The organism is Streptomyces noursei (assembly GCF_016917755.1).
In the GTDB taxonomy this organism is placed as follows: domain Bacteria; phylum Actinomycetota; class Actinomycetes; order Streptomycetales; family Streptomycetaceae; genus Streptomyces; species Streptomyces yunnanensis.
The window spans coordinates 173,015-230,685 of record NZ_CP070326.1 but is presented as its reverse complement, the minus strand read 5'-3'; the positions used below and the strand labels follow the sequence as shown (position 1 = coordinate 230,685).

The 57,671-nt window shown below is 71.0% G+C and carries 43 protein-coding genes (2 of these 43 running past the window's edge); 25 read left to right on the top strand and 18 right to left on the bottom strand.

The features are described from left to right. Positions 1-124: the 5' end (the start) of an LCP family protein gene (locus JNO44_RS00740; RefSeq protein WP_205360416.1), read on the bottom strand. Its footprint begins 1,442 nt before the window's first position; the window shows 124 of its 1,566 coding nt (coding positions 1-124); the start codon lies at positions 122-124; its stop codon lies off the left edge, out of view. Between the two features lie 141 nt (positions 125-265). On the opposite strand from JNO44_RS00740, the gene tatA reads away from it, so the two are divergent. Continuing rightward, positions 266-595: a Sec-independent protein translocase subunit TatA gene (tatA, locus tag JNO44_RS00735; protein WP_205360414.1), complete on the top strand. Its 330-nt coding sequence runs from the start codon at positions 266-268 to the stop codon at positions 593-595. A gap of 93 nt (positions 596-688) precedes the next feature. Here the strand turns inward: tatA and JNO44_RS00730 are convergent, their stop codons facing one another. After that, complete coding sequence (locus JNO44_RS00730) at positions 689-1,309, bottom strand: GrpB family protein (RefSeq protein ID WP_240167349.1); 621 nt, start codon at positions 1,307-1,309, stop codon at positions 689-691. A gap of 433 nt (positions 1,310-1,742) precedes the next feature. Here JNO44_RS00730 and JNO44_RS00725 point away from each other — a divergent pair, with 433 nt between their 5' ends. Continuing rightward, positions 1,743-2,567 carry a ZIP family metal transporter gene (locus JNO44_RS00725; RefSeq protein ID WP_205360410.1) on the top strand — a complete coding sequence of 275 codons (825 nt, stop codon included), beginning with the start codon at positions 1,743-1,745 and terminating at the stop codon, positions 2,565-2,567. Positions 2,568-2,657: 90 nt separating this feature from the next. Here the strand turns inward: JNO44_RS00725 and JNO44_RS00720 are convergent, their stop codons facing one another. The 3 genes from JNO44_RS00720 to JNO44_RS00710 all read right to left on the bottom strand — a co-directional run bounded on the left by JNO44_RS00720 (position 2,658) and on the right by JNO44_RS00710 (position 6,343). Next, positions 2,658-4,022: an ISNCY family transposase gene (locus JNO44_RS00720; protein WP_205360404.1), complete on the bottom strand. Its 1,365-nt coding sequence runs from the start codon at positions 4,020-4,022 to the stop codon at positions 2,658-2,660. A 589-nt stretch (positions 4,023-4,611) separates the two neighbouring features. Beyond that, on the bottom strand, positions 4,612-5,760 hold the full coding sequence (locus tag JNO44_RS00715; RefSeq protein ID WP_205360403.1) for a GNAT family N-acetyltransferase: 1,149 nt from the start codon (positions 5,758-5,760) through the stop codon (positions 4,612-4,614). Further along, entirely contained in the window at positions 5,747-6,343 is a 597-nt protein-coding gene (locus tag JNO44_RS00710; RefSeq protein WP_240167914.1) for a type II toxin-antitoxin system RatA family toxin, read from the bottom strand. The genes JNO44_RS00715 and JNO44_RS00710 overlap by 14 nt, the downstream gene beginning before the upstream one ends. Before the next feature lie 458 nt (positions 6,344-6,801). On the opposite strand from JNO44_RS00710, the gene JNO44_RS00705 reads away from it, so the two are divergent. Together JNO44_RS00705 and JNO44_RS00700 are read left to right on the top strand one after the other, a co-directional pair. Further along, positions 6,802-7,839, top strand: coding sequence for an SDR family oxidoreductase (locus JNO44_RS00705; RefSeq protein WP_205360401.1), 1,038 nt, complete (start codon positions 6,802-6,804; stop codon positions 7,837-7,839). After that, positions 7,836-9,086 (top strand): aspartate aminotransferase family protein, encoded by a 1,251-nt coding sequence (locus tag JNO44_RS00700; protein ID WP_205360398.1) that lies wholly within the window; start codon positions 7,836-7,838, stop codon positions 9,084-9,086. The genes JNO44_RS00705 and JNO44_RS00700 overlap by 4 nt, the downstream gene beginning before the upstream one ends. Positions 9,087-9,122: 36 nt before the next feature. On the opposite strand, the gene JNO44_RS00695 is transcribed toward JNO44_RS00700, so the two are convergent. Continuing rightward, positions 9,123-12,950, bottom strand: coding sequence for a non-ribosomal peptide synthetase family protein (locus tag JNO44_RS00695; RefSeq protein ID WP_205360396.1), 3,828 nt, complete (start codon positions 12,948-12,950; stop codon positions 9,123-9,125). A gap of 1,474 nt (positions 12,951-14,424) precedes the next feature. Here JNO44_RS00695 and JNO44_RS00690 point away from each other — a divergent pair. Continuing rightward, positions 14,425-16,416, top strand: coding sequence for a heavy metal translocating P-type ATPase (locus tag JNO44_RS00690; RefSeq protein WP_205360394.1), 1,992 nt, complete (start codon positions 14,425-14,427; stop codon positions 16,414-16,416). Positions 16,417-16,719: 303 nt separating this feature from the next. Here the strand turns inward: JNO44_RS00690 and JNO44_RS00685 are convergent, their stop codons facing one another. Next, complete coding sequence (locus tag JNO44_RS00685) at positions 16,720-17,337, bottom strand: TetR/AcrR family transcriptional regulator (protein ID WP_205360392.1); 618 nt, start codon at positions 17,335-17,337, stop codon at positions 16,720-16,722. Positions 17,338-17,423: 86 nt separating this feature from the next. On the opposite strand from JNO44_RS00685, the gene JNO44_RS00680 reads away from it, so the two are divergent. Both JNO44_RS00680 and JNO44_RS42875 read left to right on the top strand, forming a co-directional pair. Further along, positions 17,424-18,743, top strand: a complete 1,320-nt coding sequence (locus JNO44_RS00680) for an alpha/beta fold hydrolase (protein WP_240167348.1) — start codon at positions 17,424-17,426, stop codon at positions 18,741-18,743. A 150-nt stretch (positions 18,744-18,893) separates the two neighbouring features. Continuing rightward, on the top strand, positions 18,894-19,070 hold the full coding sequence (locus tag JNO44_RS42875; RefSeq protein ID WP_240167347.1) for a hypothetical protein: 177 nt from the start codon (positions 18,894-18,896) through the stop codon (positions 19,068-19,070). A 57-nt stretch (positions 19,071-19,127) separates the two neighbouring features. On the opposite strand, the gene JNO44_RS00670 is transcribed toward JNO44_RS42875, so the two are convergent. Together JNO44_RS00670 and JNO44_RS00665 are read right to left on the bottom strand one after the other, a co-directional pair. After that, complete coding sequence (locus JNO44_RS00670; RefSeq protein WP_205360389.1) at positions 19,128-19,493, bottom strand: VOC family protein; 366 nt, start codon at positions 19,491-19,493, stop codon at positions 19,128-19,130. Positions 19,494-19,629: 136 nt separating this feature from the next. Further along, positions 19,630-20,607, bottom strand: a complete 978-nt coding sequence (locus tag JNO44_RS00665; RefSeq protein ID WP_205360388.1) for an ArsR/SmtB family transcription factor — start codon at positions 20,605-20,607, stop codon at positions 19,630-19,632. Between the two features lie 72 nt (positions 20,608-20,679). Here JNO44_RS00665 and JNO44_RS00660 point away from each other — a divergent pair, with 72 nt between their 5' ends. From JNO44_RS00660 to JNO44_RS00630, 7 genes are all read left to right on the top strand, one after another. Then, positions 20,680-21,870, top strand: coding sequence for an MFS transporter (locus JNO44_RS00660; RefSeq protein ID WP_205360387.1), 1,191 nt, complete (start codon positions 20,680-20,682; stop codon positions 21,868-21,870). A gap of 483 nt (positions 21,871-22,353) precedes the next feature. Then, entirely contained in the window at positions 22,354-22,872 is a 519-nt protein-coding gene (locus tag JNO44_RS00655) for a hypothetical protein (RefSeq protein WP_205360386.1), read from the top strand. 107 nt (positions 22,873-22,979) lie between these two features. Further along, positions 22,980-23,699, top strand: a complete 720-nt coding sequence (locus JNO44_RS00650) for a response regulator transcription factor (protein ID WP_205360385.1) — start codon at positions 22,980-22,982, stop codon at positions 23,697-23,699. Further along, on the top strand, positions 23,696-25,183 hold the full coding sequence (locus JNO44_RS00645) for a sensor histidine kinase (RefSeq protein ID WP_205360384.1): 1,488 nt from the start codon (positions 23,696-23,698) through the stop codon (positions 25,181-25,183). The genes JNO44_RS00650 and JNO44_RS00645 overlap by 4 nt, the downstream gene beginning before the upstream one ends. A 47-nt stretch (positions 25,184-25,230) precedes the next feature. After that, complete coding sequence (locus tag JNO44_RS00640) at positions 25,231-25,443, top strand: hypothetical protein (RefSeq protein WP_205360383.1); 213 nt, start codon at positions 25,231-25,233, stop codon at positions 25,441-25,443. 109 nt (positions 25,444-25,552) lie between these two features. Continuing rightward, positions 25,553-25,987: a hypothetical protein gene (locus tag JNO44_RS00635; RefSeq protein ID WP_205360382.1), complete on the top strand. Its 435-nt coding sequence runs from the start codon at positions 25,553-25,555 to the stop codon at positions 25,985-25,987. Beyond that, on the top strand, positions 25,984-26,217 hold the full coding sequence (locus tag JNO44_RS00630; protein ID WP_205360380.1) for a hypothetical protein: 234 nt from the start codon (positions 25,984-25,986) through the stop codon (positions 26,215-26,217). Before JNO44_RS00635 ends, JNO44_RS00630 begins: the two co-directional genes overlap by 4 nt. Before the next feature lie 57 nt (positions 26,218-26,274). Here the strand turns inward: JNO44_RS00630 and JNO44_RS00625 are convergent, their stop codons facing one another. The 5 genes from JNO44_RS00625 to JNO44_RS00605 form a co-directional block, all read right to left on the bottom strand. Beyond that, positions 26,275-27,444: a substrate-binding domain-containing protein gene (locus JNO44_RS00625; RefSeq protein WP_205360378.1), complete on the bottom strand. Its 1,170-nt coding sequence runs from the start codon at positions 27,442-27,444 to the stop codon at positions 26,275-26,277. Positions 27,445-27,488: 44 nt separating this feature from the next. Then, positions 27,489-28,529: an ABC transporter permease gene (locus tag JNO44_RS00620; protein WP_205360377.1), complete on the bottom strand. Its 1,041-nt coding sequence runs from the start codon at positions 28,527-28,529 to the stop codon at positions 27,489-27,491. Continuing rightward, positions 28,526-30,061 carry a sugar ABC transporter ATP-binding protein gene (locus JNO44_RS00615; protein WP_205360376.1) on the bottom strand — a complete coding sequence of 512 codons (1,536 nt, stop codon included), beginning with the start codon at positions 30,059-30,061 and terminating at the stop codon, positions 28,526-28,528. The genes JNO44_RS00620 and JNO44_RS00615 overlap by 4 nt, the downstream gene beginning before the upstream one ends. A gap of 179 nt (positions 30,062-30,240) precedes the next feature. Then, positions 30,241-33,081, bottom strand: coding sequence for a SpoIIE family protein phosphatase (locus tag JNO44_RS00610; RefSeq protein WP_205360375.1), 2,841 nt, complete (start codon positions 33,079-33,081; stop codon positions 30,241-30,243). 137 nt (positions 33,082-33,218) lie between these two features. Next, positions 33,219-34,187 (bottom strand): cyclase family protein, encoded by a 969-nt coding sequence (locus JNO44_RS00605; protein WP_205360374.1) that lies wholly within the window; start codon positions 34,185-34,187, stop codon positions 33,219-33,221. A 422-nt stretch (positions 34,188-34,609) separates the two neighbouring features. Here JNO44_RS00605 and JNO44_RS00600 point away from each other — a divergent pair, with 422 nt between their 5' ends. After that, the gene (locus JNO44_RS00600) at positions 34,610-36,247 is read left to right on the top strand and encodes an APC family permease (protein WP_205360373.1); all 1,638 of its coding nucleotides are present in this window, start codon (positions 34,610-34,612) and stop codon (positions 36,245-36,247) included. 364 nt (positions 36,248-36,611) lie between these two features. Here JNO44_RS00600 and JNO44_RS00595 read toward each other — a convergent pair whose 3' ends face one another. Continuing rightward, positions 36,612-36,806, bottom strand: coding sequence for a SpoIIE family protein phosphatase (locus JNO44_RS00595; protein WP_205369308.1), 195 nt, complete (start codon positions 36,804-36,806; stop codon positions 36,612-36,614). Positions 36,807-37,096: 290 nt separating this feature from the next. Between JNO44_RS00595 and JNO44_RS00590 the strand changes: the two genes are divergently transcribed. The 4 genes from JNO44_RS00590 to JNO44_RS00575 are packed head-to-tail and all read left to right on the top strand — an operon-like array spanning position 37,097 to position 40,030. Continuing rightward, positions 37,097-37,588, top strand: a complete 492-nt coding sequence (locus JNO44_RS00590; RefSeq protein WP_205360372.1) for a hypothetical protein — start codon at positions 37,097-37,099, stop codon at positions 37,586-37,588. 37 nt (positions 37,589-37,625) lie between these two features. Further along, complete coding sequence (locus JNO44_RS00585; RefSeq protein WP_205360370.1) at positions 37,626-38,081, top strand: hypothetical protein; 456 nt, start codon at positions 37,626-37,628, stop codon at positions 38,079-38,081. Positions 38,082-38,102: 21 nt separating this feature from the next. Beyond that, positions 38,103-38,804, top strand: a complete 702-nt coding sequence (gene cseB / locus JNO44_RS00580; RefSeq protein WP_205360368.1) for a two-component system response regulator CseB — start codon at positions 38,103-38,105, stop codon at positions 38,802-38,804. 5 nt (positions 38,805-38,809) lie between these two features. After that, a complete protein-coding gene (locus JNO44_RS00575) occupies positions 38,810-40,030 on the top strand; it encodes a HAMP domain-containing sensor histidine kinase (RefSeq protein ID WP_205360367.1) in 1,221 nt (406 codons plus the stop codon). Positions 40,031-40,744: 714 nt separating this feature from the next. Here JNO44_RS00575 and ccrA read toward each other — a convergent pair. The 3 genes from ccrA to JNO44_RS00560 form a co-directional block, all read right to left on the bottom strand. Continuing rightward, entirely contained in the window at positions 40,745-42,094 is a 1,350-nt protein-coding gene (gene ccrA, locus JNO44_RS00570; RefSeq protein WP_205360365.1) for a crotonyl-CoA carboxylase/reductase, read from the bottom strand. A gap of 141 nt (positions 42,095-42,235) precedes the next feature. Further along, positions 42,236-44,044, bottom strand: coding sequence for an ABC transporter ATP-binding protein (locus JNO44_RS00565; protein ID WP_205360362.1), 1,809 nt, complete (start codon positions 44,042-44,044; stop codon positions 42,236-42,238). Further along, positions 44,022-45,833: an ABC transporter ATP-binding protein gene (locus JNO44_RS00560; protein ID WP_205360361.1), complete on the bottom strand. Its 1,812-nt coding sequence runs from the start codon at positions 45,831-45,833 to the stop codon at positions 44,022-44,024. The genes JNO44_RS00565 and JNO44_RS00560 overlap by 23 nt, the downstream gene beginning before the upstream one ends. Positions 45,834-46,220: 387 nt before the next feature. On the opposite strand from JNO44_RS00560, the gene JNO44_RS00555 reads away from it, so the two are divergent. From JNO44_RS00555 to JNO44_RS00530, 6 genes are all read left to right on the top strand, one after another. Continuing rightward, the gene (locus JNO44_RS00555) at positions 46,221-47,252 is read left to right on the top strand and encodes a GDP-mannose 4,6-dehydratase (RefSeq protein ID WP_067357063.1); all 1,032 of its coding nucleotides are present in this window, start codon (positions 46,221-46,223) and stop codon (positions 47,250-47,252) included. 398 nt (positions 47,253-47,650) lie between these two features. Next, complete coding sequence (locus JNO44_RS00550) at positions 47,651-50,545, top strand: helix-turn-helix transcriptional regulator (protein WP_205360359.1); 2,895 nt, start codon at positions 47,651-47,653, stop codon at positions 50,543-50,545. Between the two features lie 25 nt (positions 50,546-50,570). Then, positions 50,571-53,462 carry an AAA family ATPase gene (locus JNO44_RS00545; RefSeq protein WP_240167346.1) on the top strand — a complete coding sequence of 964 codons (2,892 nt, stop codon included), beginning with the start codon at positions 50,571-50,573 and terminating at the stop codon, positions 53,460-53,462. A gap of 3 nt (positions 53,463-53,465) precedes the next feature. Then, positions 53,466-56,240 (top strand): ATP-binding protein, encoded by a 2,775-nt coding sequence (locus JNO44_RS00540; RefSeq protein WP_205360358.1) that lies wholly within the window; start codon positions 53,466-53,468, stop codon positions 56,238-56,240. Between the two features lie 326 nt (positions 56,241-56,566). Next, positions 56,567-57,283 carry a LuxR C-terminal-related transcriptional regulator gene (locus JNO44_RS00535; RefSeq protein WP_420882602.1) on the top strand — a complete coding sequence of 239 codons (717 nt, stop codon included), beginning with the start codon at positions 56,567-56,569 and terminating at the stop codon, positions 57,281-57,283. Positions 57,284-57,637: 354 nt separating this feature from the next. Next, a protein-coding gene (locus JNO44_RS00530) for a type I polyketide synthase (protein WP_205360356.1) crosses the window boundary here: on the top strand, positions 57,638-57,671 show its 5' portion. The gene runs 28,469 nt beyond the window's last position; 34 of the gene's 28,503 nt are visible here — the first part of the coding sequence; it begins with the start codon at positions 57,638-57,640; its stop codon lies beyond the right edge, outside the window.

Sequence of the window (57,671 nt, the reverse complement as noted above, 5' to 3'; positions counted from 1 at the left end):
CGGCTAACCGCAGTTTGCTGCGCTTGCGGCGGCGCCGCCCCCGCCCGGGCTCGTCGCTGCGCCGCCGCCTCCGGCCGGGCCCGTCAGCGCGGGTCCTGGTTCGCTCTTCGAGGCTGCGTGTCACGTGTGCGCCCTTGTCCGTGCGGTTCTTGCAGGGAAGAGGGCTCACCCTCGACCAGGGTTGTACAGTTGCGCAATATAGCAAGTGAAATGCGGAGTCCGGCCCGCCGGCCGATGACTCCGACGAGCGAGAGAGGCGGCGGCGATGCTGCGCAACGGACTGGAGCCATGGCACCTGCTGATCGTGGCAATCGTGGTGATCGTCCTCTTCGGCTCCAAGAAACTGCCGGACAGCGCCCGCGCACTGGGCAAATCACTGCGGATCCTCAAGAGCGAGGCCAAGGCCATGAAGGAGGACGGCGCCCCGACCGCCCCCCAGCAGCCCGGCCCCCCGACCCCGCCGGAACCGGAGCCGCGCACCATCCACGCCGCGCCCGGCAGCCCGGCCACCGGGCGCGCCGAGCCCGTCCACCCGGCCGGCGAGCCCGCGCCGGCGGCTTCCCCCACGCAGGCCGGCCCCGGACCCTCCGCCTGAAATCCACCCGGACGAGCAGGTCAACCCGAACGAGTACGTCAGGAGGCGGCACCGCCGGCGCGTCGGCGCGCAGGGCCGCACGGTGCCACGCGGTCAGGAGCGGCGTGCGGCGGGCCGGACCGTCATGGTGGTCGACGCCTGCCACCCCGTCGCCCGGGCCCAGGGCTCGGCGACGGTGGCCACGAGGTCGACCACCGGGTCCTTGACGTCGGCGTAGGTCGCGAGGTCCGCAACGGCCTCGGCCAGCAGCTGCTTGAAACGGGCGTAGGCCGGCACCGCCTCGGGATGGGCACGCAACCAGTCACGGAAGAGGAGCGCCAGTCGCTCGTTGGGGGAACCGACCACACGGACATGGAGGTTGACGTCCGGATCCGGGGAACCGCGCCGGGTCCACAGCCGCTTCGCCCACCGCGCCGGATCGTCGTCACTGCCCGCGGGAACGTGGTCCTGCCGGTAGGGAGCGCGCACGAAGCCGTGGCCGGCAAGCGCTTCGTCGAACGCGCCCACCACCTCCTTCAGGTCGCGGACACTGACCTGGAGATCGAGGACGGGTTTGGCCGCCATGCCGGGCACCGCCGTGCTGCCGATGTGTTCGACGTGGACCGCGAGCGGCTGAAGCGACACATAGAGCGCGTCCGCGAGGTCCTCGGCCCGGCGCGCCCAGGCGGGATCGGGTGCAACCACGATGAGGTCGAGTGGGATGTCCTTACGCACGCGGTGATCGTATCGACCCGATGCCCACTGCTGGCCGGCCCCCATCTCCCAACTCCTATCTCCTCTACGCGATGGGGGTCTTGCGCCCGCTGAAACGTCCGCCGGCGTGACCTGGACGCAGCGGTGCGCGTCGGTCACGATCTGCTCGGCACGAGCCCCACTCCGGACTCCGCCCGAAATGCGACGAGCCTGGTTTCGCCTCGCCTGGGACCGTTGCCTGGAGTGCTCGCCCGCACCTGCTGGGCCGTGTCGCACGCTCGCCGTGCCCGGCCACCGGAGTCAAGGCGCGGCCCACCAGGTTCAAACAGACACGCGATACCTCCGTAATGGGTTTCCCAAGCTTTCTTGAAGTCCGGCCCCCTGGGTTGTTAGGCAAGGCTTGCCTGCCTTACGTTCTGTGCGCTTCCCCCGTGCACGTCAGAGCGGAGACCCCATGTCCAGCGCGCATATCGCCCTTCTGGGAGCTATCGCAGGTTTCACCATCTATCTCGGACTTCCCCTCGGCCGCCTGCGCACTCCCACACCCCGCCTCAAGGCAGGGCTGAACGCGGTGGCCATCGGCATCCTGACCTTCCTTGTCTGGGACGTTCTGACCCATGCCTGGGACCCCATCGACACCGCGCTGGGCAAACACGACTGGGAGACGGTCGCGACCGGAGGCGGCACGCTGGCCGTGGGCCTGACGATCGGACTGGCCGGCCTCGTGCACTACGACAGCTGGCTCGGCCGCCGCCGGGCCGCCACCGCACAGTCGGCGGACCCGGGCGCGGTGACCACCGAGCTGCCCCGGAAGAACCGCAGCCAGGCGGGCTCGCTCGCGCTGATGATCGCCACCGGTATCGGCCTGCACAACTTCGCCGAGGGGCTGGCCATCGGGAACTCCGCCGCCCAGGGCGAACTCTCCCTCGCCGTCCTGCTGATCGTCGGGTTCGGACTGCACAACGCCACCGAGGGCTTCGGCATCGTCGCGCCGCTGGCCGCCGAAGGCGAACGGCCTTCCTGGCTCACGCTGCTCGGGCTCGGTCTGATCGGCGGCGGTCCCACCTTCCTGGGGACCATCGTCGGCCAGCACCTGGTCAACGACACCCTCTCGATCGCCTTCCTCGGCCTGGCCGCGGGTTCGATCCTCTACGTCGTCATCGAACTGCTGGCGGTGGCTCGCAGGAGCGGACAGAAGATCCTCACGACCTGGTGCATCCTTGTCGGCCTGCTGCTCGGCTTCGCCACGGACGCCGTCGTCACGGCAGCGGGTGCCTAGCTACTTGCTCCTGAAAAAGGGTTTGGGCTGGTGGCGGGGGCGGTGCGGTTGGATGGCGCCCTGGCCGCCGGTCTGCCGTTGGTCCCTGCCTCACCGGCTGTGGGTGGTCATCCGGTGGAGGTTGTAGGCGAAGATCCCGAGTCCGGCCCAGGTCTGGGCGCCGGTCAGGCGGCGGAGGCGGGTGCGGCGGAAGCCGAAGCTGCGCTTGAGATGGCTGATGCGGGCCTCGATCCCGACTCTCCAGTTGCGCATGCGCCGGAACGGGCGACTTCGTTCGTGTTCACGTCGTGCCTTGCCGGGTCTTCCAGCGCGTTGGAGACCGATCCGCTGGACGCCGAGTTCGGTCAGGGACTGGTCGTTGGCCGCGGTACCGAAGCCCCGGTCGGCGACGATCGTGCCCGGTGGGCGGCCGGTCAGCATGGTGACACGCTCCACGGAGGGAACCAGTTGCGGCGCGTCGGGTGGGTTCCCACGTTGGACTTGGTGGTCGACGACGAAGCCGCGTTCGTCCTCGGCCACCAGTGCCGTGTAGCCGAACTGGGTGGGGTGCTGGGGTTTGCCCTTGCGGATCGGCCGGGCATCGGGGTCGGCCAACGAAACCAGCCGGTCAGGGATTGTGCGGATGCCCGCCAGCCGCAAAGCGGTCTGCTCCAGCAGCCGGCGGGTGCCTGCCGCAGTCTCGGCCAGCGCACCCACCAGATGCGCGAGCCGTCCCGAAGGCCGTTTGCCCAGCGCACGCAGAGCATTGCGCTCCACCGCAGCCACGTCCCGCAGGGTCGCACGAGCCACAGTCGCGATCTCACCGGTGAGCCGGTCGATCTCACCCAGCGCCTGCCCGGTGCGCCGCCGCAGCGTACGCGAGATCTCCTTCAGCCGGCGCCCCGCAGATCGACTGCGATCCCGGAAGGACGTGCGCCTTGCCGCGCCCGCAGCCTTGATCCGCCGCACCAGCCGGCCCGGCTCGCGCACCCCGTGCTCCAGCAGATCAGCGTCTGTGGGGTGGTCGATATCGGCTTCGACTACCGTGGTGTCGATGCGCAGTTTGCGGCATCGCAGCAGCTTGTCTTCGACCAGCTTGCCCAGCAGCGCGGCATTGAGCTGCTCGACGGTCTGCGTTCCGCTGCGGCGCATCAGCTTGATCAAGGTGGTCGGGTGCGGGACCGGGGACGTCAGTGGGATCCGGCAGAACCGCCTCCAGCTCAACGAGTCGGCGACCTCCCGGCACAGCGTCTCGTAGCCGAGCTGGTAGCGGTGCTTGAGATACAGCAGCCGAAGTAGCGTCTCGACCGGGATCGACGGCCGCCCCAGACGCTCGGCGAATACCCCGCGCCAGGGGGCGATGAACCGCTCGTCGTCCAGATACGCATCGATCCTGGCCAACTCGGAGGGCATCTGTCGAGCTTGCTCCGGCAGCACCTCCCACCAGGGATCCTGCACTCCCGCGACACGCAACACCGCCCCACCCCCGGCCACAACGACCCGCCTCCACTATCGCGGCCAAGAGACAGCCCCCACCAGCTCTCCCCAAAGGACAACCCAGCGACGTCCCATACTTCTTCAGGAGCAAGTAGCTAGGTTCCCAGGCGTGCCACCTGGCTCCTGTCGTCCGCACTCCAGGCACGCGGGCGACAGGAGCCAGGGCGTCCGAGGGCCGTTGTGTCTGTGCAGGTCACCGTGGGCTGAAGCGCGCGGTTGCCAGATCGTGACCGTCGGCCGAGGTCAGGCGGACGTGGGACAGCGTGGCGGCGTTCAAGGAGGCCGGACCGCCCCAGTAGCCGTCCCCCCCGTGCAGACGGAAGCTGCCGAGCCGGACGGTCGAGCCATCGGTACGCTCCAGCAGGCACGTGACCGTCCCGCTGTACGGGATTCCGGCGTCGGCGGAAAGGGATTGACCTCCAGCCGTCCCGTCCCAGGCACGGGTACCCGCGGCGGGCCTGCTCCCGGCCGCATGAACGGGCGTCGGCCGCACGGGCACTGGCCGGTCGCACTCCGCGGCCTTCACAGTCAGCCGGTGGGGCGGGCCCGTCGGTTCAGGCCCGCCGGCTCATGGCTGCTCTCCGGACCGGTTGAGCGCCATCGGGAACACCCGCTTGAGAATCGCTCTGCAGACCCGGTTGCTGTGCGTCACGGCATGTTCGAGGGGGACGAGGTGGCACCCCATCCTGCGTTTTGACTCGTAGGCGGTCTGCGTCAGGTTGATCTCGGTCATCCCCGAGCGAATGGCTTCCTCGATGCCGCGGTAGTAGGTGACCTGGTAGAGCCGCAGTTCACGCGAGCAGGCGTAATCGATGCCGATACGGAACGCGACCGAGTTCTTCTCACCGAAGAGGCAGATGAGGAACCCCACCAGGCGCTCTCCTTGCCAGCAGGTGATCGCCTTGGCCGAGATCCTCGGGTCGGTGGAGAGCAGGGTCATGAATTCCGGTGTCCAGACGTCCAGCCGGCTCTCCGCACGGTCGAGTACCGCTTCGTAGAGCGGCATCATGGCCGGTACGAGATCATCGAAGCGCTCACGCACCTCGAAGGTCGCGTCGTCGTGCTCGGAAAACCTCGCCAGATTGCGCCGGGCGGTGCTCCGCCCGTTCCTCGACAGGGACGAGATGAATTCTTCGAAGGTCTTGGCGTGCAGAGCGATCCGAGCGTCGGGCATTCCCGGCGCGCGAAAGAAGCCTGCGCTTTCCAGGGCCGGTCCCAGCCACTCCATGTCCGTCTGCGGGAAGTCCTTGACCACGGTCCACCGGGTGCCTGCCGCCGCAGCCAGTTGTCGCACCGCCTTCACCAGCAGATGCGGGGCCGCCGCATGGAGTCCGGGCTCACGCAGGACCCTCCCTTCTCCCAGGAGGTTTCCACACACCAACATCCCGACGCGCAGCGGTCTTCCCATGATGCGGTGCAGCGGCCGCAGCGCCTTTCGCCCCTGTTTCCCCAATGCGTCTTCGAGGGCCAGTGCGCGGAAGACGCAGGTGGGCAACACGGCCCCTACGTGCTGTCCTTGTCGGAGTACGAGGTATCGATAGGCATCCGGGCCGATCCCGGTCCGTTCCATGGCCTGGAACAACGCGTATTCGTAGAGCGGGTCGTCGGGAGGCGCGAGATTCCGCCAGACATCCTCAGGGATCTCGGAGACACTGTCGGCCACCTCGACCTGCCATTGGGTGTCCGAGCCCACGGCCGTGCGTTCAGGGCTGGTCACCGCAGCCCTCCAAAGGCGCCACGGACCGGTCCTGGCACTCGGTGACCTCGGCGTCCGGGCCGAAGACCCCGTGCAGCATCTTGGTCACGGTGTCCGTCATGGCCCGGCCGGCGACGGGTTCCAGGAGATCCGCCATACCGGGTACCCCGAGATCGAAGCGGGCGCCGAACCGGACCGTGCTCCCCTCCGGGAGCTGCGCGATCGACCAGCCACCGGAAAGGGCGTGCAGGTCACCGTCGACGAGTTCGAAGTCGATCCGCAGACGCGGTTTGTCCAGACGGTCCCGTTCCCGCCACTTGAGAATCCCGCCGGCGAAGTCGACTTCCCATGTGGAGATCCGGTCGTGGTCGGGGCCGTCCGTAAGGGAGACGGAGTGCACGACGTCGGAATACAGGGGGAAGCTGGCGAAATCCGAGAGTGAGTCGAATACCTTCCTCGGCTGTCCACCGGGAATGTGAAGAGCAACGCGGACCTCGCGCACTGCACCCCCAAACTTTCCGAGCCACGGATAAGAGAAGGCATGATCTTCGGCGGCCTGGCGCGAGTCGGGGAGATCAACGCAAACCGGGCGCGACGTTCCCATGGGAATTGCGGTCGATGGGACGGTTTCTTTCCTGTCGGATGCGGCGGCACTCCTCATTGTCGCGGGGAACAGCGCCACACGTTGCCATGCCGTCATGCTAGGACCCGAAGAGGAGCGTGCGCCTGCCGGGAGCTGCGGTCTTGCGCCATCCGGCGGACGACTGGCGACAGGCGGGACGAAGGGAAAGCACTGCTCCGGGATATGGGTGTGCGAGGTGCGCACATTCCGTGTGGCGGTCGCGTCGGGTGGCGTCTCCGGTGGTGGCCTGTCCGACACCTCCATAGCATGTTCCTCGGTTCCTGAAGTAACGGTGCGCTACGTCCGATAGTGTTCCGGCCGCCTCTGCGGCTGGAGGTGAACCGTGGGTATCCCTCTCTTCTCAGTGCCTCGGGCCCGCGCCGCACGCCCGTTCTCGCGTGGAGAATTCCCGATGGAAGGACACAACACCCATGTGGCAGATGGAGGAGGGGCACCGACATCCGTACCCGCGGCCGGAAAAGCCTTCGCTGAACGTTCTCTTCACCGGCGCGACCGGAGTGGTGGGAAGTGCGCTGTTGCCGTATCTCGGTACGCACAATGTCACATGTCTCATCCACGCGACCGCGTTGAACGCGCCGAGAGTGAAGACGGTGTGCGGAGACATCAGACGGCCCTGCCTGGGGCTGTCCCGTACAGAATTCAAGGAACTCTCCGCGGTGATCGATGTGGTGGTGCATGCCGCGGCCGACACCAGCTTCGACGGCAAGTCCGATCTGGTCGAAACCAATGTCGCGGGCACCGAGCGGATCGTCGAACTTGCCCGGCAGGCCGAGGCGCGACTGGTGTACATCAGCAGTGCGTTCTCCGCCCTGGGCGCGGGCGGTCAATCGGCTGCACCGGCGTACGCCAGGAGCAAAGCGCAGGCCGAGGAGGTCGTGCGGGCCAGTGGCCTGTCGGCGGTCGTCGTCCGGCCCTCGGTCATCGTCGGCGACTCCCGAACCGGTCACATCGCCAAACACCAGGGGTTTCACAACCTGTTGGGAGCGATGATGCGCGGCCAGCTTCCCCTCGTCCCGCTGGACCCCACCCGGCTGCTCGACTTCGTTCCCCAGGACGTCGTGGCGAAGTGCATCGCCGAACTCCTGGAGAACGAGTTCGAGCGGACGGAAGTGTGGTTGACGGCCGGATCGCGCGCCCTGCAAGTGGGCCACATCGCCGACGAGGTCCAGGCCGCCGCGGCGGCACTGGGTCGCCCCGTCCCCGCCACCCGCTTCGTCGACGAGGACCTGTACGAGCGGCTCATCGTGCCGGTGTTCCTCGAGGCCGTGCCGGCGTCGACCCGGAGGATGATCAAAACCTTCGCCGAGCAGCTGACCCCGTACGTCGCCGACCGCGGTCCGTTCCCCAGCGATGTGGAGGAACTGCCCGACCAGGTAAAGACGTTGCGTGCCTCCATGTACAGATGGGCGAACGTCAGCGGATTTCACCCTCGCAACGCGGCAGGAGCGGCACGGTGAGCCCGGCGGAGAAGGGGCGAGCGCGGGCGGTCGCGCTCGACCACCTCCGTGATCACGTCAATCGCGGCCACTCCCGCATCGCCTCCCTGCTCGGTCTGCCGTTGGAGGTGCGTTCGTCCGGTGCCCTGGTGTACGACGAGGAGGACACCGCCTACCTCGACTGCGGCGGGTACGGGGTGTTCCTCCTGGGACACCGACACCCCGACGTCGTCGACGCCGTCGCGGCACAGTTGGGCAGGCACCCGCTGCCGACGCGTGCACTGATCGAACCGAACGTGGCCTCCGCGGCACAGGCACTGACCTCGGTGGCACCCGCCGGCCTGCAGTACGCCTTCTTCGTCAACTCGGGAACCGAGTCAGTCGAGTTGGCCATCAAACTCGCCCGCGCCAACGGCTGCCGCCGAGTGATCGCCGCCGAGGGCGGCTTCCACGGAAAGACGTTGGGGGCGCTCAGCGCCACGGGCAACAACCGATACCGCGCCGGTCTCGAACCCCTGCTGCCGGGCGTGGAGTTCGTCCCGTTCGGCGACGCGGAGGCCCTGAAGGCCGCACTGGCGAGCGACGCGACGCGGGCGTGCGTGCTGCTGGAACCGGTACAGGCCGAGGGCGGGGTGCGCCTTCCTCCCACGGGTTACCTCAGGCAGGTGCGGGAGCTGTGCGACGAGTTCCACGCCCTGCTCGCCATGGACGAGATCCAGTCCGGACTCGGCCGCCTCGGATCCTGGTGGGGGTGCGACGAGGAAGAGGTGCGCCCGGACGTGCTGACGACGGGGAAGGTGCTCAGCGGCGGGGTCGTGCCGGTTGCCGCGACCTTGGCCACACCCGAGGTCTACGAAGTGCTCAACCAGGACCCGTTGCTCCACTCCTCGACCTACGGCGGCAACCCCCTCGCGGCCGTGGCCGCGGCCACGACGATCGACGTGCTGCGGCGGGACCGTCTGGTGGAACAGGCAAGGACACTCGGGGGCCGGCTCCTGCCGCAGATCACCGACGCGCTCGCCGCCGCCGGCCCGACCCTCATCCGGGAGGTCCGCGGGCGCGGACTGCTCATCGGAATCGAGTTCACCTCCGAAGCGCCGGCCGGACTGTTCCTGACCCATATGCTCCGGGAGCGCGTACTGACCTCGTACACGCTCAACGCCAGCAGGGTGATCCGCCTGACCCCGCCGGCGATCCTGGAACCCGACCACGTCTGCTGGCTGTTGCGGTCCCTGGAGCGATCCGCCGTGGCGCTGGCCGGCGGGTGAACCGCGCCGGGGCGCACCTCCCCGGCGCCGGGCGGTTCACGCGCCCAGGCGTACGTGGATGGCGGCGGCGAGTTCGGTGACGCCGGCGTCTCTCAGCACGCTGTAGTGATCCGCGTCGAGGTTGACCACCGTCGGAGGTGCGGCGCGATAGCCGGACCAGAATTCGATGAACGAGCCTTCGTCACCGGTGGCGTTGAAGACGGTGACCGGTACGTGGAGCTGTCGTTCGGCCAGTTCGTGGCCGTCGTACTGGAACTCGTACGTGCGCGCGACGATGCGGGTGATCCGGCGGATCAACTGCTCGTCCAGGGCGGGGAGCAGCCGGTGGATGAAGGCGACGAAGCTGTCCTCGTCGGAGGCCGCCGCCAGACACCGGTCGAGCTGGGGCCCGGCGACGCACCCGGCGAAGACGGAGAACAGGATCGTCAGGTACGCCGGGTTGGCGTACGACGCCTGACGCCCGTAGCGGTGGGTGTTGGCGTAGTGCACCTTCGGGTTTCCGGGGCAGAGCAGCAGCAGGTTGTCCACCAGTTGGCCGGACTGCTCCAGCTGCCATGCGGCCTCGAAGGCGACCCGGGCGCCGAACGAGTAGCCCCACAGGGTGTACGGGCCGACGTCCTGCACGCGCCGGATCTCGGCGAGGTCGGCAGCGGCCATCTCCCGGATGGTCGGGTAGGGCTCCTCACCGGCGTTGACGCCGTGTGCCTGGATTCCGTGAACGGCGCGGTCCGTGCCCACCTGCCGTGCGAGCAGGCGTAGGTTCATCGGGTAGCCGCCCAGTCCGGGCCAGCAGAAGACGGGCCGGCCGACGCCCTCGCCGTGCAGTGACACCAGCCGGGAGGACGGGCGGGCGGTGCAGTCGGCGATGCGGGCGGCGAGGTCGGCCAGCCTCGGGTGCTCGAAGACGACCTGCAGCGGGAGTCGGGCGCCGAACCGACGGTTGATCGTCAGGACCAGCTCGACGGCGGTGAGCGAGTCGCCACCGCAGGCGAAGAAGTCGTCCTCGATCGAGACGTTGTCGTACTTCAGGGCTCTGCCCCACGCCTCGGCGAGCCACTTCTCATGCCGGGTGACGGGGGCGACGTAGGGGGTGGTGCGGTCCGCCGACCGCACCTGACCGGAGACGGTGAGCGCCTTGACGTCGACCTTGCCGTTGGCCGTCAGCGGCAACCTGTCGAGCACCAGGACCCGGTCGGGGACCATGTAGTCGGGCAGGATGCGGATCAGATCGTCCTTGACGATCTCGGCCGGTCCCTTCATGTGGACGGTGTCCTCGCGCATGTCCTCGCTGCGGAGCTGCTCGTCGCTGACTGCACCGCCGAGGATGAAGTACGAGGCGCCGACAGGTATGCCGCAGGAGGACAGGATGTCGTCGATGCGCTGGGCGGCGGGCAGCGGATGGCCCGTCTTCGAGCTGTACCCCGAGGACATCAGGCCCAGATGCAGACCGTTGCGTTGCAGGTGGTGGAGTTTCCTGCCCAGCACCACGTACTCCAGCCACGGCTGGTCGGCGCGGCTGACGGCCGTGATGCCGAAGCTTGCTCGCCGATAGACCTGCTGGTTGATCGCGATGACATGCTTCGGCAGCACCAGTTCATCCGATATGCGCGCCAATTCACCGTCGACGTAGTGGTATTGGCCCGCAGGCAGGTCCTCGACGCGTCCTGGATGGGGTTGGACATAGAGGTCGGTGGAGTCGGGCCACGGTTCCCCACCGGCGGGGCGGATGGCGAACGTGCCCAGGTAGTGGTCCTCGTCGGACACGTCCAGGAGGGCCTTGACGGACCCGTCGAGGGCCAGCGGCTCGATGGCCAGGCCGTACTCCGGCAGCACCTGCTCGAAGAGCCCGACCATGTGTCCGGCCTCTACCTCCAGCACTTCCTGGATGTTGTTCCTGTACACCGGTTCAATGGCTCGCCTGCAGCCGAGGAAGTGGACCAGCAGAAGGCCCTTTGACCCATGGGAAGGGGGACCGATCCGCACCAGGGCGTGCTCGACGGGGTGGTAGTAGTACGTGCCTGCCTCAAGTCCCGCTGCTCCGCCGCCGGTTTCCAGGTACAGCTGCGTGGCGTACAAGGCTCCCGGCGAGGCGTAGGCGTACTTCGGCAGCAGCCGCTGGTCGCTGTGGAAGGCACCGAACCAGCGCAGCAACGCGCCCAGTTCCGCGAAGGTCAGCTCGTCCAGTCCTCGGGACCGGCCGCAGACCACGCGCTCGGCGAGCAGGGCCAGCAGCGCGGACCGGGTGACCGGGGCGCCGTCGTAGAAGCGGTAGGTCTTGCGGGCGAAGACCTCTCTGCGCTGCCGGGACGTCTCCTGTCCGCCCGGCAACTCCAGCACGGTCCTGCCGGCGAGCTGCTCACGGCGGCGCAGACCCGGGTTGGACAACTGCGCCCTGACCTGGAGCCGACTGGCCTTGGACTGGTGGTGAGCACCGTGGTTCCCCTGGTCCATCAGCGCCGCTTCCTTGGGATTCAGCTCCACACAGGCAACCAGGCTCGCCGAGCCGGTGCGGCGGTTGTCGGTGACGACCACCGCCGCGCGCCGGACCCAGATGTGTTCCTCGATGGCGAGGGCGACCTCATCGAGCTCGACGCGACAGCCACGCACTTTGACCTGGTTGTCGACCCGGCCGGCGAACTGGATGGTGCCGTCCGGGCACCAGTACGCGAGATCGCCCGTGCGGTACAGACGTTCGGTGGAGGCGAACGGCGAGATGATGAAGCGCTCTTGAGTCTGTTGGGGTTGGTTCAGGTATCCGCGCGCCAGTTGGGTGCCGCCGATGTACAGCTCGCCGGTCTCCTCGATGCCCACCGGAGCCAGGTTGGCGTCGAGGATGAAGCACTGGGTGTCGCCGACCGGCGCCCCGATCGGCACGCTGCCCGTGCCGTCACCGTCCGCGTCCCGGTCTATCGGATAGGCGGTGGCGTTGATGGTGGCCTCCGTCGGTCCGTACAGATTGACCAGCGAAACCCACGGAAGCTCGTCGGCCAGAGCATGGGCGAGCCGCCACGACAGTGCCTCGCCCCCGGAGAACACCCGCCGCAGCGAGGTGCAGCGGCCGAACTCCTCGGTGTCCAACAGCGCTTGCAGCAGTGTGGGCACGCACTGCAAGGTGGTCACCTGGTGCCTGACGACCGCGGCGACCAGCGCCCGCGGGTCCCGGTAGATGCCTTGTGCGCCCATCACCACCCGGCCGCCGACGGCCGGGGCGAGGATCTCCCACTGGGCCGCGTCGAAACTCATCGGCGTCTTCTGCAACACGGTGTTGTCCTGGCCCAGATACCCGTAGACGTGCATCGACCGCATCTGGGAAGCGATGCTGCGGTGCTCGATCATCACGCCCTTCGGCCTGCCGGTGCTGCCCGAGGTGTAGATGACGTACGCCAGCGCGTCCGACCGCACCGGCACCGGGGCGAGCGTGGTACAGCAGCTCCGAACGTCGGCCGGGGTGACGATCCGGGTGCCTGCCGGGGCCAGTTCGGCTAGCTGGGCCGCCAGGTGACGCTGCGTTACGATGATGCGCGTCTGACTGTCGTCGATCATGTAGCGCAGCCGCTCCTCCGGGTACTCCGGCGACAGCGGCAGATATGCGGCGCCGGCGAACAGAATGCCCCACACGCCGACCATCAGCTCCAGGGACGGCTCGACGAACACCCCGACGCTCGCCTCCAGGCCCGCACCGAGTTGACCGAGAAACACCGCCAACCGACGGGCCGAATCCGCCAGCTCGCGGTACGTCAGGCACCGATCGCCGCAGACCACCGCGATGGCATCGGGCTGCGCCTCGACCTGCTGCTTCAACAGACCGGGCAGGCAACCCGTGGCGCTGTGGTCGATCGGTGCGCGATGCGGTGCGGTCTTCACGGTTTTCCTCTGCCGGCCGAGAACTGTGGGGACGGGGCCGATGCCGGCTCTCCGGCCACCGCCCGGGGCGATTCCTGCTTGGGCCCGGCGAACATGAGGGCCACGACGACAGGCACGTCGACAGGCACAGCGTCAATCGGGCGCCAGGGCTCCACCCCGCGGAGGACGGTCGCGGCGCGTGGCCTGGTGAACCCCAGGACAGACACCGGTAACGAAGGGACTCGGCCGGTGCCCTGGAAGCAGAGCGCGAAGGCGAACAGCGTCCCCGTGACCGCGGTGTGCGCGAGCCCGGCCACCCTGCCGCGCGGCGCCACCGCCTGGTGGGCACGGTGCCGGGCGTCGTTGACGCCGCTTCGCGGCCCATCGCCGGCTGTCCCCTGCGCACCAGGGCTGTCACGCCCGACGTACGGGTGGTGGGCGGCCCCGGACAGCAGGCAGTGGACGGCGCCGATGTTCAACGCCGCCGACACCCAGGCATGCCGCCATCACGCCCCGCGCCAGGGAACCCTCGCCGTCGAGAGCAGCGCGGAGCTGACGGGAAGCGCCGGCACCGTGGGGATCCGAAGCGGTCGACCGGACGCCGGCGGCTCCGTCGTGACAGGGAAGGCGCTGACCCGCATCCGGGACACCAGCGCCGTCGGCCCGCAGGCGAGCCCGCCATCGACCATCTGCCAAGGGTCCTGTGCCCGGACCGGGCAGGCCGCACAGGGACGTGACCGACAGTGCACATCTACGCACGACACCATCTCCGATGAGCCGGGAGTGCGCCGGAACGCCGAAAAGCCCTGGTTGCCAGTCGTCCCACGTGGTGGGAACCCACGGGGACGACGAGTCGGACAGGCATTGGCACGCGACCTTGCCTCGGTATGAGGTCGCACCTCTGCCCCCGGCGTCGACGTGGCGATCCCGCCCGGACGCCGCTCTCGGGGACCCTCGAGCCGCATGTGCGGCTGAGGCGCGATGAGCCTTCACCAGATATCCAGGCACTCAGCCGGGTGTCCGTTCCCTCAGGGGAACTTCACTTATGTCAACCATACGCTCGACGGGCCCAAGCCTCATGCTGTGGGCTTCTCCCGAATCGGCGGCGGGGCGGTCGTTGCTCAGGGCGACTGGGGCGTCGCGCGAGTCGAGGGCGGGCAACTTTCGGGACACGGAGTCCAGTTGGATGGATCGCCGCTCGCGGAACGTCGATATGCGGCAGATTGCGGCGGGCCTCGAACGCCCATCAAGAGGGAGAGGGGGCGCGGACTTTCCGGTACATATCGGCACCTCGCCGTGCGTGTCTGTGATCTGCCATCCGGCGACCGCGAGGACGACCTCGTTGCGCGTGAGCTCGCGGACGTGATCGTCGTGGTGCGGCATGAAGTAGTCGCCCGGGGCCGACCCACATGAATACATGAAACCATGTTCATGCATTCCTGTACGGTGGTGGCGTTGGATGCCGTCCGCCCGTCTCCGTAAGGACCTCGCTTCGATGCCTACCCCGTCTGCCACCCTCACTCGCTCAGCCTCCGCCGGGGAGACGGGCGTGCGCGGTACGGCGGCGCCCAGGCGCCGCACCCGGATCTTCGCGCTGCCCGAGGCCCGCTGGGCGGCCGCGGCGCTGGTGCTCTTCCTGGTCGGCCTGCCGCTGTATCTGCTGGCGGCGCCGGCGTGGTCCTGGGGGCCGCTGTTCGCCCTGACCTACGCCACCGGCGGCTGGGAGCCCGGCTGGGCGGGCCTTCAGGCGCTCAAGGAGAAGACCCTGGACGTGGACCTGCTGATGGTCGTCGCGGCACTGGGCGCGGCGGCGATCGGGCAAGTACTGGACGGTGCGCTGCTGATCGTCATCTTTGCCACCTCCGGCGCCCTGGAGGCGATCGCCACCGCCCGCACCGCGGACTCCGTCCGCGGCCTGCTCGACCTCGCCCCCGCGACCGCGACCCGCCTGGGCGACGACGGGGCCGAGGAGGCGGTGCGTACCGAGCAGCTGCGCGTGGGCGACATCATCCTGGTGCGGCCCGGAGAGCGGGTGGGCGCCGACGGTCAGGTGCTGGACGGCGCGAGCGAGGTCGATCAGGCGACCATCACCGGCGAGCCCATGCCGGTGGCGAAGGAGACCGGGGACGAGGTGTTCGCCGGCACCCTGAACGGCACCGGCGCGCTGCGGGTGAAGGTCGAGCGCGACCCCTCCGACTCGGTGATCGCCCGCATCGTGGCCATGGTCGAGGAAGCCTCCGAGACCAAGGCGCCGACCCAGCTGTTCATCGAGAAGGTCGAGCAGCGGTACTCGATCGGCATGGTCGCCGCCACGATCGCGCTGTTCGTCCTGCCGCTCCTGTTCGGCGCCGCCCTGCAGCCCACCCTGCTGCGGGCGATGACCTTCATGATCGTCGCCTCGCCGTGCGCGGTGGTGCTCGCGACCATGCCGCCGTTGCTCTCGGCCATCGCCAACGCCGGACGCCACGGCGTGCTGGTCAAGTCGGCGGTCGTGATGGAACAGCTCGGCCGGATCGACGCGGTCGCACTGGACAAGACCGGCACCCTGACCGAGGGCACCCCGCGGGTGACCGACATCCGCCCGCTGGCCGGCTCCGACCTGGACGAGAAGGCGCTGCTACGGCTGGCGGCAGCGGCCGAGCACCCCAGCGAACACCCGCTGGCCCGCGCGATCGTGGACGCCGCCCGCACCCGCGACCTGCGCATCCCCCTGGTTGAGGACTTCACCTCCGCCCCCGGCAGCGGAGTCACCGCCACCGTCGAGGGCAAGGCCGTCGCGGTCGGCAGCCCAGCCCGCCTGCTGAAGACCCGAACCGACCAGGCAGCAGCAACGGTGGTTGCCCAGCTGGAGGACGATGGCCACACCGCCGTCCTGGTCGAGGTCGGGGACACCCCGGTCGGGGTGCTGGGCATCGCCGACCGGCTGCGCGAGGAGGCCGCCGCCACCGTCGCCTCCCTCGCCACCCTCACCGGCCGCGCGCCGGCGCTGGTCACCGGCGACAACCCGCGGGCCGCCACCCGCCTGGCTCGGGAGGTCGGCATCACCGACGTCCGCGCGGGGCTCCTGCCGCAGGACAAGGTCGCAGCCGTCAGGGAGTTGGAACAGGCCGGGCGCAAGGTGCTCGTGGTCGGCGACGGCGTCAACGACGCTCCCGCACTGGCCGCTGCGCACACCGGCATCGCCATGGGCCGCGCCGGCTCCGACCTCGCCCTGGAAACCGCCGACGCCGTCGTGGTCCGCGATGAACTGGCCACCATCCCCGCTGTCGTCCAACTCTCCCGCCGTGCCCGCCGTTTGGTCGTGCAGAACCTGGCCATCGCCGCGACCTTCATCACCGGCCTGGTCGTCTGGGACCTGGCAGGCACCCTGCCGCTGCCGCTCGGCGTCGCGGGCCACGAAGGCTCCACCGTCATCGTCGGCCTCAACGGCCTGCGCCTGCTCGCGGAATCCGCCTGGCGCCGCGCCCGGGGCGGGAACGGTCAGTAACTGGCGGCGAGGGTGGGGTGGGGACGAGCGGAAGCAGGTGCCTGGCCGGTCGATGCGCAGTGTCCGGGCTGCCGCCACCCCCGCGTCCGACACGCCGCGCTCACCGTGGCCCGCATCGCCTCGCCGCGGTGAACGCGGTCGAACTGACGCTGTCGCCGATCGAGGTGCTGCGAACATCGAAGCTGATCCGACAGGCCGGCCGGCGGTATGGGTGGTGGGCCTTCGGCAGCCGGTTCGTTGAGGGGCGGATTCCCCGTATGCGGCGCTCACCAAGTGCCTGTACGGACGTGGTCGCGGCCCCTGTCAGGGCGCGGCTTCGTCGTGGCGAAGGCTGCGGAACACCGCGGGGGTCGTCCAGCCGCGCAGCGTGGCGTGGATCGTCGAAGGGAACGCGGCCCGTGCCGTGGAGGCGTCGAGGGCCCCGGTGAGTTCGAGTGTCACAAGCCCGTGCAGCGTCACCCAGACGGAGACTGCGATCGATGTCACCTCGCCGTCGAGGACGGACGCGGTCACGGCGCGGTCGATCGCCGCGATGAGCGGTTGGACGGGGTCACGGGTACCGACCGCTCCTGACGGCTCGAAGGATTGCACGCCGCCGAACAGCACCGCGTACAGGTGACGGTGTTCGCTTCCCCATCGGCGGTACGCGGCGGCCAGTGCGTAGAGGTCGGCGAGCGGATCCTCGGAGGTGGGCGCGGCCGTCAGGGCCTGGAACAGGCCGGCGACGGCCCTGTCGCGCACCGCCGCGATCAGTCCGTCCTTCCCGCCGAACAGGGAGTACACCGCCGCTGTCGAGGCATCGGCGGCCGTGGCGACGGCGCGGACGGTGACCGACTCCTGCGGGTGGGTGGCGAGCATCTCGGTTGCGCGCTCCACGAGTCGCTCTTTCACGGTCTCGTCGTTCGTTCTCGGCCTACCCATGTCGAGAAGCCTACCCTCTTTGATAACGTCGTTTTGAAACAGCGTTATGAAACCTGGAGGGTCCGTCCGCCATGCCCACTTCCGTCATGCGTCTCGCCCGTTTCGCCGGGCGCTTACTCCTGGCACTGGCCGCCGGCGTCGCCCTGGTCGTCGTCTTCCTCGCTTCGATCGTCGTCACGGACGGGGCGGGCTCGGGGATCGCCGCATGGTTGACGGCCGTTGGGGTCGGGAGCCTCGCCGCACTATGGCGGGGGCGGCGTCGCCGCAGGGCGTCGCGCCTCCTGCCGTTCCTGCCGGTGCTTGTCGCGGCAGCGTTGACGGCGTCGGTCTGCATCCCGACCGTGCCCACTGCCCGGCGGTACCCGCCCGCCCTGCCCTTCGTGGCCACCCAGCACTGGCGCCTGCCCACCGGCAGCCAGGTCGCGGTGTACCACTACCCGCCCGCGAAACCAGGCACCCGGCATCCCGTACCGTTCGTCTACCTCAACGGCGGACCGGCCCGCGGCGTCTCCCTGCTCGACCACCGGTTCCTGCAACTCCTGGCGCATCAGGGCTACGACGTCTACGCCTACGAACCGGCCGGCGCCGGACGGAGCGACCTGCTTCCCATGGGGCAGTACTCGATCTCCAGGTCGGTCCGTGACCTCGCCGCCTTCGTCGACCGCCTGGGCAAGGGGAGGGTCGACATCCTCGGCTTCTCCTCGGGCGGGGTCGTGCTCACGCGAGCCCTGGCCGATCCGGACGTCGCCGCACGCCTGCACCGGGCGGTCATAGCCGAACCCGGCCCGATGGACGGCCCCACCGCGCAGATCACCGGGCACCAGGGCCAACCATCCGCCCGCGGGCTCGCGCCCACCGTGACCGGCCCGCGGTCGACAGGCATCCCCCGGTACGCCGTCGCATTCGGCCTGATGCGACTCGGGCTCCTCACCCCGGACACCGGGCTGGTCGGACAGGCCGAGGGTGACAACGCGTTCACCGCCGCCGACCTCGGCAGCGACACCGCATCCGCCTACTGCGCCCGCGATGCGCACCGCATCCCGACCGAGGACACCGCACGGAACTTCTCCTTCAGCCCCGCCGCCAGCCTCCGCATCCAGCAGACGGTGAAGGACGCTCCTTCCCTCGCCCCGCAGCTGCGGCGTTCTCGGACTCCGGCGATGCTGATGATCGCCGAGTGCTCCTCCCAGGTCCGTCAGTGGGAGACCGCCGTCCTCGCCAACGACCCCGCCGTCCAACGCACGCAGTTCATGCCCGGAGTCGGGCACCACATCTGGAACGGTCTGGACGACAACAACGACCGAGCAGCCGCCGTCATCACCGCGTTCCTCCAAGGCAAGCCGGCACCGTTGCCGAACCATCCGTCCCGCGACGAGATCCCTGCCTTCCTCCGTGACCACCAGTGATGCCCCCGTCTCGTCCGCAGGGAGAGGAACGCGGAGGACAGCGGTCCCGTGGGCCGGACACACCGCAGAAATGACCGATCGCGATCGAGGCGTTCCGGCCTCCGGGTTCCGCGGCCCGTCACGGCGGATGACGTGCCCACGCTGATGCCCATGTTCCGCGACGCGGAGGTGACGCGGCTGACCGGCAGTCACGGTGATGAGGAGCCCGACGAAGCGCGGATACGTGACGGGTACGCAACGCGGGTGGACGCCGAGGTGATGTCGATCCTCGCGCCGGAGTCGTTCCAGCACCGTGGACGGCCGGAGCGAGCCGCAGCTGCCCGGTGAGGGGCGTTGTTGTCCCTCACCTTCGTCGTCCCCGCAGGCCGGTCTGTCGGAGAGAACTCAGGCACAGTGGCAGACGGCCTCGATGTTGTTGCCGTCGGGATCGCGGACGAAGGCTCCGTAGTAGGAGTCGTGGTACTCGGGCCAGAGACGGGGCGCGTGCAGGACTTCGGCACCCACCGCCAGGGCCGCGGCGTGGAAGGCGTCCACGGTGGCGCGGTCGGCTGCGGTGAAGGCGATGTGGACTTCGCGCGGGGCCTCCAAGCCCTGTGCCGGGACGAGCCACAGCGGGTGCCCCGTGACGCCGAAGCTGATGTTCTCGCCGAACTGCTTCTTGCGCTCGCCGCCGAGCGGGGCCAGCACGGCATCGTAGAAGGCGGCGCTGGCCGCGACGTCGTTCACCTGGATGGCGATGTGATCGAGCATGCGCCAACCTTGCATGGGAGCAAGGGAGTTGTCGCGTGAATTACCCCGGCTCGTCGGCCGGTCGCACCGTTGCCTCACTCCTGTTGTGGGCGTGACAGGCGAAGACCCCCCAGTGGCCCCCGGGTCCGGTTACCGTTCAGCGGCAGCCGGATCCGGACGCCTCCACGAGCACCTCCCCGGCCGCCGTCCGCACGTACAGCACCGACCGCCCGGCCCTCCGCCGCTCCACCAGTCCCGCGTCCAGCAGCACCCGCAGATGCCGTCCCACCGACCCCAGCCCCTGCCCGGTCACGGCGACCAGCTGGGTCGTGCTCAGGGGAGTCCCGAGCAGCACCAGCAATCCGGCCCGCGCAGTCCCGATGAGCGCCCCGAGCCCGGCCGGGACGGGCCGCCGGTCGTGGTCCTCGGCGAGCACCCCGAGACACGAGTAGACGACGGCGTACCGCTCGCGTCCCTCCCACGACACCCACCCGGCCCGTGGCGTCACGGGCATGAACAGCAGCTCTGCCCCGGCGGCGATCTCCCGCGGCGGATACGCGTTGAGGTTGACCTGGAACCGGCTCTCCCCGAGCCACCGCGTCCCCGGCCGCAGTGAGTCCAACACCGCTGCCCAACCGCCCTGGCTCACCCGGGCCGTCCGCGCGACGACGTCGGCCTCCAGGACGCGCCGCCGACGCTCCCAGTACGGCCGTACGGAGTCCTCCCAGACGTACGTCAGGAGCGCGGTCGCCCGCTCGGGCAGGTCGTCGCGCTCCAGGGCGGCGGGGAGCGGGCCGCACAGGGACACCCGGAGGTTGGCGCGCGCCTCCCCGGCCCCGGCCGCCCGCACTCGGGCCACGGTCTCCTCGAAGCTCTCCCCGACGCACGAGGTGGGGCAGACGAAGTCGGCGATCCAGGACGTGCCGAGTGCCGCCCGCACGAGCAGCGCGGTCACCGGGTCGGCCGCGAGGCGCGCGCGGTAGCCGGGTAGGTGCGCGCGCAGCCAGGACGCCTCGCCCGGATGGGCGCCGATGCCCGCGTGCAGCAGCTTCAGGCTCGCGAAGGTCTCGGCGAAGGGAGAGAGCACGAACCGGCTGCGGGCGAGGGTGTCGGTGTCGATCTGCCACAACCCCATGCGCACGTACGACCTTTCGCGTGTCGGCGAAACAGTGAACACGGGCCCCGGGCCGCTCCGAGACTCCCACGCATGCGAAGTTACCGAACCCTGTTCCGCACCCCGGAGTTCACCCCGTTCCTGGTCTCCTTCGCCGCCTTCGCCGCGGCGCAGACGATCGGCGGTCTGGCCCTCGGGACGCTGGTCTTCCGGGCCACCGGCTCCCCGCTCCTGTCGGCGGTGAGCATGTTCGGCCCGCAGCTGGCGCAGTTGCTCGGCGCCGCGTTCCTGCTCTCGGGAGCCGATCGCCTGCCCCCGCGCGCGATCCTGTCCGGCCTCGCCCTCGCCTTCGCGGCCGGTACCGCGGTGTTGGCGCTGCCCGGCCTTCCGGTCGCGGCGGTCTTCGCCGTCCTCCTGGCCCAGGGACTGGTCGCGTCCCTGGGCGGGGGAGCGCGCTCCGGACTGTTGAACGAGATCCTCACGAAAGACGGCTATGTCCTGGGCCGTTCGGTGTTCAACATGCTCTGGGGCCTGATGCAGGTGGCCGGTTTCGCGACGGGCGGCGCGCTGCTGACGCTGCTGGCCCCGCGGACGTGCCTGCTCCTGGCGGCGGCGCTGTACGTGATGTCGGCCCTCGCCACCCGCCTGGGCCTCACGGCCCGCCCACCGCGCTCCTCCGGCCGCCCGTCCGTCTCGGTGACCTGGCGCACCAACGGCCTCCTGTGGTCCGCACGCCCCCGCCGCCTCACCTACCTGGGCCTGTGGATCCCCAACGGCCTGGTCGTCGGCTGTGAGTCGCTCTACATCTCCTACGACCCCGGGGCGGCCGGGACGCTGTTCGCGTGCGCGGCGCTCGGTATGTTCGTCGGTGACGTGGCGGTGGGCCGCCTGGTACCGCCCGCGTTGCGCCCCCGCCTCGCGGTCCCGCTGCGCCTGCTGCTGGCGGCTCCGTACCTGTTCTTCGTGCTACGGCCGGGAGTGACGTTGGCGGCTGTGGCCGTCGCCGTCGCCTCCGTGGGCTTCGGCGCGAGCCTGGTCCTGCAGGAACGCCTGATGTCGCTCACCCCCGACGACCTCGCGGGTCAAGCCCTCGGCCTGCACTTCGTCGGCATGTCCACCTTCCAGGGCGTCGGCGCGGCCGTCGCGGGCATGGTGGCCCAACTGACGTCCCCGGCCGCGGCGATGACGGTGCTGGCGGTCGGGTCGGTCACCGTGACCCTGACCCTCGTGGCACTGGGCAGGCACGAGGCACAGCGGCGCGGCTCGGTGTCCGTGCGGGTGTAGCCCCAGCGGGCGGCGATGGCGTGGATGGGGGCCTGCTGGGTTGTGCCGGCGAGATCGCGGCGCGCGTTCCAGGCGTTGGTTGCGGATGCCGCCGGCCGCCGTGTTGTCTTCGCGTCGCGGCCGACCAGGACCGGCCGACCGCCCGCAACCGCCGCACCTCCCGTCCAGAGCACAGACAGCAGTCGGGGATGATGCCTGTACTGCGGAACGTCCGGTACCGCGTCATCCGGCGGTCGGCCCGGGCCGGCTGCCAGTAAGGTCGGCAGCTCCACAAAGAATCCACAAAGTGGCTGGCTACTCTCTCCGGGCATCGTGTCGCAGGGATGGGCAGGCCGTCCGTTGCACACCAAAGGAGGCATCGTGCGCGCTCTCTCCCGTCTCATGAGGACGGCGGTACCGGCACGGACCCGGCCGTCGAGCCCGCATGGCATAGCGGGGCAGGCAGGCGGTGGGCGAGTCTCGCGTGCGGGCACCCGACGGCTGGTGGTGTGGGGCCTGCTCAGTGTGGCACTGGCCCTGATCGGCTGGATGGTCATCCTCGGACTGACCCTGAAGAGCCACGCCAGGGTCCGCCACTGGGACACCGCCTGGGTCGGGCTGGACGCCATGGAAGTGGTCGGCCTGCTGCTCACCGGCGCACTGACCTGGTACCGGCGCACCGCAGTGGGCCCCATCGCCTCGGCGACCGCGATGCTCTTCGCGCTGGACGCCTGGTTCGACGTCACCACCGCCGCCAAGGGCAGCGACCATCTCACCGCGGTGGTCATGGCCGTCTGCTGCGAACTTCCCCTGGCCATCGGGCTCGTCCTGATCAGCGTTCTGGCCGCGCGCTGGAAGGCTTCCCCCGCGCCCCGCACCGAGGGCCGCGGCGCACCGCATGCCCTGGACCACGGTCCATGCTCCGGCGATGGACAACGCCGGGAGCCCGGCATCGGCCGCGCCATGACAGGCGACGCCCGCTCCTTGCGACCCCGGCGCGCGCCCGAACAGACCGGACCGTAGGCCGCCGCCGCGACCAGCCGGCCGCACCAGGACATCTCAGCGCTGCCCGGATGCGGGGCGGTGGCGCATGATGGCGGGCGTCGATGTGGGCGGTGAGCGGAGGCGGAATGGGTATCGGGGCCGGTGCCGGACGGGTATTGGTGGTGGACGACGACGCCGCGATCCGGCGTTCGCTGGGCCGCGGCCTGCGATTGAACGGCTTCACCGTCGATCTGGCGGACGGCGGCCGTGCCGCGCTGGAGCGGGCGGCGGCCCAGGCACCTGACGCCATGGTGCTGGACATCTCGATGCCCGACCTCGACGGCATCGCGGTGTGCCGGCGCCTGCGGACCGAGGGCAATGACATACCGGTGCTGATGCTGTCCGCGTTGGACGAGGTCGCGGACCGGGTGGCCGGCCTGCAGGCCGGCGGGGACGACTACCTCGTCAAGCCGTTCGCCCTCGACGAGCTGGTGCTGCGCCTGCACGCGCTGCTGCGCCGGCGGCCGCCCGCCGCCACCGGCACGGTGCGGGTCGGTGGACTGGTGCTGGACACGGCGGCGCGGACCGTCCGTCTCGACGGTCGACAGCGGGAGCTGACCCGGCGGGAGTTCGCACTGCTGGAGGTGCTGGCCCGCAACGCGGGGCTGGTCCTCAGCCGCGACCAGCTGCTGGAGCGGGTGTGGGGGTACGACTTCGACGTGCGCAGTGACGCCGTGGACACGTTCGTGAGCTATCTGCGGCGCAAGCTGGAGGCGGACGGGCGGCCCAGGATCATCCACACGGTGCGCGGTGTGGGCTTCGTCCTGCGCGACCAGCAGCCGGACGCGGCGACGGACACGCCGTGAGGCTGTCCACCCGCATCGCGCTCGTGGTGGGCGCCGTCGTACCGCTGCTGGTGGTGGCCTCGGGGTGGCTGCTCGTGGGCCTGGTGAGCAGGGACCTGCACGCGCAGGCCGACCAGCGGCTCAGCGAGCGTGCCCACGACGTGGCGGCGGTTGCCCGGGGGCTGCTGCGCGCCGCCTCCCAGGACCGCCCGCGGGTCGAACATGCCCGCCAACGGAAGCTGTACAGCGCGGCCCTGGACGTCGGCATCCGGTTGCAGGGACCGGACCGTACCGTGCAGGACGGCCCGCAGCCGGATCCGTCCGTACGGCTGCCGACGACGCCCGGCAAGCCGGTCAGCGTCCATGCGCGGGGCAAAACCTGGCGCGTGCTGGCCCAGCGGATCAGCGGCAAGGAGCCGGGCGTGCGGGGAACGCTGTGGCTGTTCTCCCCCGACTCCGTCAACCAGGCCCAGATCCAGCTCGTGCGCGGCCGGGTGGTCACCGTCGCGCTGCTCGCCGCCCCGGCGTCCGCGGGCCTGGCCTGGGCACTGGCCGCCGGCGCCGCCCGGCCGCTGCGGCGGCTGCAGCGGCGCACCAGCGGTCTCGATCCCCGTACCAGCGACGTCCGTTTGGAACACCGCCCGACCCGGATCACCGAGGTCGACGACCTCGCGCACACCGTGCAGACCGTTCTGGCCCGCTACGACGAACAGGCCGCCCGGACCGCCGAGGCGCTGGCGACGGCCCGCTCCTTCTCCGCCGCGGCCTCCCACGAACTGCGCACGCCGCTGACGAGCATGCAGACCAGCCTGGACATCCTCGACGCCTTCCAGGACCTCGACGCCCAGGACCGGGCGGAAACGGTGGAGGACCTGCGGCGCGGCCACGCCCGCGTGCTGGGGCTGCTGGTGATGTTGCGGGCGCTGGCCCAGGGGGACCTGGTCGAGGCGGACGCGTTCGCCCCCGTCGATCTTGCCGAGCTCACGGACGCCGCCGTGGCCGACTTCCGCCGCGCGCATCCCGACGCGGACGTGCAGGCGGAGTGCACCACGGGGCTGGTGGTGCACGGCTGGCAGCCGGGGCTGCGGTCGCTGGTGGACAACCTCCTGGCCAACGCCCTGGCACACGGCCGGTCCGCCGACGGCCGGGTCCGCATCGCGGTGGCCCTGCGGGCATCCGACGACGGGGGCGCCCCGGCGGCCGTGCTCACCGTGGACGACCAGGGGCCCGGGGTGCCGCCGGAGCAGCGGCAGACGATCTTCGAACGGTTCCATCGACGCGCCGAGAGCCCCGGGTCCGGCCTCGGGCTCACTCTGGTCGCCCAGCAGGCCGAGCTGCACCACGCGCACCTGGAAGTGCGGACGCCCCCGGGAGGTCCAGGAGCCCGCATCGAGGTCGCCTTCCCCCTCACCCGCCCGGGCCCGGACGGTACCGCGGTACCGCACCGGGACTGGCTGGCGGACACTCACCACCGTCGACAGGAAATCCACAAATACCGTCCCTAAGGTGCTCCTTGTGCGGAACGGCGGCGTTCACGCCACGAGGAGGACGTATGACCGTGCTGACCACGGAGACCGCGACCGCGCGCTGCCACGAGGAGGTCCGGGGCCGGCCACCGGTCGCCCGCACGGCCGACACGGTGGTCGCCATACTCGCCGCGACCCTGCTCTCCCTGGCCCTCGCCCTGTGCGGAGCCCTGATCGCCGAGGACGGCAGCGGCGTACGCGACGAAGGGCCCGCCACCGACACCTCGCACGGCAGCTGACCCGGTCACAAAGAAACCACAAGGTCGGCTCCTACCTTCGCTCGCACCCGGCCCACCACGCGCCCTTGGCGCAGCGGGCCTTCGCAGAGCACAGCGATCGGAGACAGACATGCGCGGACGCAGGACGACGATGACCGCGGCCTTGGCCGCCCTGGCCCTGGCGGGATCGGTGGCGGCCGGTGCCCCCTCGTACGCCGCAAAGACCACGGCGCCGGCAGCCACCGCCACCGCCACCGCCAAGGGCCCGAAGGGCGATGGTGCCAAGGCACTGTGCCGTCGGGTGCCGAAGTTGGAGAAGCGGATCGAGAAGCGGATCACGCGCATGGAGGCCGGCGCCGGCACCCGTGGCTCGATCACGTACCTGGAGCAGCGCATCGCCAACGCGAGGAAGGCCGACCACCAGGCCATCGCCACGTTCCTCGGCGACCGCCTCACCACCCGCAAGACGCTGCTGCCGCTGCTGAAGCAGAAGCAGACCGACCTCAAGGCGGTCGCCACCTGGTGCGGCACCCACCACAACGGCACGTCGGCCGCGGCCTCGTGAACCGCCGCCGCGGCCTGCCCGCCGCCCTGCTGACCGCGGCCCTCGCGATGCCCCTGCTCGCCACGGCGGCCTGTTCCCCGTCGTCGGCATCGGGCAGCGCGGCCCCGGCCACCAGCAGCACGGCCACCCCGCAGGACCAGCTCCCGCAGCTGCGGAAGAAGGTCGACGACGCCCAGCACGCCGTCGCCTCGGCGGACGCCAACGGCAACGCCGACGACTCCGGCAACTGATCGGGACAGTTGCCCGTGCCGCTCCGCGAACCCCGCGAGCGGCACGGGCGACGCCCCTCACCTGCCCCAGATCCTCCGGTACGCCGCGCGGTACCCGGGCGGGTCCCAGGTCGTCGCCCCCCGGCTGTTGGCGGCCGTGGCGATGTGCACGGGGGCGACGTATCCGCTGGCGGGCGCGCCGGCGAAGGCGCGGTTGAGCTCGTCGAGGATCTGCCAGCCCTGTTGGGCGAACGGCTCGGGCACGGTGGCCGCCTGGAACTGCCGACTGTTGATGCGCTGGAACGCGGACGGATCGCCGTCGCCCGCACCGATGTTGAAGGGGGCCCCGCCGCCCTTTCGCAGCGCGGCGCGAAGGGCCGGGGCGGCGTCGGAGAAGTACACGTCGTTGATGGCCACCGAGTGGGTCCAGGCATCCGGGAAACGCGACAGGAGTGAGGCGACCTCCAGTGGGGTTCGGCTGCTGCTGTCCGGGATCGGGATGTTCTCCTCCGTCAGCACCCGCACGCCGGGGCAGGTGGCGAGTTCCTTCGCGATCAGGGTGGACTTGGTCTCGGCGAACGGGATCGAGGCATCGGTGAACACGACCACCCCGGCGTGACCTTGGGAACGCGCGATGACCCAGTCCGCACTGGCCTTCGCGACATCCTCGACCCTGGTGGTGACGTTGGTGAAGAGCGCGGGATGTCGGCTCGGACCGGGGGAGCCGACCGCGTGCCAGCCGACGAGCGGGATGTGGTTCGCGGCGGCCCTGGCGACCTGAGCCGATGTCAGGTCCGGGTCGAAGCCGCCGATGACGATGCCGGCGGGCCGGAGGCCGACGGCCTGGTCGAAGGCGGCCTGGATGCCCGTGGGGGTGCCCTGGCCGTCGATCACCCGGAGGTTCCAGCCGATGGCCCGGGCGGCTTCCTGCACCCCCTTGGCGGCGCCCGCGACGCCGGGGTTGGTCATGGTCTGCGCGACGTAGACGACGTCCTTGCCGGCGGCTGCCCGGGGGCCGTCGACGGGACCGGGCGCCGCGGGAGCGGTCTGCTCGGCCTGCGCAACGGCCGCTGCGGCGCGGGCCTGGGCGGCGGGACAGCCGGGTCGCGCCGGGCTCGGCGCGACGGATCCACCGCCGACCGACGCGCCGCGCTCGCAGCCGACGAGGACGAGACTGCCGGTGAGCACGGCGGCCGCCAGCGACACGGCGACGGCACTGCCCACGGTGGGCCGGCGCGACGCGGGCACGCGGACGCCTCGCGCGGGGGTGGGGAGATGGTGACCGGCGGGGGTCACGAGGTGACCTTGGGCGGGTCGGGCAGAGCCCGTGGAGGTTCCTTCGGGCGCTGTCGCACCTGCCGGCGCGCGGTGTAGCCGGCCATGCCGACGGCGACGAGCAGGGTGGCGCCGTTGAACAGCGGGATGGCCCAGAAGCGGGCGCCCAACTGACCGATGCCGGCGAGCCCGATGGCGAGGACCACGACGGCGACCAGAGTGCCCACCGCGTTGGCCCGGCCGGGTCTGATCGTGGTGGAGCCGAGCAGCGCACTGACGAAGGCGGGCAGCAGATAGTCCAGTCCGACGCTGGGATTGCCGACCCGCTGCTGTGCGGCGAGCAGGACACCGGCGATGCCGACGACCAGGCCCGACCCGACGAAGGCGTGGACGACGTAGCGCCGGGTGGGGATGCCGACCAGTTCGGCGGCGCGGGGGTTGGAGCCGATGACGTAGAGGTACCGGCCGAGCGGTAGCCGTTCCAGCAGCAGCCACAACAGGGCGGTGAGGAGCAGGACGTAGCAGGCGGACACCGGCAGGCCGAGGAATCTGGAGTCGTACAGGTCGGTGAAGGCGGCCGGCAGGCCGTGCGGGCCGGGGACGATCCGGGCCCCGTCGGTGACCCAGCCGGTGACGGCGTAGAGGATGCTGCCGGTGCCGAGGGTGGCGATGAAGGAGTCGATCCGGGCGAATTCGACGACCATGCCGTTGAAGGCGCCGACGACCGCACCACCGAGCACCACCACGAGGCAGGCGAGCGGCCATGGCCAGGCATCGACGGCGATGAGCTGCATGACCATCACGTGCGCGAGGCCCAGACCGTAGCCGAGGGACAGGTCGAACTTGGCGGTGGCGATGGGGATCGTCGCGCCGAGCGCGAGGACGGCCGGGATCGACTGGTTGGACAGGACCGCGGAGATGTTGTCCAAGGTGGGATAGGTGTCGGGCAGGGCGAGGGAGAAGGCCAGGAACAGCAGGGCGGCCAGGGCCAGGAGGCCGTAGACGCCGAGGAGGTGCCCGAACCGGCGGCCCGGCGGGCGACGGGGGGAGCGGGTCACGGGCCCGTGGTCCCGGTGAGCGCGGGCATGGCGGAGGAAGCCCGGGTCAGGGCGCTGACGGTGAGGGCGTCACCGGTCAGCTCCGTCGTCACCGCCCCACGGACGAACACCAGGGCCCGATGGCACACGTCGGTGACCTCCTCGAAGTCGGTGGACAGCAGCAGGACGGCGAGACCGTCGGCCAACGCGTCCCGGAGCAGGCGGTGGACCGCCGTTTTGGCGCCGACGTCCACCCCGGCCGTCGGCTCTTCGAGGATCAGCAGTCTGCGGTGGGTCCCGAGCCACCGGCCGACCATGACCTTCTGCTGGTTCCCTCCGGACAGGGTGGAGATCGGCGCTTCGCTGTCCCGGGGGTACACCGCGAACCGGGCCATCAGGGCGTCGGCCTCGGCCCGCTCGCGCCGGGGTCCGGTCCAGTGGAGGGCCGGCAGGCCCCTCGCCCGTGGGTTGGCCAGGAGGTTCTCCCGCACGGTCAACTCGGTGGCGCAGCCCTCTTCCTGACGGTCGCTGCTCACGAAGCCGACCCCGGAGCCGACCGCGGCCGCGACCGACCCCGGTCGGTAGGGACGTCCGTCGAGCAGGGCCCGTCCGCCGAGGAGGCGTCCGGCGCCGGCGAGCGCGCGGCCCAACTCCAGGTGCCCGGCGCCGGTGAGTCCCACCATGCCGAGGATCTCCCCGGCGCGCAGTTCCAGGCTGACCGGTGCGGTGTCGGCGGTCCGTACGCGGTCGAGGCTCAGGACGGTGCGGCCGGTGGCGGGGGCGAGGCGGTAGCCGCCGGGTTCGTGGCCCACGATGTCGTGCACCAGCTGTGCCGGACCGTGGCCGGCGAGCGGGCCGTGGCGGACCAGGCGGCCGTCGCGCAGGACGGCGAAGGCATCGGCGACCTTGTACACCTCGTCGAGCCGGTGGGTGACGTAGACCAGGGCGTGCCCCTGGTCGCGCAGCGCGTGCAGTACGTCGAAGAGCCGGGCGCAGTCCGCTGCCGGGAGACTGGCCGTCGGCTCGTCGAGGACGATGACGCCGGCCCGGGTGGACAGCGCCCGGGCGATGGCCACCAGGGAACGCTCGGCCCGCGGGAGGTCGGCGAGGGGAGTGCGCGGGTCGAGGTGGGCGGCGATGAGGCCCAGCGCCTCGGTGCAGCGCTCACGGGTCCGCCGCCAGGACAGCAGGCCGGCGCGGCGGGCGTAGCCGGCGCCCAGGGCGATGTTCTCGGCGACCGTCATCCACTCGACCAGTCCGAGGTCCTGGTGGATGAAGGACATGGCGCGGGTGGCCGCCTCGGTGCCGAGCGGATGGCCGGCCACGGTCACCTCGCCGCTGTCCGCGCGGTGGACGCCGGCGAGGATCTTGATGAGGGTGGACTTTCCCGCGCCGTTGGGACCGAGCAGGGCGAGGATGCTGCCGGAGTGGATGTCGAGGTCGACGGCGTCCAGCGCGAGGGTGCCGCCGAACCGCTTGCTCAGGCCGCGGATCCGGACCAGCGGCTCTGGGCCGCGGGGCGCGGGAGGGCTGTGGTCGGGAGTGTCGGGCACGGACTTCTCCGGGGATCGGCCGCTCGGTGCACTGCCGGCATCCGGCACCGCATTGGCGCATGCTACGGCTCCCGTTGTCCTCCCTTCGGCTTCCATGCCGGAGGGGCCGTTGCGCGGTGTCCCGATTGGCGGAGGCCCATCCGCGCCATCCGCGTGGCCCGTCCACCCGGCGGCACCGCTCAGAGGGCGGGAACGTCGTCGAAGTACGCCGCGACGGTGTCGGGCCTCCCGCCGGCCAACTGCAGGGCGCACTCGGCCCAGATGACCTTGCCGGTGGCGGTGTAGCGGGTGCCCCATGCCTGGGCGAGCTGTGCGACGAGGAACAGACCGCGGCCGCCCTCGTCGGTGGTCGCCGCGTGGCGCAGATGCGGGGCGGTGCTGCTGGCGTCGGACACCTCGCAGGTCAGGGCGCGGTCATAGAGCAGGCGTACCTGGATCGGGGCGGTGCCGTAGCGGATGGCGTTGGTGACCAGCTCGCTGAGCACCAGTTCGGCGACGAAGGACACCTCGTCCAGTCCCCATGCGGCCAGTTGACGCGTCACGGCGGCGCGAATGCCGGAGACCAGGGCCGGGTCGGAGGCGAGTGTCCAGGTGGCGATCCGGTGCGCGTCCAGCGCGTGGGTACGGGCCACCAGGAGGGCTATGTCGTCGGTGGGCCGGCGGGGCACCACCGTCCGCAGGACTTCCGCGCAGGTGTCCTCGGGCGGGCGGTTCGGGTGGGAGAGCGCCCGGCGCAGTTGGTCGAAGGCGGTGTCGAGGTCGCGGCGGCGGTCCTCGACCAGCCCGTCGGTGTACAGCACGAGCTGGCTGCCTTCGGGGAGGTGGAATTCGACGGTCTCGAAGGGGAGGCCGCCAAGGCCCAGCGGCGGGCCGGCGGGCAGGTCGGGGAAGGCGACGGCGCCGTCGGGGTGCACCAGCGCGGGGGGCGGATGGCCGGCCCGGGCCATGCAGCACTGCTGGGAGGTGGGGTCGTAGACGGCGTACAGGCAGGTCGCGCCGATGATGCGGGTCATCCCGTCGGCGTCCTCGCCGCCCTCGTCCCGGTCGAGGCGCGCCACGAGGTTGTCGAGACAGGTGAGGACCTCGTCCGGGGCCAGCTCCAGTTCGGCGAAGTTGCGCGCCGCCGTGCGCAGTCGGCCCATGGTGGCGGCGGCGTGCAGTCCGTGGCCGACGACGTCCCCGACGACGAGGGCGACGCGGCTGCTGGAGAGGGGGATGACGTCGTACCAGTCTCCGCCGACCCCGGATTCGGCGGGCAGATAGCGATGGGCGACCTCGACGGCGTTCTGCTCGGGGAAGCTGTGCGGCAGCAGACTGTGTTGGAGCGCCAGCACCATGTTGTGTTCGCGGGTGTAGCGGCGGGCGTTGTCGATGCAGATGGCGGCGCGGGTGGCGAGTTCCTGGGCCAGCGAACGGTCGTCGTCTCCGAAGGGCGCGGGGTCCCGCGAGCGGTAGAAGCTCGCCACGCCCAGGGCGATGCCGCGGGCGATGAGCGGAACGGCTATCAGGGAGTGGACGTTGTGGTCGAGGAGCCGCTGGGCATGCCCGGGATCCTGGGCGATCCAGCCCGCGGCGGTCCTCAGCTCCGGTTCCAGTACCGACCGCCCGCTGGCCAGGCAGCGGAGTTGGGGAGTCGTGGCCCGGAGGCTGATCGGCTCACCGGCCGGGTAGAAGGGGCAGTCCTCGCGGTAGCCGTGGAGGACGACGCGGTGGAGGCCGGTGCGCGGGTCGGTCGGCTCGTCGCCGCGCAGCACCGCTTGGGGAAGTTCGATGGTGACGAAGTCGGCCAGGCGGGGGACGGCCATCTCGGCGAGCTCGTGGGCGGTGCGGCTCACGTCCAGGGTGGTGCCGATGCGGGTGCTGGCCTCGGAGAGCAGTTCCAGGCGCCGCCGGGCCGCCACGGCGTACTTCCCGACGCCCGGCTCGCCGACCAGCACCAGCCCGCTCGCCGTGTGCGCGGAGGCGGCTTCGGCGGTCCCGGGCGGATGCGTCGTGGTGGCCGCCCTCCGGGCTGCGGTGTCGGGAACGGGCCACAGCCGCGGGAGCGCGGGCTCGGGGCTTTGCTGCGCCGGGGGGCCGGGTGAGGTCTCGGGCAAGGTCCCGGTTACGGCGGGGACGGCGACGGGCTGGTGCGGCGTGGAGAGGACGGCTTCGATGGCGATGCCCTGGACCCCGGAAGCGCTGGTGACCGGTCGGCTGAGCAAGGTCACCCATCGCCCGCCGGGGAGGGGCACTTCCATGGCCGCCCGCTGGGCCAGGGCGATCAGATCGGCGGCCTTCTCCTGGAGGATCATTTGGTCCCGCCGGTCCAGCACGCTCTCGGTGAGCTCGCCCGGCTGACCGTTGCCGGTCGGCGTGCGGTGCCTGGCATCGAGGTATGCCTGGAGCAGGGTGCGCTCCCGCGTCGAGTTCTGCTCCAGCAGGCGTCGTTCGATCGCGCCGGCCGCCTTGCGGATCACGGTGGTCAGCGCCGCGTCCACGTCGGTGAGCGGATAGCCCAGGCACAGCACGCCCTCGATGCGACCGCTGAGCAGGTCCCGGACCGGGATCGCCGAGCAGGCGTTGGACTGGGAGCGTTCGGCGAAGTGCTCGGCACCGTAGACGTTGATCAGCTGCCGTTCCGCGAGCGCCAGACCGATGCCGTTGGTCCCGCCGAACTCCTCGGCGAACACATAGCCCGGGACGCTCTGGATCGCGGCCAGCCGTCTGACCTGGGACGGCTTGCCGAAACGGCGTTGCAGCACGGCCCCGCGGCCATCGGCGAGGGACACGTTCATGTCCCGGTCCGCGAACAGCTCCTGCAGTCGGTCCAGTACCGGCTCGGCTGCGCGGACGAGCCGGCCCTCCAGATCGAGGTCGGAGCAGTAGGGGAGTGCGCATCCCGCCGGGGAGAGCCCCAGGGCGAGGGAGCGCTCCCAGGAATTCAAGATCGGGCTTCGTACGGCCGCGTCGACCGACTCGCCCCGAAGGAACTGGTCACGGGCGCGCGCGGGACCGAGGTCGATTCCCACGAGCCCCATCCGAATCACTTCCCTTGCGGTACGTGCCGCAGGACCGCCAGTCACCCTCCCGTCGTCTGCCCGGAGCAGCTGTACCGTTCGCTCCGATTGTAGGGCTTTTCCGGGGGACGGTGCTGGTCAGAGGGGAGGCGGGGGCGTCACAGAACGGCGACCGGGGTGACGGGCGAACCCGTGCCGCCAGGGACGTTCAGCGGAGCCACCAGGAGCAGAAAGACATGGCGGCCGGCTTCCGCACAGGCAGTCGAGAGCGCTTCGAGGTCGAGGTTGTCCAGCAGCGGCACCCCCATGGCCGCGATCGCGAGCGCGTGGACCGGAGAGTGCACGCCCTCGACCGGCGAGGGCCGGACATCGCTGTCGCCGTCGCCGCCGAGCAGGGCGATCCCGCGCGAGGCGAGCAGCGGCAGGGCGTCCACGTGGAAGCCGGCGCTCGCCGCGTCGGGGTTCCAGGCGCCCCGTTCCCGGCGGCGGCGCATGCTGCCGGTCCGCAGCAGCACCCCGTCGCCGTCGCCGATCGTCACGCCCAAGGCCCGCTCCGCAGCGGCGACGTCCTCGGCGTGCACGGCTCGGGCGGGCTCCAGCCACGCGTTGCCCACGACGGTCGGCAGGTCGAGCAGCACCCCCCGGGTCACCAGGGGGCCGAGCGCCGCCACGGCCCCGAACCGGGCGCCTTGGGAGTCGACGAGTTCGCCCGCGGGGCGGCCGTCGTAGAGCTGTCCGCGGTAGGCGATGTGGGAGAGCGCGTCCAGGTGGCTGACGGCCTTGCCGTGATAGTCGACGGCGAGGAAGTCCTTGTGCGTGGTGGGCTCCGGGGCCTCGACATCGCCGAGGTCGGACATGAAGTGCAACGCGGGCCTGCTGTTGTCCGGACCGGCGGCCGTGTCCCACGGGCGCGCCAGCGGGATCACCGTGCCGTCCCGGACCAGGGCGGTGGCCCGCCGTACGTGGTCCGGAGTCACCCGGTTCCAGGCGCCGCGGTCGGCCGGTGTCCAGCGGCCCCACGTGCGGACCGCGGCGAAGAGCGCGTCGAACTCCCGGCGCGAGACGGCGGGCCCGTTGCCGGCACCGGTCGGCGGGGGAGACGGGGCGTCGCTGGGGTTGCCGGTCATCTGCCGTTCACCGCTCCAGGGTGGCGGGACCGTCGTCCGGCGGCACCGTGCCACCTTCCCCAGCATGTCCCCTCCGCGCGGCGCACCGCATGTGATCGCCGGGGAATTCGCCGAACGGAAGCAGACGACCATAGGCGATGGAAAGTAATGCCATTGGCGGGCCATCTCAAAGTTTTCGCCAAATTGAATTCACCTCATTGGTGGGATGAATGGCTGCCCGGATGCCGCTGACCAGGCGCTCGGGCCGGCTCGTCGGCCGCAACTGGTCGAATATTTAGGCGTCTTGTGGTGGCGTCGAACCTTTGTATCCGCCATGAATTTTTCGCGGAAAGTAACTTTTTCGTCACTGGCTATTTCCAGGAGCCGAAAAGCTCCCTACTCTGAGGCAACTTTTCGGCCAGCTGTCTTGAAAGGCCCCCCTCATGGCAAGCGTTGACGAGATCACGCCACTGCAGGCACGCCCACCAGGCGGCCTGCGCAGGGATGTAGGACTGATCGGCCTGATGTGGGCCTCGGTCGGCTCCATCATCGGATCCGGATGGCTCTACGGTGCCCAGAAGGCCGTAGTCGTAGCAGGCCCGTCCGCGATCATCTCCTGGAGCATCGGCGCCGTCGCGATCGTGCTCCTGGCCCTGGTACACGCCGAGCTCGGCGGGCTCTTCCCCGTGGCCGGCGGTACCGCGCGTTACCCGCACTACGCCTTCGGCGGCCTGGCCGGCATGTCCTTCGGCTGGTTCTCCTGGCTCCAGGCGGCGACAGTGGCCCCGATCGAGGTCGAAGCCATGATCGGCTACGCCGGGCACTGGTCGTGGGCCAAGAGCCTCCAACACGCCAACGGAACCCTCACGGCCAGCGGCTTCATCGTCGCGGTCATCCTGATGGCGATCTTCGTCGCGGTGAACTTCCTGGGCGTGAAGGTGCTGGCCCATACCAACAGCGCCGCCACCTGGTGGAAGATCGCCGTACCCCTCGGGGCGATCTTCGTCATCGCGGCGACCAACTTCCACCCGCACAACTTCACCTCGCACGGCTTCGCCCCGTTCGGCGCCAAGGGCGTGCTCAGCGCCATCAGCACCAGCGGCATCATCTTCGCGCTGCTCGGCTTCGAGCAGGCGATCCAGCTCGCCGGCGAGAGCCGCAACCCCAAGCGTGACCTGCCGCGCGCCACCATCGGCTCGGTCGTGATCGGCGCCGTCATCTACACCCTGCTGCAGATCGTCTACATCGGCGCGCTGCCGCTGGCGTCCTTCGCGCACGGGTGGGCCAAGCTGGACTACGCCGGCATCAGCGGCCCCTGGGCCGGTCTGGCCACCGTGGTGGGGCTGGGCTGGCTGGGCTGGGTCCTGTACGCGGACGCCATCATCTCCCCCGGTGGCACCGGCCTGATCTACACCACCTCCACCTCGCGGATCTCCTACGGCCTGAGCAAGAACGGCTACGCCCCCCGGCTGTTCGAGAAGGCCGACGGCCGCGGGGTGCCGTGGTTCGGGCTGATCATCTCCTTCGTCACCGGCGTGATCTGCTTCCTGCCCTTCCCCAGCTGGCAGGAGCTGGTCTCCTTCATCACCTCGGCGAGCGTCCTGATGTACGCCGGTGCGCCGCTGGCATTCGGTGTGTTCCGCGACCGTCTGCCGCACCATCAGCGTCCGTACCGCCTGCCCGGCGGCAAGGTGATCGCGCCGCTGTCCTTCGCCGTGGCGAGCCTGATCATCTACTGGGCCGGCTGGACCACCCTGGAGCGGCTCGGCTGGGCCATCGTGATCGGCTACGTCCTGCTCGGCAGCTACGCCTGGTACGCCACCAAGAAGCAGCTGCCGAACGCTCCGCGCCTGGACTGGAAGGCCGCGCGGTGGCTCCCCGTGTACCTCGTCGGCATGGGCGTCATCTCCTGGCAGGGCGGCTTCGGCGGCCAGGGCCACATCCCGCTGTGGTGGGACATGGCGATCGTCGTGGTGTTCTCGGTGGGCATCTACTACTGGGCCCTCGCCTCCGCGGTCCCGGCCGAGGCGATCGAGCAGAACATCGAGGAGGTCGCGGTCGTGGACGAGGGCGGTCACTGACCGACCGCACCTCGCCCTGAGGCAAAGGAAAGCCGATGAGCCCGGCCGGCCACCCCGGTCGGGCTCATCGGCTTTTGCCGCCAGGCACCACGACATCCGGCCACCACCTGCCCACCACCGCGCGCGATTCCCCACCCCTCGGCGTCAATACCCCAACTCGCCATCCCCGCAATGCCTTTAGCCCCGTCATTCGCCGCTACGGAACCCCATCCGCAGCGAATTCCCGTGCGCCGATGAGTAGCTCGAACGCCCCGTTCCTGCATTGCTGAGAAACCGCACGCAGCGCTTCGCGCGGCGGCGAGCCGGGTGGTGGGCCGTCTGCCCGGTGGCCGGGCGCCGTTGGGAAACGCGGTCGGCCGCTGTGTCAGGTGTGCGGCGTGCGGAGCGAGAGGAGGGCCATGTCGTCGTGACCGTCGCTGGGGTGGTGGTCGGCCAGGACCTGGACGAAGTCCTGCAGGGGGAGCGCCGCGTGCTCGCTGGCGAGGGCGGCCAGGAGGTCCATTCCCGTCTCGACCGAGTGCGAGGGATGTTCGAAGAGCCCGTCGGTGAAGAAGAGCAGCGTGGAGCCGCCCCTCCCGCCGCCCGCGTGCCCTGCCGGTCCGCGTGCCGCCGGGGGCTGGACGGCAGCCGGATCTCCGGTGGAGGGGCGGGGCCTGACGGACGATCACGCCGATGCGTACCCGGACCGCCGCAGGACCCGATGCCGGCCGGGAGGTCCGTCCTGTGTGTAGGTCGTGTAACAGTCGTCGATGCACGGCTGCAACACAAGTGACGAATCGTCGAGAAGTGCTCGGCATAGCTTCTGGAGCGCCAACCGATGACCAGCGACATCAACGGAGCGAGGAAGCCATGAACCGTACCTCGACGACCAGCACCTTCCGCAGGAGGGCGGTCCTCGCGGCCGGCCTTGCCGGTGCCGCCGCGCTCGGCCTGTCCGCCACCGCACAGGCGGCGAACGGCGCGGTCCCCGCTGCCCCCGCGAAGGCCGTGCGCACGGCCGTCACCCCGTACGTGATCAACCACTTCGGTGAGGAGAACGCCGACACCGGGCGTGCCGAGCGCCGCCCGCGGGATCTGGTGCTTTCCGAGTTCACCAGCATCCACCAGGTCGACTGGAAGCGGTGGGGCGCGAAAGAGGCCGTCGGCACCGGGCAGGTCACCGGCACCTGGTGCCTCGACACCTGCCTGACCAAGCCGCTGAAGGCGACCATAAGCCTCTCCGACCCCAAGGTCGTCAACGGCAAGCGGGTGTACTCCGCCTTCACCCTGAAGCTGGCCGGGCAGCAGGGGACGTACGATTCCGAGGATCTGCAGGGCAAGCGCCCGCTCGCCACCCGCTGAGCGCCGGCGCGACCGTCGACGCGTACGAAGGATCCCGATGCACAGACCCACGGCCATCGTCACGGCCTGCGCACTGGCGCTGGTGATGGCCGTGGGCATCACCGGGTGCGGCGGCCCGGACCAGCCGCAGGTCCAGGGCCCCGCTCCCACGCGGAGCCCGGCCGCCGGCCCGGTGTACGTCTCCGACACCATGGGACACCCGCTGATCCGCCCCACCCGCCTGGGCCTGACCGAGTTCACCTCGCTGTCCCATCTGAAGTGGCGGGACTGGGGGCAGCCGAAGGCCGTGGCCACCGGTGAGGTGAGCGGCATGTGGTGCATCCCCGGCTGCGAGAAGTCCGGCTATCCGGCCACCGTCGAACTGTCCGGTCTGCAGCGCCGGGAGAACGTCTCCTACTACACCCGCGCCAGCGTGCGGTCCGCGCACCTCCCGAACCCGGCCGAGACGGGCGAAGACCTGCGCTCCGTGCACCTGTACGTCCCCGAACCGTAAGAGCAGGAGACCGACCAGCCGATGACCGACGTGCTGCTCGTGGAAGACGACCCGCTGCTGCGCGAGGCCACGCAGCTGTCGCTGGAGCGTTACGGATACCAGGTGCGGACCGCCTCCGACGGGCTCGCCGGGCTGGCGCAGTTCCGGGACAGGGCACCGGACGTCGCCGTGCTGGACGTCATGCTGCCCCATCTCGACGGGGTCAGCCTGGTGCGCCGCATCAGAGAGGTGAGCCGGGTGCCGGTGCTGATGATCTCCGCTCGGACCGACCCGGTGGACGTCGTCCTCGGATTGGAGGCCGGGGCCGACGACTACCTCACCAAGCCCTACGACGTGCCGGTGCTCGTCGCCCGCATCCGCTCGGCGCTGCGCCGGGCCACCGACTTCGCCGGGACCGAGCCGAACGCCGCGGAGGAATCCCTGTTGCGGATCGGCGACCTCACGGTGGACACGGCCTCCATGGAGATCCGCCGCGCGGGCCAACTGCTGGACCTGACGCCCACCGAGCGCAGGTTGATGCTGGAGTTCGCGTCCGAGCCCGGGGTGGTGCTGTCCCGGGCCGCCCTGCTGGAGCGGGTGTGGGACTACGCGTGGGACGGCGACAGCCGGGTGGTCGACGTCCACCTGCAACGACTGCGCAGGAAGATCGGGCGCGACCGGATCGAGACCGTCCGCGGCTTCGGCTACAAGCTGGTGGCCACACCGCCGCCCAACAACCCCTGACCGCCATGGGACTGCGTACCAAGACCGCCCTGGTCATCGCCGCAACCGCCGCCGTCACCGCCGCGCTCATCGGGCTCCTGGTGCACCAGCGCACCGCCGACCAGCAGTACGGGGACGCGGCACACGCGGCCGACGCCCAGCTCGTCCAGGCACTGGAGGACCATGCCGCCGGCGTCGACAGCGACGCGCTGGTCGACCCACCGGACCTGCCGGCGGCGCTGCGCGCGACCGTCACCCACCGACCGGTGCGGGCCACCTACCTCCAGGACGCCGGGAACCACAACGGCCCGGTGATGTGGGCGGCGTCCCGCAGCGGCCGGGACATCCTCGCCGTACGGCGCTCCTACGCGCCGCAGGCACAGGCCCTGAAGAAGCTGGACCAACAGCTGCTCGGCGCGGGCGCGGCCGCCGTCGCACTGGGCTGCGGGTTGGGCATCGCCGTGGCGGCGGCCACGGGACGGCGCATCGGCGCTTCGGCGCGGACCGCGCAGCAGATCGCGGGCGGCGACCTGACGGCGCGCGTCGAGCCCAAGGGCAAGGACGAGATCGCCCGGCTCGGGGAGGCGGTCAACACGATGGCCGACGCCCTGAACAGCCGGCTGGAGGCCGAACGCCGGGTCACGGCCGACATCGCCCACGAACTGCGCACCCCGGTGGCCGGCCTGGTGACGGCCGTCGGCCTGCTTCCGCCCGGTCGACCGACCGAGCTGGTCTGCGGGGGCGTGGACCAACTGCGCAGGCTGGTCGAGGACGTACTGGAGGTGGCGCGGCTGGACGTGCCGGGCGTCGAGCAGGCCCGGCGCGAGGCGGTGCGGATGGGCGAGTTGGCGCGCCGGGCCGCGGCCGTCTCCGGGAAGGAGGTCGATGTACGGGTGCACACGGACGAGGTCGTGGAGACCGACCCGCGCCGGGTCGAGCGGATCCTGGCCAACCTGGTCACCAACGCCTACCGGCACGGTGCCCCGCCGGTGGCGATCGAGGTCGACGGCACCGCCGTACGCGTATCCGACCACGGCCCCGGTTTCCCCGCCGACCTCCTGGCACAGGGCCCGCAACGATTCCGCACGGGAGCCCGGGAGCGCGGCACGGGCATCGGCCTGGGCCTGACGATCGTCATGGGACAGGCCCGCGTCCTGGGCGCCCAGGTGACCTACGAGAACCCGCCGGAGGGCGGCGCGCAGGCCACCTTGGACCTGGAACCCGAGAGGGACCGCCCCGTCGACTGAGGACCGGCAACGGGCTGGTACCTCCCCGCCGCGGTCGCCGGGTCCCTGTTGACCTGTGTGCTGCGGGCCTGCCGGATCGCGGGGCGCTGCCGTGCCGGCGCGCCCGGCGACGGGCCGAGTACCACCCGGACCGCCGGTGCACCGGATGCCTCCGGTGGCCCTGAACGACCGGTCACGGCGCCGGACCGCTAGGCGATGACCATGACAGACCTGACATGCCTAACATCGCCCCTGGCCCCCGAGGTGACACGCGCCCTCCCGGTCGTCGGCGGCACGCTCGCCGCAACCGGCCTTCTGCTGCTGGCCGTTCGCAACGCCGAACTGCGCAGGCGCTGGCGTACCTGGTGCGTGGCGGCCGTCCTGCTGTGCGGGACGCTGGCCTTCGGCCCGCCCGGCGCCGCAATAAGACCGGACCTGCCGAGTATTCTCCGTGCCGGACTGCGCCGCCGTCCCGGCCGTCAGCGCCGTGCTGTACACCATGGCCCACCGTGAGCAGAAAGGCTGAACGAACCGAGGAGACGGGGGAGGCCGAAGAGATCGAAGAGACCGAAGAGACCGAAGAGATCGAAGAGATCGGGAGACGACGGTCGGGTGCGGAGCGGACCGGCCGCCACTCGGCGAGATCCTGGAGGGGCCAGGACGCAGTGAAGGCCCGGTGGCATCCACCGGGCCTTCACCGCTGAGCAGCGGGGCTCTGCGGGGCCGGGGGAGCGGTCAGCGGAACCGGTTGATCGCGTCGATGTGCTGCGCACGCAGCTCCTCGTCGCGCACGCCCAGGCCCTCGGTCGGGGCCAGGCACAACACGCCGACCTTGCCCTGGTGGACGTTGCGGTGCACGTCGTGGACGGCGAGCGCGGTGTCGGCCAGCGGGTAGGTGCAGGAGAGGGTGGGGTGGATCTTCCCCTTGGCGACGAGGCGGTTCGCCTCCCATGCCTCGCGGTAGTTGGCGAAGTGGGTGCCGACGATGCGCTTGAGGTGCATCCACAGATAGCGGTTGTCGAACTCGTGACGGTAGCCGGAGGTGGAGGCGCAGGTGACGATCGTGCCGCCCCGGCGGGTGACGTAGACGGAGGCGCCGAAGGTCTCCCGACCGGGGTGCTCGAAGACGATGTCCACGTCCTCGCCGCCGGTCAACTCCCGGATGCGGCCGCCGAACCGCTTCCACTCCCGCGGATTCTGGGTGTGCTCGTCGCTCCAGAAGCGGTAGTCCTCGGCGGAGCGGTCGATGATCGCCTCCGCGCCCATGGACCGGCACACCTCGGCCTTGCGCTGGTTGGACACCACACAGACCGGGTTGGCCCCGCCGGCGAGGGCGAGCTGGGTGGCGTACGAACCGAGACCGCCGCTGGCGCCCCAGATCAGCACATTGTCGCCCTGCTTCATCCCGGCGCCGTTGCGGGAGACCAGCTGACGGTAGGCGGTGGAGTTCACCAGACCCGGCGCGGCGGCCTCCTCCCAGGTGAGGTGGGCGGCCTTGGGCATCAGCTGGTTGGCCTTGACCAGGGCTATCTCGGCCAGGCCGCCGAAGTTGGTCTCGAAGCCCCAGATCCGCTGGGCCGGGTCGAGCATGGTGTCGTCGTGCCCGTCCGCGCTCTCCAGCTCCACCGACAGACAGTGCGCCACGACCTCGTCGCCGGGCTTCCAGACGTTCACTCCCGGGCCGGTGCGCAGCACCACGCCGGCCAGGTCGGAGCCGAGGATGTGGTACGGCAGGTCGTGGCGGGCGGCCAGGGGCGAGGTGCGCCCGTAGCGCTCCAGGAAGCCGAAGGTCGGCATCGGTTCGAAGATGGACGACCACACGGTGTTGTAGTTGACCGAACTGGCCATCACCGCGACCAGGGCCTCGCCGGGCCCCAGTTCGGGCACCGGCACCTCGTCTACGCGCAGCGACTTGCGCGGGTCCTTGTCCGCGCTGGTCATGCCGCGGAACATCTCGGTGTCCTCTTTGTGGACGGTCACGGCCCGGAAGGACTCGGGCAGGGGCAGCGCGGCGATGTCCTCGGGCGCGCGGTCGGGTGTGCTGATCGCGGCGAGCAACTCGCTCAGGGCATGGCTGTCGGGCATGGCGGATCGGATCCTTTCGAGCGTTGCGTCAGGTCGTGCGGGAAGGGCGGCGAGGCGCTCCGGCGGGGACGACGGCGGGTGCGCACCGGGTGCGACTCGCCTCCTTCGACAGGGCCGAAGCCGCCGTGGGAGCGGGCGAGTTCAACGGGGTGCCGCGTCCTCCAGCCCGGCACCGTGCTCCACGGCCGTGTGCAGCCGGGCGTAGGGCCCTGCGGCGGCCAGCAGCTGGTCGTGGGTGCCCTGCTCGACGATGCGGCCGCCTTCCATGACGAGGATCAGGTCCGCGTCGCGGATGGTGGAGAGGCGGTGCGCGATGACGAAGCTGGTGCGGCCCGCGCGCAGCGAGTGCATCGCGCGTTGGATGAGCGCCTCCGTGCGGGTGTCGACGGAGCTGGTCGCCTCGTCCAGGAGCAGGATCGAGGGCCGGGCCAGGAAGGCCCGCGCGATGGTGATGAGCTGCTTCTCGCCCGCGCTGATATTGGTCGACTCCTCGTCCAGGACGGTGTCGTAGCCGTCCGGCAGGGTGCGGATGAAGCGGTCGGCGCAGGTGGCGCGGGCGGCGGCCACGATCTCCTCGCGGGTGGCGTCGGGGCGTCCGTAGGCGATGTTCTCGGCGATGGTGCCGGAGAAGAGCCAGGCGTCCTGGAGCACCAGGCCGATGTGGGAGCGCAGGTCCTCGCGGGTCAGGGCGGTGATGTCCGTGCCGTCGAGGAGGATGCGCCCGCTGTCGATCTCGTAGAAGCGCATGAGGAGGTTGCCCAGGGTGGTCTTGCCGGCGCCGGTCGGACCGACGACCGCCACGGTCCGGCCGGGTTCGACGGTGAGGGAGAGGTCCTCGATGAGCGGGGTGCCGGGGGAGTAGCGGAAGTGGACCTTCTCGAACTCGACATGCCCGCCGACCTTGTCGAGACGTGCGGGGTGGTCGGAGTCGGGTCGCTGCTCGTCCGCGTCCAGGAGCTCCTGGATCCGCTCCGCGGAGGCGAGGGCGGACTGCAGGCGGGCGGCGATGCCGGCGACCTCGACGATCGGCTGGCTGAACTGCCGGCAGTAGAGGATGAACGCCTGGACGTCACCGATGGACAGGGTCCCGGCGACCACGCGCAGCGCGCCGACGACCGCCACCACGACATAGCCGAGGTTGGAGACGAACATCATCGACGGCTCGATGGCGCCGGAGACGAACTGGGCCCGTGCGCCGGCGCGGTAGAGGGCTTCGTTGTGCTCGTCGAAGGCGCGCTCGGCCTGCTCGCGCCGCCCGAAGCCCTTGACCAGCGCGTGACCGGTGTAGACCTCCTCGACGTGGGCGTTCAGCGCTCCGGTCGCGGACCACTGACGGGCGAACCGCGGCTGTGCGCGCCTGCTGATCCGGGCCGTGAGCACGACCGACACCGGCAGACAGGCCAGCATGACCAGTGCCAGCAGCGGCGAGATGACGAGCATCAGCACCAGCATGCTCAGTACGGAGAACACCGCCGTGATCAGCTGGCTGAGGGTCTGCTGGAGGGTCTGCTGGAGGTTGTCGACGTCATTGGTCACCCGGCTGAGCACCTCACCCGCCGGGTGGCGGTCGAAGTACCGCAGCGGCAGGCGGGCGAGCTTGGCCTCCACAGACCGGCGCAGCGCGAAGACCACACGCTGCACGACGGCCGAGACCAGCCGGCCCTGGAAGAGGGTGAGCAAGGAGGCGGTGACGAAGAGCACGAGCGCGAACAGCAACACCCGGGCGATCGCGTCGAAGTCGACTCCGCCGGATCCGTGGTTGTGCCGGATGCCGTCGAAGACGAGGTCGGTGGCCCTGCCGAGGAGTATCGGGCCCGCCGCGTTGAGCGCGACGCCGCCGATCCCGAGGGCGACCGCCACGGAAACCAGGACACGGTGCGGTCGCAGGAGGCCCAGCATGTGGCGGGCGGGGCTGCGCCGCCCGCGGCTAGAGCTGTCCGCCGAGACCATGGACGGCCTCCTGAGGGGTCGTGGTGGCTTCGGCGTCCGGGGCTGAGTCGCCGTAGTGGTCGGTGGTGATCGCGGTGAGCTGGGACCTGGCGATCTCCCGATACGCCGTACTGGTACGCAGCAGTTCCTGGTGCGTACCGGTGGCGGCGATCCGGCCCGCGTCCAGGACCACGATGCGCTGCGCGTGCTGGACGGTGCTGACGCGCTGGGCGACGGTGAGCACCGTCGCCCGGGAGATCTCCGGTTCCAGGGCGGCCCGCAGCGCGGCGTCCGTGGCGTAGTCCAGCGCGGAGAAACAGTCGTCGAAGAGATAGACGGCCGGTCTGCGCAGCAGGGTGCGGGCGATCGCCAGACGCTGGCGCTGTCCGCCGGACACATTGGTGCCGCCCTGCGTGATCGGCGCATTCAGTCCCTCGGGCAGGAGCTGTACGAAGTCCCGGGCCTGCGCGATCTCCAGCGCGTGCCAGAGCTCGGCGTCGGTGGCATCGGGGTTGCCGAACCGCAGATTGCTGGCGACGGTGCCGGAGAAGAGGTACGCCCGCTGCGGGACGAAGCCGACGGTGCGGCGCAACGCCTCCGCGTCCAGGCTGCGGACGTCCACCCCGCCGATGTGGACGGAGCCCTCGGTGGCGTCGAAGTGCCGCAGTACGAGGTTGAGCAGGGTGGTCTTGCCGCTGCCGGTGCTGCCGAGGATCGCCACCGTCTCGCCGGGGCCGGCGCTCAGATCGATCCCGCTCAGCACCGGCTCCTTGGCTCCCGGGTACCGGAACCCGGCACCGCGCAGGGCCAGTTGGCCGGTCGCGGGCACGGTGCGCACGGGTCGGGACGGCGTCGTCACGCTCGGCTCGGTCGTCAGCACCTGCTGGATGCGCTCGGCCGAGACCCTCGCCCGCGGCATCGCCAGGCACACGAAGGTCACCATCACCACCGACATCATGATCAGCGTCAGATAGCTCAGGAACGCGCTGAGCGCACCGAACCGCATCGCCCCGGCGTCGATGCGATGGGCGCCGAACCACACCACCGCCGCCATGAAGGCGTTCAGGACCAGCAGCACGACGGGGACGATGGTGGCCAGCAGCCGGCCGACGCGCAACGAGATGTCACACAATTCGGAATTGGTTCGGCCGAATCTCTCGCCTTCGTGTCCGTCGCGCACAAAAGCCCGCACGACGCGGACTCCCGTGATGCGTTCGCGCAGCAGGCCGTTGACGCGGTCCAGGTATTTCTGCATCCGGTCGTAGAACGGGTCGGTGCGGCCGAGAATGAGACCGAAGGACATTCCCAGGGCCACCATCAGTGCCACCAGGAGCAGTGAGAGCGGAATGTCCTGCTGGAGTGCGAGCACGATGCTGCCCAGACACATCAGGGGCGCCGACACGGCGACGCCGAACGCGGACAGCGCCAGCATCTGTACCTGTTGGACGTCGTTGACGGTGCGCGTCATCAGCGACGGGGTGCCGAACTGTCCGACCTCACGGGCGGAGAAGTCCAACACCCGGCGGAAGACCGCCGAGCGCAGGTCGCGGCCCATCGCCATGGCCGTACGCGCGCTCAGCGACACCGCGCCCACCGACGCCGCGATCTGCACCAGCGCAACGGCCAGCATGCCCAGTCCGGTCCGGACGATGTAGCCGCTGTCGGCCTCGATCACGCCGTGGTCGATGACGGCGGCACCGAGCGTCGGCAGGGCCAGGGTGGCCAGGATCTGCGCCAGTTGCAGCAGTCCCAGCAGGGCAACGGCGCGCCGGTGGGGACGCAGTCGGGTTCGCAGGAATCTGAGCAGCACCGGGCGACGCTCCAGGAGACGGGCAGGTCCGGTCGACGGCACGGATGAGGCGCCCACCGGGCCTGGACGGGGCACGTCCGGACAGTGCAGCGCACCGCGCACCGGAAAATCCGTAGTGTCCTGACGGCAGGTGCCGCGGGGACGTTCCGGATCCGGCGACCGCGCTCTCCAACAGGCCGCGGGCACCCGAGGATTGGCACTCCGGAATTCCGTAGTGTTACTGGATTTTCTTGACACCGTGACCGGCCGCTTGGAAGCGTGCGCTTACCCGGCGTCCCGACCGCGGCGTTTTCTGACGCCATTCGACGCCATTCGAGGTCAAGAGTTCACGCAGCAGACACGGCTCTGCGTTTGGGCGGTCTGTTCTATGCGGAGGAAAGGAATGAGATGTCCAAGCGTGCGCTGATCACCGGAATTACCGGCCAGGACGGCTCCTACCTGGCGGAGCACCTGCTCGCACAGGGTTACCAGGTGTGGGGCCTGATACGCGGTCAGGCCAATCCCCGGAAGTCGCGGGTCAGCCGTCTGGTCTCCGACCTGAACTTCGTCGACGGTGACCTGATGGACCAGGCCAGCCTGGTGTCAGCCGTCGACAAGGTGCAGCCCGACGAGATCTACAACCTCGGTGCCATCTCCTTCGTGCCGATGTCCTGGCAGCAGGCCGAGCTCGTCACCGAGGTCAACGGCATGGGTGTGCTGCGCATGCTGGAGGCGATCCGCATGGTCAGCGGCCTGAACGGCTCGCGGAGCAGTGACGGCGGTCAGATCCGCTTCTACCAGGCGTCCTCGTCGGAGATGTTCGGCAAGGTCGCCGAGACCCCGCAGTGCGAGACCACCATCTTCCGGCCGCGCAGCCCGTACGGCGTCGCGAAGACCTACGGGCACTTCATCACCCGCAACTACCGCGAGTCCTTCGGTATGTACGCGGTCTCCGGCATGCTGTTCAACCACGAATCGCCGCGCCGTGGAGCGGAGTTCGTGACCCGGAAGATCTCCCTCGCGGTGGCCCGCATCAAGCTCGGCTACCAGGACAAGATGTCCCTGGGCAACCTCGACGCCGTACGCGACTGGGGTTTCGCCGGAGACTACGTTCGCGCCATGCACCTGATGCTGCAGCAGGACGAGCCCGGCGACTACGTGATCGGGACCGGCCAGATGCACTCGGTCCGCGACGCCGTCCGCATCGCCTTCGAGCACGTGAACCTGAACTGGGAGGACTACGTCAGCATCGACCCCTCGCTGGTGCGCCCGGCCGAGGTGGAGATCCTGTGCGCGGACGCCGAGCGCGCCCGCACCCAGCTGGGCTGGGAGCCCAGCGTCGACTTCCCCGAGCTGATGCGCATGATGGTCGACTCCGACCTGCGCCAGACGTCCCGCGAGCGGGAGTTCGGGGATCTGCTGCTGGCCGGCAGCTGGTAGTCCGGCCGGAGCGTACGGGATACCTCGGTGAGCGGGGTGTGCCCCCGGGTGTATCCCGTACCGCTTCGGCGCGGCGCGGTCGTCAGAAGGAGGAGGGGCCGGTGCGCTGACGCGGACCGTGGCGGAAGGGCTCCGGCCCGGTACTGCCGCCCGGCGCGGGACCCACTCGGGTCGCGGCCGGCGGCGCAGGACGGGGGGTGAAGCAGCCGGGTTCACGGCGGTCGACTGAACACCTGTCAACAGGCAAGGAGTTGGCGCGCCGGGGCGTGTTGCTCCCTCGCTATTCAGTGGATCATGTACTCTGACGCACATGAGACATCACTCTTTAGGGTGATTTACAGATCGATGTGGTGACGCCCAATCACATCCGCTGTGTCTCCTGAGGTGCGAGGAGTCCTATGGTGCGGAGCCGGAGCTTAGATCCTGATTTAGGCAGCGCCTTGGTCGGCCGAGCCGATGTCGTGAGAGAGCTCAATCGCTCCGCCCGCAACGCGTATTCCGGCCGTGCATGCTCGGCGGTCGTGACCGGCCCGGCCGGAATCGGCAAGTCCGCCCTGCTGCGCGCCTTCCTCACCGGAGACGCCTGTCGGCACGCGACGGTTCTCCAGGGCACCTGCGAAGAGGGCGCTGCGGGAGACTCCTTCAGCGGGATACGCACCTTGCTCGGTCCCGCCGCACAAGGTGTCCCCCTGGAAGCGGCCATGTGCCGCGCCCTCCCCGCACTCGCCCCCGGTGCGCTGGCGGGCGAGCCACCGCACGCTCCCGTCGTCCAGCGCGCGTTCCACGACCTGCACCGCCTCGCGACGCACGCGCTGAGCCGCCGACCGCTCGTCCTGGCCCTGGACGACGTGCAGCACTGCGACGAACTCTCGCTGCGCTGGCTGGACTTCGCGCTGCGCCGGTCCGACGGCCTGCCGCTGCTCATCGTCCTCACCCAGCAGTCCGAGGCCGTCCTCTCCCGCCGCGCCCAGGTCCGCCACGCCCTGGCGGACCTGGCCGCCCACTGCCGCACCACGACGCTGCGCCTGCGGCCGCTGACCGAGGCGGATGTCGCCGCAGTCGTCAGGGCGTTCTTCCCGGTACCCGCCGCACCCGTCTTCGTCACCCGCGCCCGGGTCGCGACCGGCGGCAACCCCCGCCTCCTGGGCCGGCTGCTGCACGAACTGCGGGCCGAGGGCGCCGGTCCGGGAGTGGGTGGCGCCGACCGGATCGCCGAGACCGGCGGACGCGTCCTGGCGATCTGGGCACGCGAACTCCTGGACCGCCAGCCACCCTGGGTCGGCGAGGTCGCGCGGGCGGTGGCGGTCCTCGGAGAGCGGGGCGCCGACCACGTCGGCCCCCTGGCCGCCGTCCCCTCCGCCGTCGTCGAGGACGCCCTGGCGGTGCTGCGGGAGGCCGGGCTGGTGCCCGGCGGCAGGCACCTGGCGGACGGCGCGGTGCGAGCGGCGGTGCTGGCGACCCTGGACACCCAGGCGCTGGCGGGCCTGCGTGCGCGGGCAGCGCTGCTCCTGAGCGACGCCGGCCGGCCCGCCGAAGAGGTCGCCGAGCACCTCCTGCGGCTGCCGTCGATCTCCGCACCATGGATGCCCGGTGTCCTGCTGGAAGCCGCGGCCCGCGCCGAGGAGCGCGGCGCCCCGGAGACCGCGGCCCGCTATCTGTACCGGGTACTGGAAGTGGACCCCGACAGCGTGGAGGTCCGCGTCCGATTGGCCAGGGCACTGACCGAGACCGACCCGCCCGAGGCCGTCGGCCTGCTCCGCGAAGCGCTGGCACCGAGCATCGACGTGCGCACCCGGGCGCGGATCGCCGCGCAGTTCGGCACCACCGGCCTGGCCGCGCGCGAGGGTTGCGTCGCCCTGGGCCTCCTGGAAGACGTCCTGGACACGCTCGACGCCGAACTCGGCCCGGACCCCCTGCCGGCCGACCAGGAACTGCGCACGCTCGTCGAGTCGGTGTTCCTGATCGTCGGCACGCACGGCCGCAACACGTTCGCCGCGACCCAGAAGGGAGCCGCGGCGATGACCTTGCCCGAGGGTGACACCCCCGCCCAGTGCCAGAAACTGGCGGCCATGGCCGTACTGACCGCGCTCGACGGCCAGCCCCCCGAACCCGCCGTGCAGCGCGCCGTGCGCGCCATCTCCAGCCCCCGACTGCTCCTGGAGAGCTGGACCCTGATCAACTCGGCGTTCGTCCTCGGCCTCGCCGACCGCGCCGAGGAGGCACTGGACGCACTGGACCGCGTCCTGCGGCACGGCCGGAACAACTCTGCCGTGTGGACCTACGCCCTGGCCCTGTCCACCCGCGCCATGCTCCAGCACGGCCTGGGCGCACTCCCGGACGCGCTCGCGGACGCCAGAACGGCGGTCCAGATCAGCGGTGCGGAACGCTGGGGCGACGCCATGGTCCTGCCGCGCCTGGCCCTGGCGAGCGTACTGGTGGACCGGGGCGAGGCCGCGTCCGCCGAGCGGCTGCTGGCCGGCACCGAGCCCGCCTGGCGCGAGCAGTACGTGTGGACCTACTACCGCTATCTGATGGCCCACGGCCGTGCCCGCCACGCCTTGGGGGACGCGGAGGGCGCACTGGCGCTGTTCCGTGAGTGCGGCAGGGCACTGGAGGAAGCCGAGGTGCGCCATGCGGCATACGTGCCCTGGTGGGCGGAGGCCGCCTGCGTACTCGCGGAACTGGGCCGCCCCGAGGAGGCCCAGGAGCCCGCCGCGCACGGCACGCGGCTCGCGGAGCAGTGGGGCACCCCCCGCGTCCTCGGCATGGCCGCCCTGGCCCGCGGCGTGGCCACCCCCGGCGAGGGCGGTATGGAGCTGCTGGGCGAGGCGGTGCGCGAACTCTCCGCCTCACCGGCCCGTGTCGAACACGCCCGCGCCGAACTCGTCCTGGGCAGGGCGCTGTTGACGGAAGGTGATCGACGCGCCGCCCGTGAGCACCTGCGCGCCGCGGCCGGCCTCGCCCAGCGCTGCGGCGCGCTCGCGCTGGGCCAGGACGCCCGCGCGGCCCTGGTGGCCGCAGGCGGCCGCATGCGGAAGATGACCGCCTCGCCCCTCGACCTGCTCACCAGCATGGAACGCAAGGTCGCCAGTCTCGCCGCCGGCGGAGCCGGGAACCGCTCGATCGCCCAGTCGCTGTACGTCAGCGTACGCACCGTCGAGATGCATCTGACCAGCGTGTACCGCAAGTTGGACGTCGCCGAGCGGGCCCAGCTCGCCGCGGTCCTCCGCTCCTCGGGCGTCCGCGAAGCACGGGCTCCACGATCGGCGCCGCGGCCGGGTGGACGGGATTGAGGGCGAGCCGAGCGGGAGGGTGTCGGTGACGGGACTGAACGGCGAACAGTACGGGGGGATCGTCTGGGCGGGGAGTCGGCGCACCGACCTGCCCCTGCTCGAACGCGAGGCGGAACAAGCACAGTTGAAGGACGTGGTGGCCTCCCTCGGCGAAGGCCGCCCGGCCGTCGTCTCGGTGACCGGCCGCCCCGGCTTCGGCCACAACGCCCTGCTGCGCTGGACCGCCCGGCTCGCCGAGGAGCGCTCGGTACGCGTCCTGCGCGCCAGCGGATCCCTGACCGAACGCGACCTGCGACACGGAGCCGTGATCCAACTCCTCTCCCCGTTGGGGGAGGTGGCCGAACGCCCGCTGAGGGTGCTGCGCGAGCACCACGAGCCGGACGGCCTGCCGGGCCTCCTCGAACTCCTGCACACCGTCCGCCGGACACCCACACTCGTCACCGTCGAGGACGCGCAGTGGCTGGACCCGGCCTCCCTGCACTGGCTACAGGCCCTGGTGCGTCGCCTGTCCACGGGACTCCCGCTCGCGCTGCTCATCGGCCGCACCGGCGTGGACCCGCACGGCCCCGACTGGCTGGCCGACACCGCCCCCTCCGCACAGCTGACCCGGCACCTCACCGTCCGCGGACTGAGCCCCCGCGCGGTCGCCACCCTCGCCGAAATGATCTTCGGCGTCGCCTGCGACGAGACGTTCGCCGCCGCGGCCGTCCAGGCGGCCCACGGCAACCCCGCCGTACTGCACGCGGCACTGCACTGCCTCGCCGACGCCGGCCACCGCCCCACCGCCGCCCTCGTCCCACAGCTGCGTACCGTGATCACCGGCATCATCGGCGACCGCGCGGGGCGCGCCCTGCGGGGGCTGACCGACGAGTCCACCGCCGTGCTGCGCGCGCTGGCCGTCGCCGGCGACCTGTTGGACTTCACCCTGATCTGCAACCTGGCCGGGCTGCGCAGCGTACGCGAAACCCGGCTGCGCTCGGCGCTGGAAACGGCCGGCTTCACCGTCCCCGACGGCGCCTGCGAACGCATCCGCCTGCCCGTCGTCCGGGCCCGCATCCTGGAGGACACGCCCGCCGCCGAACGCGGCCGCCTGTATGCCGGCGCCGCCCGCCTCGCCTACCGGGCCGGCGCCCCCGACGAGGACATCGCCGGCCTCCTCCTCCACGCACCGCCCATCGGCGAGTCCTGGGCGGTCCACGCGCTGCAAGGCGGCTTCGACGCCGCCGTGCGCCGCAGCGACGACATCACCCGCTCCCTTCCCCATGCACCCTCCGGCGGCGAGCCCTGGGGCGTGCACGCACTGCGGGGCAGCTTCGGCACCGCCGTGCGCCGCAGCGAGTTCGCCCGGGCCGCCGCCTGCCTCAACCGCGCCCTCGACGAGCCCCAGCACCCCGTACGGCGCGCAGAGATCAGCCTCGACCTGGCCAGCGCCGAGGCCGCGTCCGCCCCCGTGGCGAGCGACCGTCGGCTCGCCGCCGTCGTCAACAGCCCGGGCGAGGGCGAGCTCTGGTCCCACGTGCGGTTACAGGCACTGGACATGGGACTGGCCCGCGGGGACGACTCCTGGGGCCGCCGCGTCGCCACCCAGGCCCTGGCCAGCGCCCAGGGCAGCGAACGCGACGACCTGATCGCGCTGTACTGGTACGCCGCCCAGTCCCGGCCCGAGGCCACCGACATCTCCACCAACGGCGTCCCCGCCCTGCCCGAACACCCCCTCGCCCCCGCCCAGGCAGGCATCCGTGCCGCCCAGCTCACCGCACGCGGCCAGCACCGCGAGCAGGCCGCGCAACTGGCCCGCCGTGCCCTGGAAGCAGGCCCCGCCGCACCCGTCATGCCCCGCCTGGAAGCCGCCAGAGCACTGTGGCTCACCGACGCCGCCGGCGAAGCCGAGGAGCACCTCGACGCCATCGTCGCCGAACTGGGCCGCCACCACCGCCGTCCCGCGCTCGCCCGCGCCCTGGCCCTGAGCGCCGGACTGCACCTGCGCGGCGGCCGCCTGGACGCCGCCGAACACGCCGCGGACGCCGCCGAACGGGTACTGCCCGCCGCTGCCTGGCACCCCCTCGCCGCCCCGTACCTCCTGGCCATCCGCAGCATCATTGCCGTGGAGACCCACCAACACGACGTGGCCCGTGCCCTGACCGGCGCCCCCATACCGCCCGGCGCCGAATCCAGCGTTCACTGGCCCCTGCTCCTGCACGCCCGCGCCCGGGTGGCCGCCGACGAAGGACGCTGGGCCGAGGCCGTCGAGCTGTTCAAGGAGGGCGGACGCTGGCTGCTGCGCAGGCAGTGGGTCAACCCCGCCGTGCTGCCCTGGCGTTCGCTGGCCGCCAGAGTCCTGATCACGCTCGGCGACCGGGAACAGGCCCGGCGCCTGATCGACGAGGAACTCACCCTCGCCCGCCGCTGGGGCGCCCCCAGCGCAGTGGGCCTGGCCCATCTCTGCGCCGGATCCCTCGACGCCCCCGGACCGGCCGCCGGTTCCGGCGGATCGACCGGCATCGCGCGCTGGCCCAACCAACTGGCCTACGCCTGGGGCCTGGCCGACCTCGCCACCGAGGAGGCCACCAAGGGCGACCACACCATCGCGGCCCGGCTGCTGACCGAACTGTCCGGCCACCGCGTCACCCGCACCTCCAGCCGCCTGGCCGAACGCGCACGGTGGCTGGCCACCCGGCTGGAACAGACCGCCACCCCCAACGAGTTCACCTCCTCCAAGGAGTGGGCCGCCCTCACACCCGCCGAGCGGCAGACCGCCGAACTGGCCGGCCGCGGCCTGGGCAACCGCGAGATAGCCGAGCAGCTCTCGGTGAGCCGACGCACCGTCGAACTACGGCTGAGCAGTACGTACAAAAAACTGGGCATCACCTCACGCGAGGAACTTCTCGCACGGAGCAGGCCCACGGAAAGGACATGACCGATGCTGTACGAGCGGGAATCCGAACTGGCGCGCATCGACGCCGCAGTGCGTCAGGCGCAGGCGGGCAGACCCTCCGTACTCCTCCTGACCGGGCCCCTGGGCATCGGCCGGTCCACGCTCCTCCAGGAGGCCGGCGCCTCGCCGCCGGGCAACTTACGGGTGTTACGGGCCAATGCCGCCCCCATGGAGCAGGACTTCGCCTTCGGTATCGTCCATCAACTCCTCGGCCCCCTCCTGGGCGACGCCCCCTTCGCCCCCGGCGACCACGGCACCGGCGGTGCCGCCCAGGCGGTCCCGGCCGGCGGCCTCCCGACCCTCGGCGACCACGACGCCCCCGTCTCCGAAGCCGTTCTGCACGGCCTGCGGTCGCTGCTGGCCGACGTCTGCGCAACCACCCCCGTACTCATCCTCATCGACGATCTGCAGTGGGTGGACCTGCCCTCCCTGCGCTGGCTCGCCTACCTGGTCCGCCGCACACACGGGATGCGCCTCGCCCTCGTGTGCACCCTGCGGGACGGCGACCCGCGGGCCCAGCACCCGCTCGTCGGCGACCTCGCCGACGCCGGAGAGGTCCTGCGTCCCGCCCCGCTCTCGCTGGACGGCACCCGAGCCATGATCCGGCACCACCTGGGCGAACCCGCCGAGGAACGCTACGCCCAGGCTTGCCACGACACCTGCGCCGGCAACCCGCTCTTCCTCCGGTCCGTCCTGCGCGAGCAGGCCCTCGACGGCCACCGGCCCACCGCCGACCAGGCCGACCGGGCCCGCACCTCGCGTCCCGCCCAGCTCCGCGATCGGCTGGCCGGCTGCCTCCACACCCAGCCCGGCCCCGTACGCGACGTGGCCGCGGCCATCGCCGCGTTCGGCGACCACGGCGAGCCCGACCTCATCCAACGCCACGCGCGACTGGACACCATCAGCTATCAGCGCGCCCTGCGGGCCCTGCGCCTGCTCGGCCTGCTCGCCCCCCACGACACCCCGCGCTTCTTCCACCGCGTCGTGGGCGACGCCGTCGAATCCACCCTCACCATCGCCGAATGCGAACGCTCCCGGGACGCGGCGGCCGAAATCCTCCACCAGGCCGGCCGCCCGGCCGAACATGTCGCAGAGCTGCTGATGACCGTCACCGCCACCCACCGCCCATGGGCCAGCGGGGTCCTGCGGACGGCCGCGGAAGCCGCACTGCGCTGCGGTGCGCCGGACGCCGCCGCCCGCTACCTGCGGCGCGCGCTGCTGGAGAGCAGCGTGGGCGACAGCGAACGCGCACGCCTGCTGATCGACCTGGCCAAAGCCGAACGCGGCATCGATCCCGTCGCCTGCGAACGTCACATCAGCCAGGCCGTCCGCCTGCTGTCGTCGGCCACCGACCGGGCCGTCGCCACCTTGCTGGTCCCGCCCAGCTTCCTCGGCGAGGCAACCTCCTCCATGGTGGACCTGCTGCGCGAAGTCTCCGAGGACTTGGAGACCACGGCGCCGCACCAGGGGAGTCCCCGCGAGATCGCCCTGCGCCTGGAGGCGCGTCTGTGGCACGCCGGGCACGAGAACCCGGCGGAGCTGACCGGCGCGGTGGCACGCCTGCGCTCACTGGGCACCACACCCCCCTTGGAGAGCAGCGGCGCCCGCGAACTGGCGGCCGTACTGATCAACGCGGGGGTCCTCTCAAGCGCCCTGCCGGCACCGGACATCGCAGCCCTGGCCGAACAGATCCTGGAACGCGAGCCGGTGACCTCGGCGCGTGCCCGCACCGCACTGCCGCTGGTCGTGTTGGCCCTGTACGCCGCCGACGCGGTGGAAGGCATCAACGTGTCCTGCGAGTCGCACACCGACCCGCCGCACGCGGGGGTGCACGCCGAGAACGCCCTGCTCCAGCTCGCCCGCGGGTACCTGACCCAGGCCCACGAACTGGCCGACCGGGCGGCCGCGCTGGCCGACGCGGACTGGCGCGAGCCGACCGCGGTCATCCGGGCCGCGGTGGCCATGGAATCCGGCAACGTCCAGCTGATCGAACGCCTCCTCAAGGACTCCGGGAAGCGCTGGCCGGCCAACCTCGCCACGACGGTCATGCGGCAACTGCTCGGGGCCTCGCTCGACACCCGCCGTGGCCACGATGCCGACGCCCTCAAATCCCTCCTGGCCTGCGGCCGGCAGCTGGAAGCGGCCGGCTGGCGCAACTCCGTCCTCTTCCCCTGGCGGCCCCGCGCCATCGTCCTCCACCACCGCCTGGGCGAGGCCCGGCCGGCCATGGCACTGGCCGACGAGGAACTGGCCTGGGCGCGACGGTGGGCGGCGCCCGCCGCTCTGGGCCGCGCACTGCGCCTGAACGCCCTCCTGCCCGGCGGAGGGGGCGTCCCCGCGCTGCGCGAGTCCGCCGAGGTCCTGCGCGCCTCCTCCAACACGCTCGAACTGTCCCGCACCTTGCTCCAGTTGGGCCGCACGTTGGAAGGCGGCAAGGAGGCGCAGACGGTTCTGCGCGAAGCCGTTGACCTCACCACCGCCTGCGGCGCACCCTGGTTGACCGAACGCGCCCGTGCGGCCCTGGGAGCCGCCGCTCCCAGTCAGGAGACTCCGCTCACCCGTGGTGAGCGCCAGGTCGTCTCGTCGGTGCGTCGCGGCCTGACCAATCAGGAGATCGCCGAGGAACTCGGCGTGAGCACCCGTGCGGTGGAGAAGCGCCTGACGTCGTGCTACCGCAAGTTGGGCGTCGCGGGGCGACGCGAGCTGCTGGAGCGGGCGGAGCGGGCGCAGGGCGATTGCGTCGCGCTGAGCACACCGTGACGAAAGCCGCTCAGGGCCAGGGGATACCGGCGGTAATCGGTTCGGGTGTTCGGGGGGCCGAAAGATCGCGGCGGGACCGTACCGTGCGGAGTGTCCGACCGCAGGATTAGGGGTGGGGGGCGGGTGAGCGTTGACGCTCGTCCGGATCGATCCTTAGTGTCGATTGTGCAGGGGAGTTCGGAATTCCTGCCCGGCGGATGCCGGGCCATCGGATCCCCTGTCCTACTTGATTCTCTGGATTTCCCCTTCTCGTTCGATCTCTCCTGATTCCTGGTTTGCAAGCGGGGGTTGGAAAGGATGTCGGTCCCTTGAGGATTTCTGCTCTGGTGGACTCTCTGCAGCTGTCGACAGACCACAGTGCGGCCGGTACGGCCGGTACCGCGGTCCGGGGGGAGGAGCGGCCGAGCGTGTGCATATCCGTACTGGACCCAGCGCTGACGATCCGTCAGGCCAATCAAGACTTCTTCCACCAATTCGCGACCCCCGCCGAGGATTCCGCGGACGTGCTCGCCCCACTGCCCTCCGATTCCTCGTCGACGGCACCCGACGTCTTCGGGCGCAATTTCCGCGAGTTGGTGCACCCCAGCGTGCGGCAGCCGCTCATGCGGCAGTTCGAGCGGCTGCTGGAGGGGCGCCGGGACCGGTTCGCCACGCAGGTGGTGGCGCTGCGGCCGACCGGCGACGTGTTCAACGGCAGCCTCACGGCCGCCGCCGTGCGCGGCTACGGCCCCGACCCGACCGCGGTTCTCGTGGTGATGCGGTCGGGCCAGAGCGCTGAGGACGATGCGGTGGTGGCACCGCGAAGGAAACTTCTCAGCGAGATCGACGCACGAATTCTGGAAGGAATCGCGGCGGGCCTGTCCACGATTCCGATGGCGTCCCGGCTGTATCTCAGCCAGCACGGTGTGGAGTATCACGTCACCGGACTGCTGCGGAAACTGAAGGCCCCGAACCGCGCGGCCCTGGTCTCCCGCGCCTATGCGATGGGCGTGTTGACGGTGGGGACCTGGCCGCCCCGTGTCGTGGACGACTTCATCAAGTAGTACCCCGCTCCGCATTCTGAGGGTTCGCCGTGCGGACGCGGGCCGAGGTCCGGCATCGGGACCTGGCCCGTGCGGAAGGCGAGCCGAGTAGGTACCAGGCGCCGGGAGTGCCGCCGAGGATCCGCGGCACCCCGGCCCGTCCGTGTGCGGCCGGGCCCGGGCCCCGCCGACTCTACGGAATTCCATGGCCACCCCCATAGAGACTGGGTGCGTGGCGTGCGGGAAGTCGAGCTGCCTTGTGCAGGGCACGCAGAAAACTCAGTCGCAGTGGAACAGCCGTCCCCCAGTGCCGGATGCCCACATCGAAATCCTCTGCTGCCCGACGGTCTTGAGATGGGTTGGAACGTGGCGAACATGGATCAGGAACAGAAGCTCCGCGACTACCTGA

What these genes read in the sequence shown, in the direction of transcription:
- JNO44_RS00610 (WP_205360375.1), bottom strand. Translation starts at nt 33,081, where the DNA reads ATGGGGCTCGTGGGAATCGACCTCGGTCCCGCGCGCGCCCGTGACCAG.
- JNO44_RS00660 (WP_205360387.1), top strand. Translation starts at nt 20,680, where the DNA reads ATGCGAAGTTACCGAACCCTGTTCCGCACCCCGGAGTTCACCCCGTTC.
- JNO44_RS00540 (WP_205360358.1), top strand. Translation starts at nt 53,466, where the DNA reads ATGCTGTACGAGCGGGAATCCGAACTGGCGCGCATCGACGCCGCAGTG.
- JNO44_RS00670 (WP_205360389.1), bottom strand. Translation starts at nt 19,493, where the DNA reads ATGCTCGATCACATCGCCATCCAGGTGAACGACGTCGCGGCCAGCGCC.
- JNO44_RS00605 (WP_205360374.1), bottom strand. Translation starts at nt 34,187, where the DNA reads ATGACCGGCAACCCCAGCGACGCCCCGTCTCCCCCGCCGACCGGTGCC.
- JNO44_RS00585 (WP_205360370.1), top strand. Translation starts at nt 37,626, where the DNA reads ATGCACAGACCCACGGCCATCGTCACGGCCTGCGCACTGGCGCTGGTG.
- JNO44_RS00575 (WP_205360367.1), top strand. Translation starts at nt 38,810, where the DNA reads ATGGGACTGCGTACCAAGACCGCCCTGGTCATCGCCGCAACCGCCGCC.
- JNO44_RS00650 (WP_205360385.1), top strand. Translation starts at nt 22,980, where the DNA reads ATGGGTATCGGGGCCGGTGCCGGACGGGTATTGGTGGTGGACGACGAC.
- JNO44_RS00680 (WP_240167348.1), top strand. Translation starts at nt 17,424, where the DNA reads ATGCGTCTCGCCCGTTTCGCCGGGCGCTTACTCCTGGCACTGGCCGCC.
- JNO44_RS00665 (WP_205360388.1), bottom strand. Translation starts at nt 20,607, where the DNA reads ATGGGGTTGTGGCAGATCGACACCGACACCCTCGCCCGCAGCCGGTTC.
- JNO44_RS00710 (WP_240167914.1), bottom strand. Translation starts at nt 6,343, where the DNA reads ATGGGAACGTCGCGCCCGGTTTGCGTTGATCTCCCCGACTCGCGCCAG.
- JNO44_RS00685 (WP_205360392.1), bottom strand. Translation starts at nt 17,337, where the DNA reads ATGGGTAGGCCGAGAACGAACGACGAGACCGTGAAAGAGCGACTCGTG.
- JNO44_RS00640 (WP_205360383.1), top strand. Translation starts at nt 25,231, where the DNA reads ATGACCGTGCTGACCACGGAGACCGCGACCGCGCGCTGCCACGAGGAG.
- JNO44_RS00555 (WP_067357063.1), top strand. Translation starts at nt 46,221, where the DNA reads ATGTCCAAGCGTGCGCTGATCACCGGAATTACCGGCCAGGACGGCTCC.
- JNO44_RS00565 (WP_205360362.1), bottom strand. Translation starts at nt 44,044, where the DNA reads ATGGTCTCGGCGGACAGCTCTAGCCGCGGGCGGCGCAGCCCCGCCCGC.
- JNO44_RS00550 (WP_205360359.1), top strand. Translation starts at nt 47,651, where the DNA reads ATGGTGCGGAGCCGGAGCTTAGATCCTGATTTAGGCAGCGCCTTGGTC.
- JNO44_RS00635 (WP_205360382.1), top strand. Translation starts at nt 25,553, where the DNA reads ATGCGCGGACGCAGGACGACGATGACCGCGGCCTTGGCCGCCCTGGCC.
- cseB (WP_205360368.1), top strand. Translation starts at nt 38,103, where the DNA reads ATGACCGACGTGCTGCTCGTGGAAGACGACCCGCTGCTGCGCGAGGCC.
- JNO44_RS00705 (WP_205360401.1), top strand. Translation starts at nt 6,802, where the DNA reads ATGGAGGAGGGGCACCGACATCCGTACCCGCGGCCGGAAAAGCCTTCG.
- JNO44_RS42875 (WP_240167347.1), top strand. Translation starts at nt 18,894, where the DNA reads ATGTTCCGCGACGCGGAGGTGACGCGGCTGACCGGCAGTCACGGTGAT.
- JNO44_RS00690 (WP_205360394.1), top strand. Translation starts at nt 14,425, where the DNA reads ATGCCTACCCCGTCTGCCACCCTCACTCGCTCAGCCTCCGCCGGGGAG.
- tatA (WP_205360414.1), top strand. Translation starts at nt 266, where the DNA reads ATGCTGCGCAACGGACTGGAGCCATGGCACCTGCTGATCGTGGCAATC.
- ccrA (WP_205360365.1), bottom strand. Translation starts at nt 42,094, where the DNA reads ATGCCCGACAGCCATGCCCTGAGCGAGTTGCTCGCCGCGATCAGCACA.
- JNO44_RS00600 (WP_205360373.1), top strand. Translation starts at nt 34,610, where the DNA reads ATGGCAAGCGTTGACGAGATCACGCCACTGCAGGCACGCCCACCAGGC.
- JNO44_RS00590 (WP_205360372.1), top strand. Translation starts at nt 37,097, where the DNA reads ATGAACCGTACCTCGACGACCAGCACCTTCCGCAGGAGGGCGGTCCTC.
- JNO44_RS00725 (WP_205360410.1), top strand. Translation starts at nt 1,743, where the DNA reads ATGTCCAGCGCGCATATCGCCCTTCTGGGAGCTATCGCAGGTTTCACC.